35 protein-coding genes and 1 pseudogene (1 of these 36 running past the window's edge) are annotated in these 57671 nt (G+C 50.2%); 13 read left to right on the top strand and 23 right to left on the bottom strand.

Annotated elements, in window-relative coordinates:
- Window positions 1–99: 99 nt before the first annotated feature.
- Entirely contained in the window at window positions 100–615 is a 516-nt protein-coding gene (locus AC286M_RS01995) for an NAD-dependent epimerase/dehydratase family protein (RefSeq protein WP_488202787.1), read from the bottom strand.
- Between the two features lie 170 nt (window positions 616–785).
- Here AC286M_RS01995 and AC286M_RS02000 point away from each other — a divergent pair, with 170 nt between their 5' ends.
- The 4 genes from AC286M_RS02000 to AC286M_RS02015 all read left to right on the top strand — a co-directional run bounded on the left by AC286M_RS02000 (window position 786) and on the right by AC286M_RS02015 (window position 14995).
- Window positions 786–5771 carry a PAS domain S-box protein gene (locus tag AC286M_RS02000; RefSeq protein ID WP_488202788.1) on the top strand — a complete coding sequence of 1662 codons (4986 nt, stop codon included), beginning with the start codon at window positions 786–788 and terminating at the stop codon, window positions 5769–5771.
- A 78-nt stretch (window positions 5772–5849) separates the two neighbouring features.
- Window positions 5850–10745 (top strand): chemotaxis protein CheB, encoded by a 4896-nt coding sequence (locus AC286M_RS02005; RefSeq protein WP_488202789.1) that lies wholly within the window; start codon window positions 5850–5852, stop codon window positions 10743–10745.
- Between the two features lie 43 nt (window positions 10746–10788).
- Complete coding sequence (locus AC286M_RS02010; RefSeq protein WP_488202790.1) at window positions 10789–12546, top strand: two-component system response regulator; 1758 nt, start codon at window positions 10789–10791, stop codon at window positions 12544–12546.
- Between the two features lie 256 nt (window positions 12547–12802).
- Window positions 12803–14995: a protelomerase family protein gene (locus AC286M_RS02015; protein WP_488202791.1), complete on the top strand. Its 2193-nt coding sequence runs from the start codon at window positions 12803–12805 to the stop codon at window positions 14993–14995.
- A gap of 183 nt (window positions 14996–15178) precedes the next feature.
- Here the strand turns inward: AC286M_RS02015 and AC286M_RS02020 are convergent, their stop codons facing one another.
- Window positions 15179–15502, bottom strand: coding sequence for a hypothetical protein (locus tag AC286M_RS02020; RefSeq protein WP_488202792.1), 324 nt, complete (start codon window positions 15500–15502; stop codon window positions 15179–15181).
- Window positions 15503–15659: 157 nt separating this feature from the next.
- Here AC286M_RS02020 and AC286M_RS02025 point away from each other — a divergent pair.
- The 3 genes from AC286M_RS02025 to AC286M_RS02035 all read left to right on the top strand — a co-directional run bounded on the left by AC286M_RS02025 (window position 15660) and on the right by AC286M_RS02035 (window position 21193).
- A protein-coding gene (locus tag AC286M_RS02025) for an ISKra4 family transposase (protein ID WP_488202786.1) occupies window positions 15660–16747 on the top strand; the annotation gives its coding sequence in 2 pieces (ribosomal slippage) (window positions 15660–15831 and window positions 15831–16747; 1089 coding nt in all).
- Window positions 16748–17129: 382 nt separating this feature from the next.
- Complete coding sequence (locus AC286M_RS02030; RefSeq protein WP_488202793.1) at window positions 17130–17507, top strand: hypothetical protein; 378 nt, start codon at window positions 17130–17132, stop codon at window positions 17505–17507.
- Between the two features lie 761 nt (window positions 17508–18268).
- On the top strand, window positions 18269–21193 hold the full coding sequence (locus AC286M_RS02035) for a hypothetical protein (protein WP_488202794.1): 2925 nt from the start codon (window positions 18269–18271) through the stop codon (window positions 21191–21193).
- Window positions 21194–21247: 54 nt separating this feature from the next.
- On the opposite strand, the gene AC286M_RS02040 is transcribed toward AC286M_RS02035, so the two are convergent.
- A complete protein-coding gene (locus tag AC286M_RS02040; protein ID WP_488202795.1) occupies window positions 21248–22690 on the bottom strand; it encodes an NCS2 family permease in 1443 nt (480 codons plus the stop codon).
- Window positions 22691–23385: 695 nt separating this feature from the next.
- On the opposite strand from AC286M_RS02040, the gene AC286M_RS02045 reads away from it, so the two are divergent.
- Window positions 23386–23805: an SH3 domain-containing protein gene (locus AC286M_RS02045; protein WP_488202796.1), complete on the top strand. Its 420-nt coding sequence runs from the start codon at window positions 23386–23388 to the stop codon at window positions 23803–23805.
- An 8-nt stretch (window positions 23806–23813) separates the two neighbouring features.
- Here the strand turns inward: AC286M_RS02045 and AC286M_RS02050 are convergent, their stop codons facing one another.
- From AC286M_RS02050 to AC286M_RS02090, 9 genes and pseudogenes are all read right to left on the bottom strand, one after another.
- Window positions 23814–24020: a glycine zipper domain-containing protein gene (locus AC286M_RS02050; protein ID WP_488202797.1), complete on the bottom strand. Its 207-nt coding sequence runs from the start codon at window positions 24018–24020 to the stop codon at window positions 23814–23816.
- Window positions 24017–24298 carry a hypothetical protein gene (locus AC286M_RS02055; protein WP_488202798.1) on the bottom strand — a complete coding sequence of 94 codons (282 nt, stop codon included), beginning with the start codon at window positions 24296–24298 and terminating at the stop codon, window positions 24017–24019. Before AC286M_RS02055 ends, AC286M_RS02050 begins: the two co-directional genes overlap by 4 nt.
- A 172-nt stretch (window positions 24299–24470) precedes the next feature.
- Window positions 24471–24761, bottom strand: coding sequence for a hypothetical protein (locus AC286M_RS02060; RefSeq protein WP_488202799.1), 291 nt, complete (start codon window positions 24759–24761; stop codon window positions 24471–24473).
- A 19-nt stretch (window positions 24762–24780) separates the two neighbouring features.
- Window positions 24781–24948, bottom strand: a pseudogene (locus AC286M_RS02065) (DUF433 domain-containing protein); the annotation flags it as partial.
- 950 nt (window positions 24949–25898) lie between these two features.
- Entirely contained in the window at window positions 25899–26312 is a 414-nt protein-coding gene (locus tag AC286M_RS02070) for a type II toxin-antitoxin system VapC family toxin (RefSeq protein WP_488202800.1), read from the bottom strand.
- Window positions 26309–26569 carry a hypothetical protein gene (locus AC286M_RS02075; RefSeq protein WP_488202801.1) on the bottom strand — a complete coding sequence of 87 codons (261 nt, stop codon included), beginning with the start codon at window positions 26567–26569 and terminating at the stop codon, window positions 26309–26311. Before AC286M_RS02075 ends, AC286M_RS02070 begins: the two co-directional genes overlap by 4 nt.
- A complete protein-coding gene (locus AC286M_RS02080) occupies window positions 26566–28548 on the bottom strand; it encodes a tetratricopeptide repeat protein (RefSeq protein WP_488202802.1) in 1983 nt (660 codons plus the stop codon). The genes AC286M_RS02075 and AC286M_RS02080 overlap by 4 nt, the downstream gene beginning before the upstream one ends.
- A gap of 198 nt (window positions 28549–28746) precedes the next feature.
- Window positions 28747–29670 (bottom strand): M14 family zinc carboxypeptidase, encoded by a 924-nt coding sequence (locus AC286M_RS02085; protein ID WP_488202803.1) that lies wholly within the window; start codon window positions 29668–29670, stop codon window positions 28747–28749.
- 493 nt (window positions 29671–30163) lie between these two features.
- A complete protein-coding gene (locus tag AC286M_RS02090) occupies window positions 30164–32161 on the bottom strand; it encodes a DUF4347 domain-containing protein (RefSeq protein ID WP_488202804.1) in 1998 nt (665 codons plus the stop codon).
- A 336-nt stretch (window positions 32162–32497) separates the two neighbouring features.
- On the opposite strand from AC286M_RS02090, the gene AC286M_RS02095 reads away from it, so the two are divergent.
- The 3 genes from AC286M_RS02095 to AC286M_RS02105 all read left to right on the top strand — a co-directional run bounded on the left by AC286M_RS02095 (window position 32498) and on the right by AC286M_RS02105 (window position 35164).
- Window positions 32498–33538 (top strand): aromatic ring-hydroxylating dioxygenase subunit alpha, encoded by a 1041-nt coding sequence (locus AC286M_RS02095; RefSeq protein WP_488202805.1) that lies wholly within the window; start codon window positions 32498–32500, stop codon window positions 33536–33538.
- 166 nt (window positions 33539–33704) lie between these two features.
- The gene (locus tag AC286M_RS02100) at window positions 33705–34817 is read left to right on the top strand and encodes a DMT family transporter (RefSeq protein ID WP_488202806.1); all 1113 of its coding nucleotides are present in this window, start codon (window positions 33705–33707) and stop codon (window positions 34815–34817) included.
- 71 nt (window positions 34818–34888) lie between these two features.
- Entirely contained in the window at window positions 34889–35164 is a 276-nt protein-coding gene (locus tag AC286M_RS02105) for a hypothetical protein (RefSeq protein WP_488202807.1), read from the top strand.
- Window positions 35165–35414: 250 nt separating this feature from the next.
- On the opposite strand, the gene AC286M_RS02110 is transcribed toward AC286M_RS02105, so the two are convergent.
- From AC286M_RS02110 to AC286M_RS02120, 3 genes are all read right to left on the bottom strand, one after another.
- On the bottom strand, window positions 35415–36695 hold the full coding sequence (locus AC286M_RS02110) for a YegS/Rv2252/BmrU family lipid kinase (RefSeq protein ID WP_488202808.1): 1281 nt from the start codon (window positions 36693–36695) through the stop codon (window positions 35415–35417).
- On the bottom strand, window positions 36696–39356 hold the full coding sequence (locus AC286M_RS02115) for a CPBP family glutamic-type intramembrane protease (protein ID WP_488202809.1): 2661 nt from the start codon (window positions 39354–39356) through the stop codon (window positions 36696–36698). It lies immediately after the preceding gene.
- Window positions 39357–39467: 111 nt separating this feature from the next.
- Window positions 39468–40013: an HdeD family acid-resistance protein gene (locus tag AC286M_RS02120; RefSeq protein WP_488202810.1), complete on the bottom strand. Its 546-nt coding sequence runs from the start codon at window positions 40011–40013 to the stop codon at window positions 39468–39470.
- A gap of 618 nt (window positions 40014–40631) precedes the next feature.
- Between AC286M_RS02120 and aqpZ the strand changes: the two genes are divergently transcribed.
- Together aqpZ and AC286M_RS02130 are read left to right on the top strand one after the other, a co-directional pair.
- A complete protein-coding gene (aqpZ, locus tag AC286M_RS02125) occupies window positions 40632–41402 on the top strand; it encodes an aquaporin Z (RefSeq protein WP_488202811.1) in 771 nt (256 codons plus the stop codon).
- Window positions 41403–41548: 146 nt separating this feature from the next.
- Window positions 41549–42451 carry a polysaccharide lyase gene (locus tag AC286M_RS02130; RefSeq protein WP_488202812.1) on the top strand — a complete coding sequence of 301 codons (903 nt, stop codon included), beginning with the start codon at window positions 41549–41551 and terminating at the stop codon, window positions 42449–42451.
- A 199-nt stretch (window positions 42452–42650) separates the two neighbouring features.
- Here AC286M_RS02130 and AC286M_RS02135 read toward each other — a convergent pair whose 3' ends face one another.
- The 8 genes from AC286M_RS02135 to thrS all read right to left on the bottom strand — a co-directional run.
- The gene (locus tag AC286M_RS02135) at window positions 42651–44744 is read right to left on the bottom strand and encodes a glycosyltransferase (protein ID WP_488202813.1); all 2094 of its coding nucleotides are present in this window, start codon (window positions 44742–44744) and stop codon (window positions 42651–42653) included.
- 34 nt (window positions 44745–44778) lie between these two features.
- On the bottom strand, window positions 44779–46116 hold the full coding sequence (locus AC286M_RS02140) for an HlyD family secretion protein (RefSeq protein ID WP_488202814.1): 1338 nt from the start codon (window positions 46114–46116) through the stop codon (window positions 44779–44781).
- An 872-nt stretch (window positions 46117–46988) separates the two neighbouring features.
- A complete protein-coding gene (locus AC286M_RS02145; RefSeq protein ID WP_488202815.1) occupies window positions 46989–47411 on the bottom strand; it encodes a response regulator in 423 nt (140 codons plus the stop codon).
- Between the two features lie 159 nt (window positions 47412–47570).
- Complete coding sequence (locus AC286M_RS02150) at window positions 47571–47942, bottom strand: response regulator (protein ID WP_488202816.1); 372 nt, start codon at window positions 47940–47942, stop codon at window positions 47571–47573.
- Window positions 47939–48706: a sensor histidine kinase gene (locus AC286M_RS02155; protein WP_488202817.1), complete on the bottom strand. Its 768-nt coding sequence runs from the start codon at window positions 48704–48706 to the stop codon at window positions 47939–47941. The genes AC286M_RS02150 and AC286M_RS02155 overlap by 4 nt, the downstream gene beginning before the upstream one ends.
- Entirely contained in the window at window positions 48672–53150 is a 4479-nt protein-coding gene (locus AC286M_RS02160; RefSeq protein WP_488202818.1) for a PAS domain S-box protein, read from the bottom strand. Before AC286M_RS02160 ends, AC286M_RS02155 begins: the two co-directional genes overlap by 35 nt.
- 17 nt (window positions 53151–53167) lie before the next feature.
- Window positions 53168–55921, bottom strand: a complete 2754-nt coding sequence (locus AC286M_RS02165) for a response regulator (protein ID WP_488202819.1) — start codon at window positions 55919–55921, stop codon at window positions 53168–53170.
- A gap of 721 nt (window positions 55922–56642) precedes the next feature.
- On the bottom strand, window positions 56643–57671 hold the 3' portion of the coding sequence (gene thrS / locus AC286M_RS02170; RefSeq protein ID WP_488202820.1) for a threonine--tRNA ligase. Its footprint extends 207 nt past the window's final position; 1029 of the gene's 1236 nt are visible here — the last part of the coding sequence; its start codon lies beyond the right edge, outside the window — the gene reads right to left on this strand; it ends in the stop codon at window positions 56643–56645.

A 57671-nucleotide genomic window follows, 5' to 3' on the forward strand; every position in this document is an offset into this window, starting at 1 on the left:
CTCCCTGAGGCACTCTCCTCTCTCGTTCTTATCTAGAACCGCTATAAAATTAAGACAAGATAAGAAAAGAAAATGCCTCGTTCCATCCAAGCTCAGGGATTAAGCCCGATTGTCTTGCTCCCATGCGATCGCGCGTTGCAATGCTGCCTTATAAGCAACTGGTTCGCTGTATCCTAATTCTTGTCGAAAACGGTCTGTATCGATTGCCAGGTGATACTGCCACTGCAAATTCATCTGCAACTGGGATGGCAACTGATCTTTGGGCAGGATAACCGTCTCGCCGCTCCAGCCCACCAGCGCTGTGAGCTGCTGGATTCGTTCCCGTAAAACGGCAACAATGCGCTGGACATACCCACCAAACACCTGAAGCAAGTTTTGCGCCTGCTGTTGGGTAAAAGGAATAACGTCTAGAACAACATCGGGCGCAAATTGCTTAAATTCAGCCTCAAAATTGGATAACTCAGTGCGATCGCCATAGATATGCACAACGGAATCGAGTTCCTCGGCACGGATACGACCCCGATGAAAAACAGCAACTTGATGCCCCTGCATCATCAGGTAACGAGTCACATGTGAACCAACAAAACCAGTTGCGCCAATCGCAAGAACTTTCAAGATAGTCTCCTTTTAGATTGCTGGGGGTTTCCAGTCAAGAAATTTAATTTTTCTAGAAAAAGCCGCTTCGGAACGATGGGAAGACTTAGGTTAGGGCAGAGGGTTGCTGTTCAAGCTCTCTACAGAACTTACTGCTGCAGAGTATAGGATTGGGGAGGAAGACGATTCAGATGACCCAAGAACAAAGCATACAACAGCAACTAGAAGCGGCCCAAGCACAGATACAGCAACTGTCTCAACAGCTCGCTACTGAGCGCAATGCCGCTCACCAGACTCAGGCCCGGCTGCAAGGGCAGCTTGAGCAACAGCAGCAACAGATTGCCCAGCTCGAAGGCCAAACCAATCAACTGCAGCGCCAACCAACTGAACCACTTGTCGGGCAAGATCTCCAGCCCGTTGCCCAGGAAAATCGCCCGTTTCGACAGACCTTGGAGGCGCAAGAGGTCACCTATCGGCACCTGTTTGACTGCAATCCCCAGCCCATGTGGGTGTATGACCTGGAAACGCTACGGTTTCTAGCGGTCAATGATGCAGCGGTGGTCAAATATGGCTATTCCAGAGGGGAATTTTTGGCGATGACCATCGCCGACATTCGCCCTCCAGAAGACATGCCCCGACTGTTGGCAAATGTGGCTCAGGTTGACTCAGGGCTGGACTTGGCTGGCACCTGGCAGCATCGTCTGAAGGATGGTCAGATCATTCAAGTGGAGATTGTGTCCTATGCCCTAGAGTTTGAAGGGCGACGGGCTGAATTGGTGATGGCTCAGGATATCACCGACCGAATCCGAGCTGAGCAAGCGCTCCGTCAGGGTGAAGAACGTTATCGTCAACTCATTGAACTTTCGCCTTACCTGATCTGGAATGCCGATGCTGACGGACAGAATACCTATGCCAGTCCGCAAATGTGTCGATACATTGGCCTGCCAGCCGAACAGTTGCTCAATTTGGATTGGCAAAGGGTGATTCACCCAGATGATGCGGAGCGGGTTCATACCCGCTGGATGCAGTCCGTACAAAGCGGGATGGCCTACGAAACGGAGTATCGATTGCGTCGGGCCGATGGTGTTTATCGCTGGCATCTGGTGCAAGCCGTTTGTGTTCAGCCGGAACAGGACGGGCAATGGTTCGGCCTGTCTACCGATATCCACGATCGCAAGCAGGCCGAACTCAGTCTACAAGATTTAAATCGCACCCTGGAGCAGAAAGTTGCAGAGCGCACCGCAAAACTCCGGCAAAGCCAAGCTGAGCTACAGTCTGTTCTCAACCACTCTCCTGCCAAGATTTATGTCGAAAATTTGGACGGGCACTACATTTTTGTCAATCAAACGTTTCTGAATTTATTTGGCTATACGCCAGCAGAGATTCTTGGCAAGACAATTTATGAGGTTTTCCCGCCCGATATTGCCGATGCCTTTCGGGCAAATGATCGGTTACTGCTGGCCCAAGGAGGGGTGCAGCAGTTCGAGGAAATCGTGTGGGTTAATGGTGAGGAACGAGTATTTTTATCCAATAAGTTTTTACTACGAGATGACCAGGGTGAGGCTTATGCGCTCTGTGGGATGTCTACCGATATCACCGATCTGAAAGAAATTGAGTCTCGGCTCACACGACAATTAGCGGCGATTGAAGCTGCCGTTGATGGCATCGCCATTACGCAAAATAATGCGTTCCTATATTTGAACCGGGCCCATCTAGAACTGTTTGGCTATACCCAGGCCGAAGAACTGATTGGGCAGCCCTGGACAGTGCTTTATGGGCCGGCAGAACTGGCTCGCTTTGAACAGGAGATCATGCCGATACTGGCGCGTGATGGTGCCTGGAGCGGAGATGTCCTCGGAACCCGGCAGGATGGCAGCACCTTTGACCAATGGCTATCGCTGACGCTGACCGAGGATGAGTTGGTTATCTGTGTCTGCGAAGATATTAGCGATCGCAAAGCCGCTGAACGAGCGTTGCAGGCTTCCCAAGCTTTGCTGCAAACCGTTCTAGAGACGGTGCCCATTGCCATCTTTTGGAAAGATCGGAACGGAGTTTATCAAGGGGCAAACTCCAAAATTGAGCCCATATTTGGGGTCACGGCTACTGACCTGGTGAACCGAACCGATGCTGAGCTGATTTGGCCACCAGATGTGGTAGAGATCATTCAAGCCGAAGACCGCCAGATCATTGCTACGGGAGAAGCCTGTCTCAACATTGCTCAGCACCTGATCACGACCACGGGGGTTGAGCTTTGGTTAGAGATTAACAAAGTCCCGTTCTGCGATGCCGAGGGCAACATTATTGGCGTTTTGGGGACAGCGAAAGATATTAGCGATCGCAAACGACAAGCCTTGGCCCTAGAAGCCTATGCAAATGAGGTTGAAGATCTATACAACAATGCGCCCTGCGGCTACCATTCCTTAGATACTAGTGGACGAATTACCCGCATCAACAATACCGAACTGGTATGGCTGGGCTATCCGCGCGAAGCAGTGGTAGGTCAGCCCATCACTCAGTTCTTAACCCAAGCGAGCCGCGCTGTGTTTGCCGAACGTTGGGCCATGCTCAACCAGTCACGACAAACTAAAACCATGCAGTATCAGGTCACACTGCTAGGCAGCGATGGGGGTCACATCGAAGTCCTGTTTAGTGAACAGTTGCAAACAGATGCTCACGGCAATCGGATAGGCAGTCGTACCACTGTTGTTGATATTCGCCAGCGACTCAAAGCTGAAAGCATGTTACAGCGGCAATTTCAGCAAGAAGCGTTGCTGCGGCAAGTGACGGATCGGATTCGGCAATCCTTGGAGTTAACGACCGTTTTTAACACAGCCTGTAATGAAGTGCGTCAAACCCTTCAGGTCGATCGGGTTGCCATTTTTAAGTTTTATTCCGAAACAAGCTTCACGGATGGCGAGTTTATCGCCGAGTCGATGGTGGCTGATTACCCTTCGATCGTGTCTATCCCAGTGCATGACCACTGCTTTGGCGAAAACTTTGCTTCTCTCTATGTCCAGGGTCGCTACTATGCCACTGCCGATATTGAGTCGAGAGATCTCTCACCTTGCCACAGTGATATTCTGCGTCAGTTTCAGGTGCGGGCTAACTTGGTTGTGCCGCTCATCAGAGGAGATCGGCTGCTCTGGGGACTGCTCTGTGTCCATCAGTGCAGCGGCCCATACACATGGCGAACTTCAGACATTGAATTAACCCAACAGATTGCCCATCAGCTAGAGATCGCGATTAATCAGGCCAACCTGTATCGCCGTCTTCAGGTAGAGCTACAGGTGCGGCAGCAGGTTGAAGCCCAGATTATTCAACAGCTCCAGCAACAACGGACGTTCGCCATCCTGACCGAAACCATTCGTGCGTCGCTCGACATCGATCACATTTTAGCTACGGTAACTCAGCAGGTAAAAGATCTGTTGCGGTGCGACCGGGTGATTATTTTCCGCCTCTTCCCCGACGGTCACAGCCGCATTGTGGAAGAAGCTGTTGCCCCAGAGTTTGCCAGCCTCAAAGGTCAACAGTGGGACGATGAGGTGTGGTCACCAGACATTCTAGAGACCTACTGGCAGGGACAGCCTCGGATTGTACCCGACGTGATGAACGATGTCTGGACAGACTGCCTAGTGGACTATTCCCAAGCAGGTCACATTCAGTCCAAGATAGTGGCCCCCATTTTGCAAGAGGCTCATGGTCAAGAAAACCATCGTTGGGTGGCTTCCCATCACCACAATCAGCTGTGGGGCATTATTGTCGCTCATGCCTGCCGTGAACAGCGAATGTGGCAGGAGTCGGAAGCGGAACTGCTTCAGCAAATTGCTAACAAACTTGCGATCGCAATTCAGCAAGCTGGATTGTTTACCCAGCTGCAGCAAGAATTAAGCGAACGACAACAGATCCAACAAGATCTGATCGAAAGCAACCAAAGACTGGAAATTGCCAACCAAGAGCTAATGCGCGCGACTCGTCTCAAGGATGAGTTTTTAGCCAATATGAGCCATGAACTGCGCACCCCCCTCAATGCTATTTTGGGGATGGCTGAGGGGCTGCAAGATGAAGTATTTGGCCCGATTAGCGATCGGCAACAGAAGCCACTCAAAACCATTGAGCGCAGCGGCACCCACTTACTATCCTTGATCAACGACATTCTAGACGTGGCCAAAATCGAAGCGGGCCAGTTTGAACTGGATTACACCTCGGTCAATGTGAATTATCTCTGTCAGTCGAGCCTGTCCTTTGTTAAGCAGCAGGCCAACAAAAAACGACTCCGGCTGGAAACGCAAATGCCTAACGGCTTGCCGGATCTGTATGGAGATGAACGTCGCCTGCGCCAGGTACTGATCAATCTGTTAACCAACGCTGTGAAATTCACGCCTGAGACAGGATGTATCACCATCACAACCTCCTACAGGCCGCTCAATTCGGAGGGCGCATCCATTGAACGACGGCTGCTTCATCCCCAGGCAGCACCGTCAGCAACGACAGGTATCCTTTCAATTGCCGTTGCGGATACAGGCATTGGCATCAGTCCCGAACATGCTAAAAAGCTGTTTCAACCCTTTATGCAGGTCGATAGTGCCCTGAATCGGCAGCACGAGGGCACTGGATTAGGACTCGCTTTGGTGAAGCGCATTACTGAACTACACGGCGGCGAGGTTGAACTAAGCAGTGAAGTGGGAGTTGGCAGCTGCTTTACGTTGTGGCTGCCCGTGACGATGACAGCTTCAGAGCCATTCTCACACAGAGAAATAGCTCATTCTGGAGCGGCTGATCCGTCGGTAGATTCTGCGTCTGATTACCTGATCTTACTGGCCGAAGATAACGAAGCTAATATCAATACGACGACTGCCTACTTAAGCGCCAAGGGATATCAGCTGATCGTCGCTAGGAACGGTCATGAAGCTGTGCAACTGGCCAATTCTGCTGATCCCAATTTAATTGTGATGGATATTCAGATGCCCCAGCTTGATGGTCTGGAGGCGATCCGCCAAATTCGCCAAAATCCCAACCTGGCCACTGTTCCCATCGTGGCGCTGACGGCTTTGGCCATGCCCGACGATTGCGATCGCTGTTTGTCTGCCGGAGCCAATGAGTACATCAGCAAGCCAATTCGACTGAAACAGCTTCATCATGTCATTCAAACTTTACTGACAAAACCAGCGATGGCATAGGCGATAACCTTAAACTCAATCTTAGATTCTGTCCTCGCGCCTGACATTTCTCGCTTTCTTGTTCTTTTCAGTTGATATATGGCCCAAAACGTTCAAAACTCTCAAATGATTGTCGTTGGCTTAGGAGCCTCGGCTGGCGGCCTCAAAGCACTAGAGCAGTTTTTTGCCGCGATGCCCAGCGACAGTGGGGCTGCCTTTGTGGTCGTGCAGCATCTATCGCCCGACTTTGAGAGCCTAATGCAAGAGCTGCTGCAACCCCACACTAATATGACGGTTCAGCGGGTGATCGGCGGAATGACGCTACAGCCTAACCAGGTGTACCTGATACCGCCGGGACAAAATTTGGTGATTCAGTCCGGACGGCTATACCTGATGGATCAACCGCCAAGACCGCGATCGCAGATCAATCTGCCCATTGACCTGTTTTTTGCATCCCTGGCGAGCGACTGTGGCAAGCGGGCCGTTGGCATTGTGCTGTCAGGGGGAGGGGATGACGGCAGTCAGGGACTACAGGCCATTCGAACGGCAGGAGGGCTACCTTTAGTGCAAGACCCCGCTACCGCTGAGATTCCAGACATGCCCCATAATGCCCTCGACACAGGTGTCGTTGCCCGAGCCTTTCCGCCTGATGAGTTGGCTCGTTTGGTCTACGAATTTACCCAACAGGAAAGGCAGGGTTATTCTTTGGCGGGCAACCGTACAACTCCTATGATCGAGCCTCCGACCCTGCAGCAAATTCTAGACCTGCTAGAAGAATCGGAACATCTGGATTTTTCCTACTACAAAGCGTCCACCCTCAGCCGTCGCACCTACTTGCGCTGTTCCCTGGCGGGCTGCAACACCATCGAAGAATACCTTGACTATCTGCGCGACTCCGTTGAGGAGCGGCAGCAGCTCAAGCAGGATTATCTGATCAGCGTGACCCGCTTTTTTCGCGATCGCGAAGCCTGGCAGGATCTGGAATACAACATTTTGCCCAACCTACTGACCACTCTGAGCACAGCCAAGAACAGTACCTTTCGGGCCTGGGTAGCCGCCTGCGCCACTGGCGAAGAGGCTTACTCCCTGGCGATTCTGATCGACCACCTGATGGAACAAATAGGGCGTCGCTTACCGATCAAAATTTTTGCCACCGATGTGGATGCGGATGCCCTGCAGCAGGCCGCCCAGGGAGCCTACCCGGAAGGCATTGCCAACGATGTGCCCGAACTTCTATTACGCAAGTACTTTACCTGGCGCAATGGGCAGTTTCACGTGAAGCGCCGCATTCGGGAAGCCTTGATTTTTGCGCCCCACAATCTGACCAACAATCCCGGCTTTACGCAAATGCATCTGATTAGCTGCCGCAACATGCTGATCTACATGCGGCCCGACAGTCAACAGCAGGTACTGCAGACGCTCCATTTTTCCCTGGCCGCAAAGGGAATTCTGTTTTTAGGGGAATGCGAAAATCTGGGAGAACTGCAGGAAGAATTCGTACCCATCAACGAAAAGTGGAAGATCTTCCAGAAGCGGCGCAATATCAGGCTACCGTTCTTAGACCTGTCCGGTGCCGGACGGTTTACCCCAATTACAGTCACTCCCGCCCGTACAACCCGCTCTGAAGAAAAGCCAACGTCACCACTGAACCCACTAATTCAGCAGGCTCTAGTGAATGTTTATGCCAGTCGCCAGGCTACCTGTGTGCTGCTTGATGATCAGCAAAACCTGCTGCATGTGGTGGTGGATGCGGCCCGACTGCTGCAGGTTCCCCAAGGGGAAGTGACCCAGCAAATTACCGCCATGCTCCCTGCCGATCTTCGGATTCCGGTCAGCACGGCCCTCAGCCGCACCCGCCGCGACGGGGAACCCGTAACCTACTTGGGCATTCCCACACGAACAATCGCGAGCGATCGCACCCTACAGATTATCGCCACCTATACCGAAAGCAGCCCCAACGCCAATGGGTTTGCCACCCTAGTGCTCGAAGATAGCTATCCAAACTCACCCTCTCCGGCTCCGGCTGCCAGTGAACCATTCCAGCTCACTGAAGACACCAATCTGCGTATTGTCGAGCTGGAACATGAGCTGCAGCAGAGCCGCGAAAGTTTGCAGGCCACCATTGAAGAGCTGGAAACCATTAACGAAGAGCTGCAGGCCACCAATGAAGAACTGCTGGCCTCCAACGAAGAGCTACAGAGCACCAACGAAGAATTTCAGGCCCAAACTGAAGAACTCTATACGGTCAATGCCGAGTATCAGGCCAAAATCGCTGAGCTAACCGAACTTACTGCTGACTTCAACAACCTGCTCCAGAGCACCGACATCGGCGTCATTTTTCTCGACATGGAGCTGGGCATTCGCAAATTTACCGAAGCCGCTGCCGCCGCCGTCAATCTGGTGGATAGCGACATTGAGCGTCCCCTGGTGCACTTGACTCACAACCTGGAGGGCGTTAACCTGCTAGACCCCCTACAGCAGGTGCTCGACACCGAACGTCCGCTGGAACAGGAAGTCCGCCTCACAACGACCGGTGAAAACCTGCTGATGCGGGTCAATCCCTATCGTCAACAGCGGGGCAGAATGGATGGCCTGGTCATGACCTTCATCAACATTGATGAGCTAAAAGAAACGGAGCGCCAGCTTTCAGAGACTCTGGAGCTGCTGGAAACTACCTATGCCATGACTCCCGTTGGGCTGGGAATTGTTGACCACAGTCTATGCTTTGCCCGCATCAATCCAACCCTAGCGGAAATCAACGGTCTATCGGTAGATCAACACCTGGGTCGTCCCATTCCCGAAATTCTGCCGGATCTGGTCGATACGCTGCTCCCCATTTATCAGCAGGTCTTTGAAACCGGCGAGCCCCTTATGAACATCGAAATTACGGGCACTACCCCCGCTGCTCCCAACACTATTCGCCACTGGGTTGCCAGCTACTATCCGGTACCTGAAGGGGTGGGCGTTGTGGTTACAGAGGTAACCACCCTGAAGCAGGCCCAGCAGATTATCGTGGAAAACGAAGCCCGTCTCGATTACCTTTTGGGCTCATCCCCAGCCATCATTTTCACCTGTGCCCCCGCCGACAACTACCGCTGCTTATCCATCAGCGACAACGTTCAAGATGTTCTGGGTTATACGCCCGATGACTTTATCCAGAACCCTGATTTTTGGCTGAATCACCTCCACCCTGCTGATCTGAACCGGGTGCTGGCGGGGCTGCAGGCGTGGGATCAACAGACTCTTTATCAACATGAATATCGTCTACTCTGTGCAGACGGTGTTTACCGCTGGTTCGAGGCTCGCCTCAAAATGAGCTTCGCTCCTTTATCTACAGACGATTTGTCTACAGAAGAAATGATCTGTATTGGCTCTCTCATAGACATTACCGATCGCAAAATTGCCCAAAGTGCCCTGACTAAAAACGAGTCGCTGTTTCGCCTCACTCTCGACCAATCCAAACTGATGGTGTTTACCCAGGATCTGGATTTGGTTTACCAGTGGGTGTACAACCCCATTACTGGCTTCACCGAAGCCGACTTTCTCCACAAAACGGATCGAGCGATCTTTCCTGATACTGATCTGCAACGATTGATAGACGTGAAGCAGCAGGTGCTGACCAGCCAAACCCGGCAGACGATGCAGTTTCGACTCCAGCAAGAAGAGTGCGATCGCTATTTCAACCTCAAGCTGGAACCCCTCACCGATATGGAGGGCAACCTCTCTGGTATTGCCGGAGTCGCCTACGAAGTCACCGAAGAAAAGCAAAATGCCCTAGCCCTAGCCTATGCCAACGAGCAGGCCCAGGCCGCCAACCAAGCCAAGAGCAGCTTTCTTGCCGCAATGAGCCATGAGCTGCGTACTCCTCTCAATGCCATTCTGGGCATGACCGAAACGCTGCAGGAGGGTATTCTAGGGAATGTCACCGATCGTCAAGTCAATGCCCTGATCACCATTGAACAAAGCGGCACCCATCTGCTGAACCTGATCAACGACATTCTCGATCTGGCGAAGGTGGAAGCAGGGCAACTTGAGCCCAACTGGATCGTTGTGTCTGTATCCGACTTGTGCCACCGCAGCCTAGATTTGGTGACCCAGCAGGCCCAGAAAAAACAGATTGTCCTCCATCTCGATCTCGCTACCGATATCCCCGACCTGTGGGGTGATGCCCGCCGTCTGCGTCAGGTATTGGTCAATCTGCTTGATAATGCCGTGAAATTTACTCCTGAAGGGGGGCAGGTCACACTGGCCGCCCAAACTGCAGGCGAATGGATTCACCTCAGTGTTACCGATACTGGCATTGGCATTGCGGCAGCAGACATTCCCACCCTGTTCCAGCCCTTTACCCAAGTTGAAAGCGACCTCAGCCGCCAGTACGACGGCACCGGGTTAGGACTGGCTCTGGTCAAACAACTGGTCGAACTCCACGGGGGCGACATTCGCTGTACCAGTACTGTCGGTGTCGGGAGCTGCTTTACCGTGATGCTACCGGCTCAGCCGCTTGTAGTAGCTCAACCCCAAACTGACCTTGAGTACAACCAGGAGCCTGATGCCGTCTCATCACTGCCGCGGCCATCATCCTCTGCGGATAGCAGATCTGCCTTGGTCTTACTGGCCGAAGATAACGAAACCAACATCGAAACCACCACAAGCTACTTGGCAGCTAAAGGCTATCGGCTCATCGTTGCCCGTAATGGTGCAGACGCTGTAGCCATAACTCGCGCCGAAAAACCAGATCTGATTTTGATGGACATACAAATGCCCGGCATGGATGGTCTGGAGGCAATTCAGCAAATTCGCCAGGATCGTAATCGAAACCTTAAGAATATACCCATTATTGCGCTCACTGCACTAGCGATGCCAGGAGATCGAGAACGCTGTTTAATGGCCGGGGCGAATGAGTACATGAGCAAGCCCGTTAAGCTAAAGATACTGGCGGCTAGGGTTCAGGAATTATTGGTCTCATCATTTGACGATTCAGATTCTACAATTTGAAGACTTTTAGGATACTGCTAATATTCGCTATTACTGCTGTCTTATGAAGACTATCTCCATCCTGGTCATTGACGATGATCCTACAAATCTCGAAGTGGTCGAGACCATCCTGATTGCCCGTGAAGGTAGTTGGAACAGCGGCAGACCCTATCAAATTCATTACGCTAGCAGCGGCCAAATGGCTCTGGAGCAGCTCCCAACTTGTAGCCCCGACCTGATTTTGCTCGACGTGATGATGCCGGGCATGGACGGCATGGAGGTCTGCCAGCGCATTAAAGCCATGCCGGAGTGGCAGACAGTACCCATTATCGTGGTCACTGCGCTGACCCAAAAACAAGACATGGCCAGGTGCTTAGCTGTCGGAGCTGATGATTTTATCAGTAAGCCGCTCAACGGCATTGAACTGGCCGCCCGCGTTCAGTCCATGCTGCGAATTCGGCAGCAGCAGCGGCAGCTTGAAACCTTCAATGCCCATCTAGAAGCGACCGTCGAGCAGCGCACCGCAGAACTCCGCTGTCTGGTTGTGTGCGACACTCTGACGGGCTTGCCCAGCCGCAATGGCCTGCTCGAAATCCTGACCGAGAAACTAGAGGCTGGCGAAACTTCTTTGGTCCTGATCCACCTCGACTGTGACGATTTTCAACTGGTCAATAACTCGCTTGGCTACCAGGTTGGCAACCAGTTTCTGGTTGCGATCGCAGAGCGGTTACAGCAATACCTGCAACCGGGAGACCTGCTTGCCCGTGTCGGAGAAGATGAATTTTGCCTGCTGCGCCCTGGCGTTGACGCTTTTGGGGATGTTAACCCCCTGGTGGAGAGCTTAAAGCAGGGGTTCGAGCCGCCCTTTGTTGTAGGCGAACTGGAAATTTACGCCTCTGCCTGTATGGGCATTACCCTGGGCAGCAGCCAGCAGGGAGCAGAGGCACTGCTGCAATCGGCTGGCACAGCCACCTACCACGCCAAGAAGCGGGGCAAAGGCATCATTCAGAATTTTGACCAAGACATGCACCAGACCATTCTCAACCGCCTTACCCTCGAAAATGACCTGCAGCGGGCACTGGAGCGGCAAGAATTCACCACCTTCTACCAACCCATCGTAGACCTGCAAACTCAGCAGATAGAAGGGTTTGAAGCTCTCGTGCGGTGGCGGCATCCGGAGCGGGGCATGGTATCACCTGGAGAGTTTATTCCCTGTATGGAGGCAACTGGACTGGTAGTTCCTGTTGGGATGGTGGTGCTCCAGCAGGCTTGTGAACAACTACACCGCTGGCACCAGCAGGGTTATCTGCATCTGACGGTCAGCGTGAACCTATCGGTGCGCCAGTTCACCTGCCCCACCCTGGTTGCTGATATCGATCGCGTGTTGGCCGCAACTGGGGTAAATCCCACCTGCCTCAAACTCGAAATTACCGAAAGCGCCATTATGGATAATGCTGCCGCTGCGATCGCTGTGACGCGGGAACTGCGATCGCGGGGCATCCAAATCAGTATTGACGACTTCGGCACCGGCTATTCCTCCCTCGGATACCTGCATCAGTTTCCGATCAACACCCTCAAAATTGACCGTTCCTTTGTGGCCGCCATGGAGGTTAACGGCAGCGATTACCCCGTAGTCGAGACCATTGTTGCCCTCAGCCGCCAGCTCAAACTCTCCGTCATTGCTGAAGGCATCGAAACCCAGCAGCAGCTAGCACTGCTTCAATGTATGGGCTGTGAATATGGTCAAGGTTATTTATTTTCCCGACCGTTGCCCGCCGCCGAACTAGACAGTCCAATAGCACTGGCAAAGTTTGGCCAATAGGATATGAAGGTGGTACAGTCGCAACCATCGCCATCGCCAAAGCTACTACTGCTTTGGCAAGTGTGTTTTGAGGGGTAGAAGAATTTTGAAAATATTGCTCCGCAATATTTTCAAAATTCTTCTACCCCTCATCTTTACTTTGACAGACTACTACTGGCGTGTTTACGCTGAAGCCGATTACGAAGCACATTCATCTCTATCTTGACCACAGAAAAGATTTTCATATAATCAAGAAACGGAAATTAGAAAAGACAGCATGCCAACGACACAACCACTGGCTGAAAACTGGCTCTCTGCAGCTGAAAGCTGCGGCTCAACCAAGTGGCTGAGGCAGTTTATCCGCTACTATGTGGCCCAGCTACAGGCTGAGCGGATAACACCGGAGGCGTTGGCGAGTGAGTTGGAAGAAGAATTCGCATCCCGCAAGCTCAATACCCCAGCCCAGCAAAAAAACTACCGCTCCAACGTGGTTCAGGCAATTAAGGTGTTTGACCCCGACCATCCGGCTATCGATTTGGTTGGCCTTTCAACAGCACAGTATCGAATGCTGAATGACCAACAGCGGGAACGAATGGCCGATCGTCAGACTCGATTTATTACCAGTGAGGCGGCAGAGTCAATCGTCAAGCGAGCCAGCCAGTTGATCACAAGTACAGAGTGTGCGGAAATCGGAGCCGGATTGGCGGTACTCATCGGTCGGCGGATTAGTGAAATCCTGCTCTCCACGTTCTCGCTGAAATCGCCCTGGAGTCTGATGTTCAGCAAAATGGCAAAGAAGCCAGACACTCTGGATATCACGATTGAGATTCCGACGCTGGCACCTGCCCGAGTGGTTCTGGCTGCGATCGAGCGTTTGCAAACGGGTCTAAAAGTGAATCAGCTCCGACTCCAGGGAATGTCGTCTCGACAAGCGAAGCTGAGGGTGAATCAGCTCTACAGTGGCGCGATCGCAGCCAAGTGCAACGAGTGTTTTCGAGATCTCGTGCCGACTCGCAGCGACCGAGATAATCTCTATACGCATCTGTTTCGAGCGGTTTACGCCACCATTGCAGCCCACTGGTACTGTCCACCGTCTGTACCGGAACATCAGTTCAAGGCCGAAATTCAGGGACATTTCACGGTCACTCTAGATGGCAAAAAGCTGCCAACCTATGCGGCCCGCTCAAATTACGATGACTATGCCATTGGCAATGGTGACGGCAACCGCGACGGTCGATTGGGCATCAAATTAGGTCAGGTGCCGGATCTAGAGGTAATTGAGGTGTTCCGGCATCCTCTGAATAGTCCTACCGAGCAATCCGACAAGCCACCGACGGCAGCGGCAATCACCTCAGTTGCAGCGGAAAGCGCGACTAAGGCTGCAACTAAGGTCGTAACTGAAAGCGCAACTGACGGCGCAGAGGATAGCAGCTATGCCGATACTGCCGATACTGCTGCGGTCGAAAACAGCGATCGCGACAGGACTGCAGCACTCCAGACCAAACACTCACCCCAGGACGAACCCCACATGACTGAATCCGATACTCGCAAATCCACAACTAAGCGTGCCAATGTTTATGCCGATGACCTAGAGCGGATGATTGACCTGATGGCCCACCGAGGCATCACTGGCAGCACAGCCGATGTTTTCCATGCTTTGGTCAAAGAGTTTGAAGCGCAGACAGAACAGGGCGCGCGGCAGGACGCTAAGACGCTGGGAGAGGTGGCTCAGGCGATTAACTGGTTCACGTCAGAGATTGAAACACTCCGGCAGCAATATCACGCTCTGGAAGAAGAGCACAGGCGTCTGGTTGCTCAGCAGATAGAATCGGAACCGAAAGCAAATACGGAATCAGATAAGGTTGCAGAGCTGAAGGAGCACAATGCTCAGCTCGAAGATCAGAATGCCCAGCTCGAAGCCCGGAATGCCAAACTGGAGAGCGATCTACGGGAAACGCGATCGCAACTCAACGCCATCCAGGAGTTACTGGGTGGTGTGAGAAAAGGCAAGCAGCCCCAGGTCACGACACCAGAGTCTGCACCGACATCCGCGAAAGCCCCAGCAGCGCAATCGGCTGCTAGTCAGTCAAAATCAGTCGCAGACAAGGCTGCCCAGCAGGACGATGCTCATCCTGAGAAAATTCGCGATCGCGCCGATTCAACGGAGAAGATTGCCGATGTGATTGATGCCATCATCAAGTGGAATACGGCGCAGGAACGTTCTGAGCAGCGCCTACGTATCTCCTTTCCCTCGGTTCGGAGTCTGGCCGTATTGGTAGGAGCCAGTTATCTACCAGCTATTCGGGAAGTAATGAAAGATAAGGAAGCGGAAATCGATCAGATTCACGAGCGCTACACGATCGGCTCTCGTCACAACCGCAGCGTACTCGATAAGGATAAGGTACTACAAGCGATCGCGCGGGACTATCTCGGTATTCCCAACTGGCAAGAAGCAACCTATGTCAATTAACAGAGCCCGCTAACGGCCTAAAAGCAGAAGCCTTCTCTAGTAATCTGTCAAAGTAAAGATGAGGGGTAGAAGAATTTTGAAGAATTTTGCCGTAGCCATCCCCTCCAAGGATCTGAGAGTAAACCCCCCAAGTGTTTCCACTTGGGGGATAGTAGGCAGTGAGACTGTGCGCGGGAGCAGAGATTAGCTGTCTAGGTTCTGATTCCGGGCATCTTCGAACCGATCGTTTAGCTGGTTCAGTGTTTCAATCCGCTCTTGCTCAAAGCGATCAGACAGGCTGTTCAACGTTTGGATGCGTTCTTGCTTAAACCGATCATTCAACCCTTTATTCAACACATCATCACGAGACTCATCAAAGCGATCAGACAGGCTGTTCAACGTTTGAATCCGTTCTTGCTCAAAGCGATCAGAAAGGCTGTTCAACGTTTGAATCCGTTCTTGCTTGAAGCGATCATTTAACCCTTTGTTCAACACATCATCACGAGACTCATCGAAGCGATCAGACAAACTGTTGAGGGTTTCAATCCGTTCGTCATCAAAGCGATCCGTTAGCTTGGTAGGAGCGATCAGTTCAGCAGCACCAGCAGCGGGAGCAACGGGAGCAGGTCACTTTCTTGAGAGAAAAATTAGAGTAAGACTGTAGCGATATTTTGAGGGTGCTCTAATGACGCCAGCGGAACACCAAGAACTCTTACAGTGCAGTCAACGCATCGCGGAACTACTGTACCAGGAAGCCTGTGAGCAAAACCAGCCGATGGCAAATTTGGGAGCCATCGAATCAACGGTGCGCGCTCAAGTGCAAGAACACGTCACGCCAGTCATTGGGGAGTTTTTTGCCAAACCGTTACCGGCACCGACGAAGGATATCCCCGCCAACTAGAGAGCATTCTGGGCCGGTTATCCCTCAGTAGTGAACAGGCCAAACAACTCGGTGTCCGTCCCCGACAACAGGTCAGCCCTTATTTAGAGCTGTGCTGTCTGCGCCAAAGCGCAATTGTTTCTTATGCCCAAGCGGCGATTGAAGTAGAGGTGCAAACGGGACGACGGGTGAGTGCGAAAACGCAGCAGCGGTTGGAGGCGCGCCATGACTTCGAGCTGCCCACGAGTGAGGTCCCGGTTGAGCAAATGAGCCTGGATGGCGGCATGATTCGCTTGCGCACGCCGCTGGGGGAAGCGGCTGAGTGGCGCGAATATAAAGCCTTGAATTTGGGTGAGCAGCATCAGGGCATGGCCTGGTTCAAAGACAACGAACACCTGATTGAGTGGGCAAATGACCTCCCCTTAGCCCCGATAGTGGACTGCCTGGGCGATGGTCATGATGGGGTTTGGGGCATCTATGCCCAGATTGGCAACGACCACCAACGTCACGAAATCCTCGATTGGTTTCACCTGATGGAAAATTTGCATCAAGTCCAAGCCACTCCAGAAGCACTCGAAACCGCTCGCAGCTTTCTTTGGCAGGGACAAGTAGACGCTGCTATGAATGTGTTTGAGGTGAGCGAGTCGGAAGCAGCACGTCGCTTCTGTGGCTATCTAGAGCGGCATCGTGACCGCATCCCCAATTATCGTTACTACCAAGAAGAAGGGTGGCCGATTGGCTCGGGGGATGTTGAGTCCTGGGTGAAGCAAATTAACCAACGCACGAAGATCCCTGGCGCTGCCTGGAACGCTGAGCGGGTGCCGCAGGTTTTAGCGCATCGTTGTGCTTACCTCAACGGCAGGCTCTCACCTCAGAGATGTTTTTCTCTGTAGAAGGTGACCTACTCCCGGAGCAACAACGGCAGCAGAGATCGCAATGATGGAGAGATTGGCGAGTAGAGATTTCATGAGTGGGGCTCCTTTGTGGAATCAATGTGGTTTACTTTCCTTTGATTCCTATAGTGCGGGGCCAGCCTGAACCTGCTCTGAGTCGGGTCTGAGGTTGGCTTAAGGGTTAGATGAGAAGTCTGAAGGGCATTCTCAGGCAAAATTCAGGGAAGGAAGGGAAAAGATAGGGTTGCGATCGCAGCCTTATCCTTTTCTAACCCATTGAGTAATGAAGCGGTTTAGTATTTTATAGTACACATGTATGCAATTGAGAGCTGTTTAAGTTAGAGTGGAAAAACACAATATCCGCCAAGCATTATCAACCACTATGTATAAACGAGAAAATCATCTCGATCAGTTAGATCTTGATTATGAACACGACGCAGCCTACGAAGACAGCGCGATATCATCTGCGATCGCAAATGATATCGCTCAAATGAAACTGGTGCTGTGCGGCAATTCATCCAAAGGCCCGCTAGAAGACTGCTCTTATCTATCCATCGATCCCACCTATGCTGGCGCATTGTCCATCGGTCAGCGGCAACTGTATGAGATTCTGCTCACCCTGCAAGAAGCCTCCATCTATACGGTGACGACCGTCGGCAAGTTAGCCCAGATGATGGATCTACAGGTGCCGATGGCCTGCGGTAAGCGACTGGAAAATCTGCAATCCCTCGGCGCGATCGCTGGCTTCAACGGCGACTGAGCATCAATGTTTCGGCAAAAAGCGAAAAACTCACATCTTGCACCAAAACCCGAAGAGGTTGTTTTGCCGCCGCGATGCGGCGGCAAAACAACCTCTTCGGGTTTTCAAACTGCAAGGTGCAAGATGTGAGAAAAACAAATTATCCAGATGCCATTAGTAAAAAAAACTTTAAGCTCAACCCCGATTATGTTCTTTTCGAATAATATAAAGATAGAGATAAAATAACTTTTTCGGCTTTGAGATTGGGTTGGCCTATTCTAGGCTGATCACTCTAGGTTCCTAAAAAAGCCTTTTAGCTAACCATAAATCAGCTTGATTGAGATTTGTTTGGCAGCAATCAACGGGAATCTAACGCTACAGAGAAGCTGAAAATTAGTTCACTTTAATCGGCCTCAAAAGGGAGTAATTGAGGGTTTAAAGTATTGCAGAAGCATAATAAAGCTCGGCAACTTATTACGATATCCAGATGATCTGGATGGGTGATATTGATCGGGCCAAAATCGGTTTCTCCTATAGTTACCAGGGGCATCTTCTTGTCCTGAAATCTATCAGAGTCGATATGTTCGGATGATCGTTGAATCATTATCTGGATCATTGTCGCAGACTCAAGCATCTTGAACAGGATATTCTTAGAACTCTATTCATCCAGATTATTTTCACCAGGGAAATTCTGTCGCTCTTTATTCGCGATCGCAAATTCCTTGAGAATGAATTTCTAGATGAGACAAGCTCCGAAAACGCCGTTGTTTGGAGTACTGACCATGAAGAAATTCACCCCTATTAATTTAAAGGCAGCTTGCACAGTATCAACGGTAGTGTTGTTAGCCTTAGGCGTCAATGTGTTCAAACCTGCCGTTGCTCAAGTCACCGTTGATGATGACGGAGCATTTCGCATCGATCAGAATGCCTTCGATATCTTTTCCGGGCCTCTCGAAAACGATTCAAATATTCCGCTACCCGATGGCCCCGTCGAGAATCCGCAAGAAGGCCATGCCCAACCTGTGATTGACGGGCGATTAGCCCCCAATGCGATTAACATTGAGGCCGATACAAACTATATTCAGGGAGAATTACAGCGGCAAATCCCAGAATGCTTAGGGCAACAGGGTATTTGCCCGTTGAGACCCGAAGATTTTCGGCTGCCAAACCAATCATCGTTGCAGTTGAGGACTCGGTTTAATGTCTGCCGATGTCTAGGCAATCATCGCTACGGTGAAGGCATTGAGGTGAACGTATATGCACCAGATGGGACATTACGAGAATCGCAGCGGGTCTTTATCAGGGGCGATCTGGTTGAGTCTGATCCGGCAGGCAACCTACTCCCAAGCACAGACTCGATTGAGGTCGTCTACGGTGCCCGAGACCGAGTTGAACTGCGCGTGCTTAACCTTCGACCCGGCCCCAATGGCACAGTGACGGAGCATGAATCTGCCATCTATGCCAATATCAATGGCAGTCTAGCCGTGGAAGACTGGCAGAATGGGGGAGATCTTGATTTCAACGACGGGAACTATTTCGAAATTCATCATGGTACGGGCCAAGCCCACCTCCTAGGACAGGGACAATTCGAAAATATTGATGTCACAGTCACCACCGAGATCGTCGAAACGCCTCTAGACCCACTAGAGCGCCAAACCGTCACTCAGGTTGAGGATATAGTAATAGAGCGCCAGCAATTTACTGAAGTAGAAGAGACGCGAGATTACGGTGATATTGAGGTGCCGACTACGGACACCAACCTGCTGCCCCATGCCGCCGGACTCCGCACGGCCAATGGAGAGCAGCTAATCTATAATCAATACGCCGCTGCCGCTCAAGTTCGGCTGGGCACAGAGGGAGCTGTCCTAACTGGCCAACTGCCTCCCCTCAACAACAATCCTGCCGCTGCTCCAACCTTGCTGATCGGCACCGCCCGCCTGAACCCATTTGCCGATAATAACAACGCAGGTCTGACAGCCAGTGTGGGCATCACGCAGTTTCTCCACTCGACCCACGCAGATGCGATCGACATGTATGGCAACCGCATCGCAAATCCAGATCCAGATGGGCCGCGTCTCGTACAGCCCACTGGTTTGATAAATGACAGACATATAATTGGTTACGTACCCGCTACCCCTGACCAAGTGATTCCTGGAGTCTCCCTTGATTCTCCTAACGGCATTTTTGAGGTGCCGACCGATCAAGGCGTGATCATTACTCCTCCTGATCCGGCACTCGTAGGGCCAGGGGATGCAGCCTATACCGATAACGTCGGTGGTCTGATTATTGAGTGGAGCGATGGCACAGCCGAGTTTGTGCCGCAGTGGACGCAGGAAGGCTTTGCCACAGTGCCGATTACGTTGGCAGCAGGTCAAGCCAACCGCGTGATCTATGCCCTTGTGCCCCAACAAACAGGACAAAATCTGAGCTTAGGCCAAAGCTATGCGCTCCAATTCGCACCAGATGGAGACGAGGATCAGTATGTGATTGCTGATGGTGGGTTTAGAGTGATTTCGGCTGTGCATCATTCCCAAAACTTTGTGCTGGAAACCAATGGAGTTTGTGCCGTAGAAGATACGCTGCCAGGGCGCAATGCCGTTACGGCCTACTTCAACGGGATTCAAGGAATTTATCGTGAACAGGTTGGTGGGGAATGGGTGGCTACTGTTGACCTCACAGACCCCGCCAGCGCTGATGCCAGAGTCGGCAACGCCCTCTCGACTGAAGAACAAATCATTTCCGGCGATCCAGGACAGACAGGCTACTATGTGACCAATCGAGCTGGTGGATTGTATTTCAGAGGCTCACTCACCCTGGGCTTGGGCAATCAAGAAGATGTTGTCACGACCACCTCATCTACCTACGAGTCACAGGTTGAAACTCATACAGTCACCACCACGACCAATTTCTATCTAACTCCGAGAACTCAGTTAGATCAATACACGACGACAACAACTGACACGACTATCACAGACATTCAACGAGAAGGAGATGCCACCTTTGACGTTGGCATGGATGGGTTAATCTCCAATGTGGAAATCGTTCTTGATCCGGCTCAGATCGATGAACAGACAACAACAGAACAGGAGAGGGAATTCGACGGCACTGACATTGTTCAAAATCCTGAATTTCTGGCCAATAGAACCGTCGGTATTGATAGAACGATCATCCGTTGGCAGCCTACCCTCATCAATCGCCAGGTGGAAACTGGCACCGATACCTATCCCAACTTGTCGCCGCTCCTAGGAGAGCTGGCTTTGGGTGCTGTTCTCAACTTTGGCAATACGCCTTGGACACCCGCTGCCAATACTCTGCGGACTGAGCTGTTTGTGCGGGGAACGACAATCGGTCAATGCCATGACCAGGACGATATCGGATTGCGGGCTGAAGTTGTCTTCCATCCGTTTGGAGAGGAACAGCGACCAGCGTATGAATACGACATCAGCGGCAACTTGGTTCCTATTTTCCAAACTGAACCTGTTCGCGATCGCAACCAAGAGGCTGTGCATGAACTAGTCGAAACGGTCGATGGAGAACTGCTCCAAGTCCCCGTCAATCAATTCATATATGACGATAACGGCGAGCGCATTCCAGAAACCGTAGGTACAGGTAAAACACCAGGGCCAGGCATCTTCCTAAGCCTTGAAGAACTCTTGACCGATGACGATGGCCCCACCGTCGTTGGAGGCTTGCAGCTTACGTTTTAGCTCCGATGCAGACATCGCCCATTATGGCTTGAATTCGCCGCAGAGACAGCTGTTTTAGCCAAACCGCATGGTGGTAAAGACAAAGCGGAAAATAAAGATAGCGGCCAAGATCCAGGTAACAAGGGAAACTTCGCTGGTGCGACCGCTGACCAGCTTAGTGAAGGGGTAGAGAATCAGGCCAGCCGATAGACCTGCAGCAATCGAGAAGCCGAGTGGGATGAAAAAGATGGTGACAAAGGCTGGAATTGCTTCTGTCAAATCGCTCCAGCGGATATTAACAATCGCCGACATCATTAGCACGCCGACAATTAGCAGCGCCGGAGCTGTCGCAAAGGCCGGAATCGCTTCAAAAATCGGGACGAACAGCAGCGCTACTAAGAACATAATCGCGGCAACTACAGCGGTAAGACCAGTGCGGCCACCTTCCGCGACGCCAGAGGCCGATTCTGCAAAGGTGGTGACGGTGGAGGTGCCCATAATCGCGCCTGCTGTAGTTGCGATCGCATCGGCTGACAAAGCCTGATTGGCCCGTGGCAGTTCCCCATTTTCGTCAATGTAACCTGCCTGCGTACCAACTCCCATCAGCGTGCCGATGGTGTCAAACATGTCTACAAACAGGAAAACCAGCAGCACGGCCAGAAAGTCAATAATGTTGCCCGCATTAATGCCGCCCAAGCCCTGAAAGGCTGCACCAACCAAATTGCTGGGAAAGATTGGGACAGCAGCAATGCCGCTTGGGGGGGCAGCGACGCCAAAGATCCAGCCCAGGATGGCCGTTCCGGCAATGCCCCAGAGCAGTGCCCCTTTAATCCGGCGAATCATGAACATGACTGAGATGAAGATACCGAAGGTGGCCAGTAGGGTAGCAGGTTCGCGGAAGCTGCCGAATGTCGTTTTGGTCACCTCATTGGCGACAATCAGTCCAGCCCCGCCCGTTTCGGTGTTGCTGGCAAGGCCGATGTAGGCCAGAAACAAGCCGATACCAACGGTTGTCGAAACTTTGATGCAGTTGGGTACAGCCGTGATTAGATGGCGGCGAATGTCAGTCACCGTCAGGCCGATGAAGATCAGACCTTCAATCAAAACGCAGGCCAGCGCCACTCGCCAGTCAATCCCTAAACCGAGAACAACCGAGTAGGCAAAAAAGGCATTTGTGCCCATGCCGGGAGCCAGAACAAAGGGATATTTGGCATAAAGCCCCATAACCAGACTGCCGATCGCAGCGGTAATGCCTGTAACAACCACCAGTTCCCGAAACAGATCGCCCGATTCAGACAGAAACACCGCATCTGACATAATCAGCGGATGCACCACTAAAACATAGGCCATCGTCATGAACGTTGTGAGACCCGCCAGGATTTCGGTGCGGAAGCCTGTCTTGTAGTAGTTGAAATTGAAGTAGTTTGCGATCGCAGCTTGCCAGCCTGTATAGGGCGGAGGAGAGGGTGGCTTCTGTTGTGACTGTTGCAGCTCGATATCAATGTTGCTCTGGCTCATGGACGATCTCCATCGTAAAACGGAAAGAGGGTAGAGTGTTCTTGCAGGTTCGTCTTTTGGATTAGACAGAGAGCGAGTGAATAAATGGTGCTGAATCAGACAGTTTCTCTTGACTAAATAGCATTGATTTTGCAACAGCTACGAGGAAACCCAAGCCGTTTTATCAAACTGGCTCTCGAAGATCTTTATAATTTCTCCTGACAGTACAAATCCGGCTTAAATATTTTTGTGATTAGCAATACCGTTTTTCGCTCAAGTTGCAATCGCAGTTAGAAAAATAAGCCACTGATGCTTTAGCTACAGTCAGTTTTCTAATTGACCGTACAAATACGAGACAAGTAAATCCAGCTTATAAGCCTTGTACTACAGGCATTGCAGACGTTTTATAGAATGATGATTGGTTCTGACTGACAAATTTATCAGCAGCTCGATTCGCTTTTTAGCTACACAATAAAGATCCTTAAAATAAAATAAAAATGTTATGTCTGAACTTTGAATTCAGCCACAAAAACAAGTAATCTTTTACAGCTTGTAAAAGATTTATAAGTGGAACGCAGCGATTAAGCGGCGATTATAGAAATGTCTCGTCTAGGATTAACTGCAAGCGGTAGCTGCTGCAGAATTGGAAAAACTTAAAAAGGTTGGCGCAGATGATAATACTTCGGCAAATTGCTCTTAGTTTGTTGATTGGCTTCATGATGTTTGGGTGGGTGGTTCCTCACGCTCTGGCTCAACCCAGTCAAAGCAATCAGGCCATCCATCCATCTGCCAGCTTAGTTGCGCCCGATCCAGAAATGGAAATCAATATTTATCCCAAGCCGGATACGCGGACAGCGAGAGTTGGCTTTGGCCTCAGCGGCGACCCCGTGACCGTACTAGAGCAGGTTGGCAGCAACAGCGGTACAACCTGGAATCGGATTCAGTTTGAGGGAGCGACCGAGGCAGCAGGATGGGTGCAGCTTGATTACTTATCGCTTCAGTCTAGCGATCAGCAAGGGCAGAGTAATCCAGCAAGCGGGGGTTATTTGGGCAATCGTTCCTCGCAGCAGGCTCAGCAGTCGCGGCAGTCGTCGTTTCAGCGATATCGCCAACAAGATCAGCAGCGAAACTATTAACTCAAATTCTATCTGCCACCGTTACCGCCTTGAAGTCCGATCGCAATACCGATCGCAATACCTATGCCAAGTCCAATACCAATGTTGTCCGTTGCCACACCTATGGCAGTTCCGATACCTGCGCCCAAGCCAATACCGAGACCAAGATTCATCATCACAAGAGGGGAATAGAGCTTTAATGGATGCTGTTTGGATAATATCAATCGCTCATTCATGGTGTCCGGGAGCGATCGCGTCGAAGCTTAACCAGTACACCTAATACGCCAACCATAGCAGCAACTATTAACAAAGGCATCAAATTAAACTCAATTCCATTGCCGCTGGAGTCATTCTGCCAACGCACAAGCCACAGGACACCCTGGCCAATTTCAAATGAGGGTATACGTAGAAGCAGGAAAAGCAATGGCAGCGCCAGGAAAATGACAACCAATATTACAAACGCTACTGCGGTAAGACGTAACCACGTTTTCAGATTTTCCTTAAAGCGCGTCATCGGATTAGTATGGCTAACTTCTTCCTGTAGATTGCTTCCGGCAATGCTACTACACGGATCTGAGCAGCATAACACTCCCAATCACCCCCGCTAACAGCCTAGAACTCCAGCAGATAACCTCTCAACGGTCGGGTGCATTGGGGTTGTTTGTGCTGCGTCGCCTACTCGACTTTTAAGAACCGCCAACCTCAATCACTTCTCCTGGAGCAATGGTATTCAAAACGTTTCGAGCATCTGGTATCAGTGGAAGTAAGTCAGATAGCTTGTTGCTGGGTGCTACAAGAACGACGACTGCTACTCCAGCTTGCTGTAGATTTTGCTGATAGCGCAAGTTTTGATCGGTCGTCAGCAGGATCGTGAAACCCTCCTGGCTCATAAGCTTTAGCAATTCACCGTTCTTTTTCCCTGACCATCCCATTTCGACGACTGTGCGTATCTCGTAATCGGTAAGTTCACGCTTCAAAGGTCGTGGGGCACATTCGTCAAGCAGGATTCGCATAGGCTGTTAACATTTCCTTTGCTAATTCAAGGGCTGCGATCGCCTGTTCCCGACTGACACTGGGAAAATGGTCTAGAAATACTTCCAATGAATCACCAGCCTCAAGATAATCAAGTAAGGTTCTCATTGGCACACGAGTTCCAACAAAAACCGGAGTTCCCCCAGAATGTCAGGGTCGCTATGAACAACACGAGATGTCAATGCCATAACAAATACAGCCAAACGGCTACCAGCCTTTACGGTCATTATATCCTAAGATTATTTGGTCGATTCTGATATGAGGTTCAGACACAGATCGCCTCACTTAACTGCTCTGCCTATATCTTGCCGCGCACATTCTTCTACAATACCCAGTGCAGATGAAATCATATTTTGAAGATCAGAAGTTACTGAACCAGAATTAACAAAATCACACACCGCTTTGTTAACTACAGCGCTCTCAAATAGCTGATGAATTAAATTGATTATGAACAGGCCGCCCCAGCGGGGCGGCCTGTTCATAATCAATTTAAGATGGCTGTACCTGAGTAGCATGGGCAATTCTCGATTGCTGACTTTTTGAACAATATATAGACACAGCCGATAGCCAAACCAATATTTCGCTCAAATCATCAAACCATTCCTTTATTACATCCTTGCCCATCACACTTGTAAGAGTGCCACCCTCAATAACAAGACTTGATCGTTTATTTAGTGCCCTGACTAAATACCTGACTGTATTTGAATATGCCTCTACACGCTTATCACGTATCTATCTTGTATGCTCTTGTTTTGCTTATAGATAGGTTGTAATCAGTGTTCCAGCCATTCCAGCCACTGCACCAATTGCAGCACCAATTAAACCTGCTATTGTGGCATCCATAGCTCTTTTAGTTTCAATAGTATCTTAAAGAATTAAGCAAATACCTAACGAAATTCAATGCACACAACAAATGACCTAGATGCCCCAAGCAACGAATGAAGTATTGATCTGGAGAATTAAGCAGCACAACGGTCCGGTTGAGCGGCTACTGATAACCTTTGCTGCAACACCGATCGATTCTACCAGTCCGCTCCAACCGGGTTGTTATGGGGCGTTTTTTCCGAGCATTTAACGGCTTATCACTGAACTTGAATAACATCAAAAGTCCCCTGATTCTCAATGCGATAGAACAGGAAATCTGAATCGAGTGTGAGAATTTGCCGAAAACCCGTCCTCTCAGCTACCAGCACCAATGACGCATCAGCCAAGTCCATTGGCCGATCCTGATACTGCTCCATCAGATCTAGTAAACGGGGATAGTCTTGCTCTTGAATTTCGTAAACCACCAAAAGCTTATCTAAGAGCAGTTGCCCTAGCTGCTTTTGCATCGTCCACCCACCTCGATGAAGAGCTAAATACATAGCTTCTGTGAAACAAGACCAAGTTGTGAGAAGAGGTGAAGCAATCCGCCTTACAATATTTCGATAAGCCGAGTGTTTTGGCTGAGTACGATCAACTAGACAAAGCAAAACCCCTGCATCGCAAAGAATCACAGTTCTAGACCCTGCTGCCGATATTTAGATAGAAGGTGTTGCTGGTAGTCGCTAGCTGAGTCGGTTGACATGACTTCTAGATGGTCAACAGACTCGAACCACGTTGTCCATGCTTCAGCAAGTTCATCTTGGTGGTTATTAGCGACAGTGTTGTGCTGCCGCCGATGTATCAAAAAATCGATAAAGTCGTTGACTTGTTGGAGAAGCGAATCAGGCAGTTGCTGCAATTTAGCAATAGCAGTTTCACGAATCGTCATGATAGTAACCAACCAAAGAGTCCTTTACGTTTATTCTGAATTGATTCAATACGCTTGAGGAGTTGGCAGTATCTTTCTGCATTCCCCTGCAACTCGAAAAGTCGAATAGCTTCCTGATAATCTGGGACTGGATCTTGATAGTTATCTAATTGAGATTTCGTTAGGCCACGACCATTGTAGGCGTCAGGATCATCTAATTTGAGACGAATCGCTTCATCGAAATCTTTAAGCGCCCCTTGATAATCTGATAGTCGATATTTTGTCCATCCTCTTCCTTTATAAGCATTGACATAGTCTGACTGAAGACGGATAACCTCACTAAAATCTTTGAGTGCCCCTCGATAATCTTCCAACTCGTACTTCACCCACCCACGCCCGTTGTAAGCATTAGCATAGTCTGGTTGAAGGTGAATCGCTTTAGTAAAATCTGCAAACGCAGTCTGGTAATCTTTTAATCGATAATTTGACCAGCCGCAATTGCTATACCAACAGGCGCGTTCCGGCTGAAACTTCATCGCTTTCTTGAAGTCTTCGATTGCACTTTCATAGTCACCTGCTTCATACCTTGTCCATCCCCGTCCATCATAAGCATCAGGATCGTCTGATTTAAGACAAATTGCTTCATCAAAGTCAATGAGTGCACGTTGATAATCTGACAACCTATATCTGGCCCATCCTCGACCCTTATAAGCATTGGCATAGTCTGACTGAAGACGGATAACCTCACTAAAATTTTCAATCGCTCCTTGATAATCTTCAGCCTTATACTTGGCCCAACCACAAGCATTCCAAGCATGAGCGGCATTCGGTCGAAGACGAATATACTCAGTCAGGTCTAGAATCGCTTCCTGATAGATTTCTAATGTTTTTTTGGCATTTCCACGATAATAATAGGCATTAGTGTAATCAGGTTGAAGCCGTAAAGCTTCCGAATAATCTATAATTGCCCCTTGGTAATGCCCTATATCAGACTTTGCTAGTCCACGGACAAAGTATGCAAGGGCGTCTTCTGGCTTAAAACAAATATATTCAGTCAAATCCAAGATTGCGCCTTGATAATCTTCTATTGCGGCCTTTGCTTGCCCACGGGAGAAGTAAGCAGGGGCAAAATCAGGTACGAAACGAATGACTTCGCTATGATCCTCAATTTCACCCTGATTATCCCCGAATTTCCCTTTTGCGAGAGCCCGAAAAGCATACGCTCCAAAATGATTTGACTCGATGTCAATAACTTCATTGAAGTCTGTAATTGCCTTCTGGTAATCTCCTGTTTCATACTTCTCTTTTCCCCTTATATAAAAGTCTTCCGCGGTCAATGATTCTGTAGCAGTGGGAAGTTCCTTGATCTCCTGCTCAGACAAGGAAATGCCTAAATCAAGATGTTGATGCTCTAAGTTTTTAGGTTCCTTTTTTTTTGCGAACAGGACTGGAGTTAAATGTTCTGGAATACCCTGTAGCTGAATCGCATTACAGCCCAATTCATAGGCAAACTCAATTGATTCCCCAGATCCTAAAGCAGTATAGAAACCGACAGAGAATTCAATCGCTGCGCGATCGCCAATCGCTTGATTCATCCCAATCACGTAATCAATGTGTTGTGAGATCGCCTCAGCTTGAAACTCTGAATAGCAGGCATTCAGAACAACGCACTCTACATGATTAGAAAAAAGTTTGAATAGGTTGGCTAACGCATCTGAGTCAATCAGCTTAAGATTTCCTGCCACATCCTCAAAGGCCAAACCATCTTTCCCTGTACCATGACCTGTGAAATGAACGACCTGTGGCTTAAAGTCCAGCATCGCTTGTTGAATATCTCTGGTACGAGTGGCCCCAGTCGAGTTGATCGGTACTTTGCCATATCCGGCTAGACGGAGACGTTCCTTAATTTCTCTCTCTTCTTCTTGCAGGCGCAAGCTCGCTGTTCCCTCGGGGTTCGCAGCCAACACCAGAATTGATTTTGAGGTGATGCCATCATTCATGAGGATTAGGCAGGGCAGAGGGCAGATCGACTCTACTCAATTGTATGACAGACGGAGAATTCGTCTGTTAGCACCGCAAGAATGTTGAAACAGCATTCCCAAAGGTAGCTTTGAGCCGCATAACGTTCCTGGTCAGCGGTTGCCGATATTTTTGCAATCATCACAAGCGGCTTGGGTCAATCCGCTGCACCAGGGTTGTTATGCTGCCGCCGCAATATCAATAACCGACCAAATCCAGCTTTTCATGATGCAAAGTTGAGTATCTAAATCAATTTCTTGAAACAAGTAACTTGTTTGTCCTGTCTGCTTTACATCTCGGTTGCACTGGTCGATTTCCGCTAGTGAAGACTCGGTCAAAGCGGGGCAAACTGCCAGAGGCATCTCTGAAGCTCCAACGTACTGAGGCTGAAATCGTTGTGTTACAAAAGCAAGTGAGCTACCAGGAATAGCACTATTCAATTTTTCACGCTCAGGGATCTCTAGCTCGAAAAATCCTGGGGATAGAGCCTTTTGGGAAAGCCCTGTTGGGTCTTGAGATAAAAGCGAAATCCAATTTGGTGTTGTAGCAGTAATCTGACTCGCAACTTGGTTTATCCAGTCTAAGTTAGACTTACTACCCACGTAGAAAAACAATCCTGGGCTAATACAGTGGGCAGAGTGGAGAGAGAAATAAGCATCAATTCGATCAAAATGCTCAAGCCACTGGCGAATAGCTACACACTCAGGATAAGTATCTGTTGTGAAATGTCCCTCCAAATCTCGCTGATGATTGAGATTGAGTAGAGCTTGCAAGGTCACATTTGTCGGTAGATCATTGGCATTTCGAGACACAAAATCTGGATCTGCCACAGGCACAATACAAAACCGCACAGTTGGGGGCAGATTCTCTGTCAGCGTTTGAAGAATAGATATTGCAGTGAGTGGAGCGATCACTTCAGCAGCATGAAATCCAGCCACGGTCACAACTGTACGAGTTGACTGTTTATCTCCAACGCTCACTGCATAAATCGATCGCCCCTCGCCCGATACACCAATCTCCTCAACATTAGCCCCTAAAGCTTTTGTTTGCTGAATCAATGTATCTAGCTGTTTTAAATCAACCCATTCCATGACAGCACTCATGATCTTCATTTCCAAGGGTAGCAAGAGAACCTGACTGATTTGGAATTGTGTTCCAACCACACTTTCTAAAAGGCTGTCCTCACCGATAACCCAGGCAGCATAACTATTTATTAGAGTGAAACTTTCTGCCTAACACACCTATTCGGGTAATTAGGTGGAAATCCGTCAGCCTAACACGCTTATTTGGGTGATTAGGTTGACAAGTGTCTACCTAACACGCCTATTTAGGTGATTAGGCAGAAAAATTCAGTATAACTACCCCTACAACTTCAGGCTCACGCTGCTTAGAGTTTATTTATCATCCCTCAACATATATTCACTCTATGCAGCCACCTCAGCCTCGTCCAAAGAAACTACTTGACCAAATACGTGACACCTGACCAAATACGTGACACCATTCGTCTTAAACATTACTTCTACCGTACTGAACAAACCTATGTTTGTTGGAAGCGGAGTTGACTTTGTGGCAGTGAGTGCCATAGATTTACCCACACTAACGGCCACCAAACACCACTAGGGAACCAAACACATCACAGGTTGCCCCATTCGCAGACTGAGATGGATCGCGATTGAACGTAGGAGCGCCACCCAGAGAAATAACCTGCACTGCCGCTGCATCCTGCATAGCATCTTCCTTCTGCTCTTGACCCGACCAAACAAAGATAGAGCTGCCGTCGCTGGCTCCTGGATGAGCCCCCTGACCTGCGATCGCAGTATTGTGATCAAACACCGTATGGTTCAAGATTAGCCGACTGGACTTAAGAAAAATCGCGCCGCCAAAGCCTGCGCCGCCGCCGCCGTGACCGATTTCGCCATCACCACCGCCGAAGCCACCTTGTCCAGGAATGCCGGATTCACCCGCTTTTCCATCGTAACCACCCTGACCGCCGAAGCCACCGCCACCGCCGCCACCGCCAAAGCCACCATTACCGCCGTTGCCGCCATTGCCACCGTTAGCTACAGGGGCTACTGCATTACCACCATTGCCGCCATTCCCCGCGTTGCCAAAGCCACCAAAGCCGCCGCCGCCACCAAAGGCCACCGTTCCGATACTGCCCTCTTCTTCCCAGAGGCCAAAGCCACCGAAGATGCCGACCCCGCCATCGCCACCGTCGCCACCATTGCCGCCGCTACCGCCTTCAGCTCCACCGTTGCCGCCATTACCGCCGTTGCCCGCGTTGCCAAAGCCACCAAAGCCACCACCACCACCAAAGGCAATGCTGCCGATGCCGCCTACACCAATGCCGTTGACACCTGCGATCGCACCTCGATTAGCCCGCAGCTTTTTAGTCGTACCGCTAATCGAAAGCTGTCCTAGTGTACGTTCTGGAAGCGTCGAATTCTCAGGATTGGGCAGACTGATGCCGTTGAGACCTGCGATCGCGCCTCGATTGACTTTGAAAACTTTGCCATCGACATCAATTTGACCCGATACAGGACTCGCTTCAGCGTCCGGTACAGGCGCTAGACGCAAGCCCCCATCGCCACCTGCCGCACGATTATTAATCAACTGCACCTGGCTCAAGATAGCACTGCCATTTTCGATCAATAGTCCACCACCCAAACCTGCATCACCACCAGCGGTTCCTTTCCCATCGGCACCTTGGGCGAGGCCATCGGCAATCGTCAGATCTTGCACAACCACGTCACTATCTTTGACGTGCAAAACCCGAAACTGCTCATTACCGCTCAATGTGGCACCATGCCCAAACAGGTAAAGATTACTGGTCACAACAGGCAGGGGAGACTGTAAAACAATGGGTGCGTTTAGCTGACGCAGTTCAATCAGGTCATCTTCCGGCGTCCAGTTAGCCTCGGTAATGGCCCAGCGTAGGGAACCCGTGCCGCCATCTGCATGAGTCGTGACGGTCATTTGGCGCAGGACAGCTCCATACAAGCCAGTGAGAGGCAAGGACGTTGCCACAGTACCAACCGTTGATTCAAGCTGCCAGTCCCCATGCAGCAAGGGATCGCCGGACAGCGTGGTAGACGCAGCCAGATCGGCCTGAGTCAGTTGGTGCAGTTCAGCCAGCAACGTTTGTCCTTGAGCCGTTGCCCCCACCTCACAGCCGTAAAGGAAGATGTCGCCACCCGGAGCCAGAGCATGTTGCCAATTTGTGAAGAGATGGCGCTGGTTAGAGTCTTTGACAGAATCCGTATTTACAACCGTTTGACCCAGCTGAAACTGACCTGGCGCACCGTGGGAAATCACATGAACAGCCTGCAAGTTTCTGTAGTGCTGCAACTGGTGAGTCACTGAAGCGAGATCAATTTTGGCAGAGAGCACCCAGCCTTGCTGATGGGAATGAAGCTGGCTCAGAAAAAACTGCGGATTGTGAACCGATGAGTCAATCAAAACCAATTCCGTCGGTTGATTAAAATAGAGCACTAAAGCAACAATCAAACTACTAAGAATTCCAACTCCTATACAGCGATAGACTGACAAAATACGGATAAAGCGAGACTGCATAACCAGAGCGAGTACTTTCATTGCCTATTTGATCTGAATTCTGAGTATTCTCATATCAAGTCCGTGTATAAAAAACCAATTTGTTTTTGTGGAAGGCTTGTTTCGCAAACCTTCCACAAAAACAAATCATCAGGTTTTGGATCGAACTTATTTAATTCACAACCCCGAGCATAGTTATAGCGCTTAAATCGTGTGAGCCAAACATGTACACCAGCGTAGAAAGCACCAAATTGGTATCCATACAGCTAAATCGTATTCATCAATACAAAATTTTCACACCTGTATACTGTATACAAAACAAAGAGATCCTCAACATAAGCCCATGCTAGTCACACAACAGCCCGTCTTTCGTCAGTTTTGGTATCCGGTTATCCCCCTTCAGCAGCTAGAGGATGGCCCCAGGCATTTACGCTACTGGGAGAGCCACTGGTGCTTTGGCTCGATCAGAATGGGCAGCCTGCCGCCACTCGCGATCGCTGTTGTCATCGGACGGCCAAATTATCGTTAGGGCGCGTCGATCAGGGGCGGATTTGCTGTCCCTATCATGGTTGGGAGTTTGATGCCACGGGTGCCTGTGTCAAAGTGCCGCAGTTAGCGCCCGATAAGGCAATTCCCGCTACTTATCGAGTTGATGCCTATCACTGCACCGAGCGCTACGGCTACGTATGGGTTTGCTTGGAGGAACCAATTGCTGATATTCCCAATATTGCGGAAGCCGAGAACGAGAGCTATCGAACCATTCACGAGTTCTACGAGCCGTGGCAAACCGCTGGCCTGCGGGTGATGGAGAATGAGCTGGATTTGGCCCATCCTACGTTTGTACATACGGGCACATTCGGCAGCGAGGAGCATCCGGTGCCGGACTCGTTAGCCATTGACGATACGGACTATGGCATTCACGTCAGTGGACTGCTAGGCGTTGTCAATCCTGAGCAGCAGCAGCAAAATCTGAAGATGAGCGAAAAGCAAACCGTCCGCACCCTAGAAATGGACTGGTTTATGCCCTTCACGATTAAGCTCAAGATTATCTATCCCAATGGTTTGGAGCACATTGTTGTCAATACAATGACGCCCATTAGCGACTCCTGTTCTCAAATGGTGCAGTTTTGCGTCCGCAACGATACAGAAGCCGACACGCCTGCCCAAGATGTGATTGCCTTTGACCGAGCCGTCACCCTAGAGGATAAGCGAATTCTGGAGTCAACCGACTACGACGTGCCGCTCAGCCCCAGCCAGGAAGAGCACATGTTGACCGATCGTCCCGGCGTCATGATTCGCAAGAAAGTGGCAGCTTTATTACGAGAATACGGAGAAGTTGAGCAGACAAATCAGAAGCCGGATAAAACGCAATCTGTGAACTTTAAAGAAACATCATCTATCAAATCAATTTCAGTTTGATTCTGAGCAAATTCTGTATACACCAGGAAAGGAAGAAAATATAAAGATTAATTCTTAGTAACTAATTTGGCTTTATTTTCACAGCAAATTACGTACGATGCATGAGATTTAGTTACACCTTATTGAGCAGCTCAAACGCGAAGAGACATTGGGCTGACAGGACGTTATGACATCACCAGACAACGCAGGTTTCACTCAGTTAGAAGACCAAACGCTGGCCACCAAGCTAGCCAAATCGCCACTATTTTTGGTCGCTCCCTTCTTCTTTTTGGGGACAGCTATGGTGGCCATGAAATATATCATTCCCCATACGTCACCGATGTTTTTGGCGGCGTTTCGGCTTTTACCTGCGGGTGTCCTGATTCTGATTTTGGCAGCAGTGCTGAAGCTGCCCCAGCCCAAGACCTGGCAGGCGTGGCTCTGGATTGGTGTATTTGCCCTAGTGGATGGAGCCATGTTTCAGGGGCTACTGACAGCAGGTTTAGTCAACACGGGAGCTGGCATTGGAGCGGTGCTAATTGACGCGCAGCCGCTGGTGGTTGCGATTCTGGCTCGGCTACTGTTTGGAAATTTGATTGGCTTTTGGGGCTGGATCGGGTTAGCCATTGGTATCGCTGGCATTAGCCTGTGTGGACTGCCGGAAGCGTGGATTTACTCATTCATCGATAACGGTATACCCCTTGGGCAGATACTGAGTAGTGGAGAAAACTGGAGTTGGAGTGCGATCGCAAATAGCGGTGAGTTACTCATGTTGCTGGCAGCGCTTTCAATGTCGTTTGGCACCATCATCGTCGGCTACGTAAAGCGTTACGCTGACCCAATTGTGGCAACGGGCTGGCACATGATTTTAGGTGGCATTCCTCTCGTCGGCTTATCGCTACTGTGGGAAACCAACCAAACTGCTAACTTAATCACCGGGGATTGGATTGGTCTGCTATACGCCACGGTATTTGGCACAGCCCTTACCTACGGCATGTTCTTCTACTTAGCCGCAACGAGCAACATGACCAGCATCAGCGCTCTGATCTTTCTAACACCTGTGTTTACGCTGCTGTTCAGCAACGTTTTCTTGGGCGAGCAGCTTACTCAACTCCAGTGGATCGGCGTCCTGCTGACCCTAATCAGCGTATACCTGGTAAACCAGCGGGAGCAAGTGGCTCAGACTGCGACGAGTGTAGTCCAGCGCTTGGGCATCAAAAGATGGGGGCAAACACCTGCACCCAGGACAGAAGCAGTAGTTGGCTCCAATCCAGTCGATCCAGTCGGTTCTGAAGAATAATCAGTCTCCTACTGAGTGTCTACAGCTAGTTCAGAGTTTACTTTTCAGTTCTTTTTTGAGGGAATCCAATTATGTTTCGTCGCGTTTTCAGCTTGCTTGCAGTTCTGGTACTCAGCTTAGTCACTCTGCTCAGTGTTTCTGCCACTGCCCAGGCAGAGCAGCAAGAGAGCTATACCCAAACTCAACAGTCCCAACAGACCGACCAACAGGCAGACTACGCTCAAGATCAGACCTACTCAAGCGACTACAGCTACAGCAACAACCCATCCAATCAGGGCGACGCTCAGACTAAACAAGCAGCACAGAACGACGATCAAACTCAACAGCAGTCTTATCAAGCAGGTTAAATATACCTGCGCTGGGCTGTTTGCCTGACAAGACTCTTGCAACCCTTGTCCTATCAAGGTTGAGTATAACCCTACGGGCATGACTACACTAAAGCGCTAGTGAAATCGAACAAAACTGTGCTGGGGTTGGGTTTCGCGTTGCTCAACCCAACCTACTGAACACCTCAAGAGGCAATTTTGCCGCCGCGATGCGGCGGCAAAATCATCCTTGGGTTTTTCCAGTTTATGAGTACAAAGTATGAAACACTTATTAACTGGGTGGAACAAAGACAGTCAGACCATCCGATGAGCAGTTGAATTCCACTGGCGTTGTACCGATCATCTCGCCATCTAGAACCACTTTTTGCGGCGGATTGGTTTTCACTTTAATTTGAGCTGCCCGCAGACACAGAATATCCTCACGCTCAAACTTCTGTTTCACCAGCGCCGAGGCAAACAGGCTCGCCATCGCCCCCAAACCCTGCAATCGCGAGGTAGAAGCCGTTATCGTTACCTCCAGCAGGCCATCATTGGGTACCACCTCGCCAAATCCTTGGGCCAGAACGGACGTGGGAGGAGCCACATTTGCGATCGTAATAGCGGCTGCCTGGATCTCGGTAGTCTTACCGTCGATTTCAATTTCAGCATCAAACGCTTCCTGCTCTCGAAACTGCTGCACACCCGCCCAAAGATAGGCTAGGGGGCCAAAGCGATCTTTAAGCTCACGGCTAGCCCGATCAATGGTTTCCGCTTCAAAGCCGATTCCCGCCAGCAGAATCATCGGCGTTTGGTCGCAGAAGGCTGCATCAACCTTTTTGGTATTTCCCATCAGGATGGTTTCACAGGCACCATTGATATTGGTTGGAATCCCCAGCCCAACCGAGAACGCATTGGCCGTTCCTCTGGGAATCACGCCTAGCGGGATATCGGTGCCAATCAGAGCGCCCGCTACTTCGGACACAGTACCATCGCCACCGGAGGCAACGACCATGCTTACTGCCGCTTCTTCTGGATCATCGGCTTTGACAGACTTGAGGATTTCGGCAACAAGTTGAGCCGGACTGACATCCGGTTGAGTCTGCACAATTTCTAAGTTCAGTTGCGCTTGCAGCAGCTTACGAATGAGTGCTAGATCGGCATTGGGATTACCTTGACCAGAAACGGGATTAAAGATCAGATAGGCCGTCCGAGACTTGATGAGCGCCCGTACCAACAGTCGTGCCGTCGCTAGATTCGTGGCAAAGGGAATGTCGCGAATTTCACAGGTGCGCAACAGCGTTTCCATGTCGGGAATTTGGAGAGAATTGCAGTTACGCAAGCAAATGAGGCTCGCCACCTCCTCGGCAATGACTTGGGCTGCAAGCTGCACATACCCCCCTTCTACACCGGGCAGCAGCGACTCAACGTCCAACCCGGTATTGCTAATATATTGGGCGGTGGTGGCTGTAGCGACTAACCGAAAGCGAGAAAAGACAGCCCGATGCTGATAAACAAAGTCTGCTAGTTCTTCCTGTTTGCCGGATTGAGCTGTCAAAGCAATGGTGGTTGGCATTTAGGTTACACGTTGGGTTGATGAAGAAATCGGAGAATTAGAACGCTGATTGAGCCAATTCGGACGTAAGTGATGCTGACCACCCAAGCCGAACAGCCAGATAACAACAATTATCCAGTGCAGCAGCGCCGTTAGCCAAAGAGAGCCCGTTAGCCTATAGGTCGCCGTACAGGCTAATCCTAGTACGGTAGCATTAATCAAGAAGGGGGCTTGGAAAAACAGCGGTCGCCCAACTGGCAAGAGGGTGATGGCCAGCAGCGGATGATACAGGACAAATAGACCCAAGCTGAGTGCGGCCCAACCCATCCAGGTTATCGCAGTTACCACTTCGCTAGGATGGGGAATTAGCGCTACGCGAAAGACCAATTCCTCGACCAGAGCTGGAAAGAAAAAGCGTTTGACGATCGCCAGTATCGTGCGGATGGGAGATGCGATCGCAGCTTGTTCAATTTCAACGTTAAACAAGCCGGATTGAAAGCCAATTGGCAGTGCGATCGCGGCATAAGCAACGAGCATTGCCAGCCAGATCAGCCAGCTTTGCCAGGATAGAGGAGCCAAACTGCTATCTAGCAGCCGATCCAATACAACGCTAAGCACCGGGAGCTGACCCAACACGCCCGTCGGTGCTACAGGCTCAATGGTGGGATCAAGGCCGCCCACCTGATTGGTACGCAGAAACCACAGCGTTGCTCCATTTGCGAAAAAGATGCTGCTGATTTCGTCGTAGGCTGTGCGGGGCAGCATGGTTCGCCAACTGCGGATGGTGTTCTCAATCGTAAACTCGGTATTCAGATTGCCATCTGGATCAATACCCGTGATTCGCTGGGCGTTGCCGTCCCAGTCCTGCCGCACAACCCCCCGTGGCGCAAGGGCATTGGCCAAATCTTCGCCTAATGCAACGAGCTGGTAGAACCGTTCCGTATTCGGATCGTCGGGATGCTCATCTAACCAGGTTTTCAATTCTGGCGTAGACAGCGCTCGCTGTTTCAGCCGCTGTAGCGCAATGTAGAGCGCTTGGCTGGAATCTTGGACGCAGGACGAAGCAGGCGACACTGAGGCGACACCCGTTCCGTCTCCTGTGCGGTAGCGAGCAGCCAGTATCTGCGCTTGAATCAGCAGTTCATCCAACAAGGAGAGGGTCGTATTGCCTAACCGGAGGGGCATGGTCAGCAGGTCAGATTTAACCAGCACGTCCGAGATGGGGCGCGTTCCCATCCAGCCGCGTTGCAGATCCCCTGTATAGGCCGTCCAATCAAGAGAGCCAGAGACGATACCGTTGGGATTGTGGGCGTAAATTTGCTGGTAGATGATGTCTAGCACCAAATCTTGGCTGAGCGGATCGCGCACGACTCGACCAAAGCCATAGGCAAAATGCCCCGTCACCGTCCAACCGGGTGCGCCTTCACCATTTTCGCCGCCGATTCCCCCAAAGTTGTGAATGACCAGCGCCTGATCACCTTCTTGCCAATCCGCGATCGCAGTTTCCGCGTCATCCATATCTTGCCTATCTTGACGGGTGACTAGCACTGACTGCACCGTTCCTTTACGCTCCGGCGTTTTGCTCCAGTTGCCGCGTTTGACATAGCTCAGTCCTGCTTTCTTATCTACAATCACGTCTTGCGGCTGGAGTAAAAAGAGCGATCGCGGTTTGAGGCTCTGCACAGTGAAGACTCCAGCCTCGTCCAGTGCGCCATAAATATACCAGCCTTCCGTTCCGGCAGGCGACTGGTCAATCAGTTGGGATGTTGATAGGAACCGCCCATTCCCATCACGCGGCTGTTGCGGAATCCGAATTCGTTCTTCAGCACCATCAAATTGCTGTGTCGCTGAATTGTAGTGCCTAACCCAGAAGTATTCGCTGATGCAGGCTTCAACTCCAGAGCACACATCTACTTCAGCTTTTTGGGTGTCAGTTTTTTCTGCGGTTGTACTTTCTGCGGCTGTACTCTCTGCGGCTGTACTCTTTGCTTCTGTATTGGATTCTGAACTGGCTGCTGTATTGGTTGCTGTACTAGTTGCCGTAATGGATTGTTCCAACGACTCCACCGGATCAGGACGCAGAATTTGTACAAGTCCATAAAACCGCCCTGTCACCTGCACGGGTTCAAACAGAGTTTGCAGTACCGGCTGACCGCTACTGGTATCCAGCGTCACCCGATCGAGACGTACAATCAAATCATCTTGAGGACGTGATCCGGCCAGCGATTGCAGGGGGCCAACGTGGTCACGACCATCCAATCGGCTGGGAATAACATTGCCCCAGCTTTGGTATCGCTTGGCTCCCTCCGTCAGCCGGACATCGGTTGTCACCAAATCGACATAGGCCTGCACACCAGGCTGCTGGCTCCACTCTAGCCGCACTCTTTGGCCCACTAAATTCTCAGCTCCCGTAGGGGCATGATACACCTCTAGCCACACCCAATCGCGATCGCGCGGTTCTGCGCCAACGTCCGGCAAAATCAAGCGCCCCAACCAGTCAGCAGTAGGGCGATAGAGTTCGGGATTTGGAGTTTGCTGGATAGGGTAGTAACTGGGCTGGTTGAATGCGGCCTGCAGGCTGAGATCGTAGCTTGTCGGTCGATCAGTCGCTTGCCCAGGCTGAGTTGAACATACCAAAACTGCGATCGCGCTGATCAGCACTAATCGAACTAATCGCCACAATCGCAGATAGGATCGGTACCCTCGTTGCCTTGCTCCTAGCCTTGCTAATAATTGAAGTAAAACCATCGCTAACCAACCTCAATATTTTGGGTCGTATGGGGTGCAGATGTGCTAGTTGGGTACGTTGCGCACAGCTAGCGACAGCATGATAAACCAAAGCCCCGTCAGAATTAGGCTGATGCCCACCATCAAACTAATGATCCAAACCACTCCAGCCGCTAGCTTAAAGCAAATCAAAGTGCCCAGCACCAAGGAGACAAAACCGCTGAGCAGTGTCCATTGCCACCCATTCATCGGACGAATCTGAAACGCCAAAATAATCTCTAGGATGCCGTTAACTAAAACAGTCAGGCCAATGATCAGCCTTAGGGAAACTAGGCCACTGGCCAAGTTTGTAAGGATTAACAGGCCAATCACCGCATAAATCACAGAAACAACAAGCTTCATCCAGAAGCCTCGTTCCAGTTGATTTTGGATCGCCTGCACAGCCCGAAAGACGCCTGAAATCAGGAAGACCCAACCCAGGATAAATACAACTGCCACAGACGTAACGAGCGGCAGCAAAATTGCAAGCAATCCTGCCAAAATAATCAAAACTCCCAGCACGATAGACCAGGTTGTTGCCGCTCTTACTTTTTGATTTAGGTTGGCACTCATGCTCGATCTCGTAAACATATATTGACATATAGAAAGGAATGCAGCGAATTGTCTTAAGCCGCTCGACGCTATCACCCAACAATAGAGTAATGTTTCATACTTACAGAAAATATAAGGGATTTATAAGAGACATCCGTGGCAAACTGCGATCGCAGCTCAATTTGGCATTACAGATATAAAGCAGTTCGTTTCCGGCTGATCGCTTTGCTTTATTTTGCAGTTATTTTGCAGAAATTGCCCATTTTCAGTTCACTATAGCGCCATAGCGATAGCAGCATGAGACTTATGATGACTCGATCACGTCCACCTGAATAGCATACAGATGACAGGTATTTGGATCTTGTTTTAGTATTCTCACATATACTGCTTAGGAGGCGAGTCTAAGCTGTTCGAACTTAACTGTTGTGCGATCGCATTGCTGATTTTAAAACAGCATTTAAATTTAACGATCATTAACAAAAAATTAATTTATCTGGATATTGCCAGCTCAAATCATAGGATTTAACGCTAGCGATTAGCAGAGAAATTGTTTCAATTCACTCGACTTACCAACAGAAAATAGGCAATAAAATCATACAGATCACTCAGAATAGATTATTCAGATAAGGAGTTTAAGCGATGACACTTTTCAAGCGTTGTCTAGCAGAAGCCATTGGTACCTTTTGGCTAGTTTTAGGTGGTTGTGGCAGTGCCGTCCTAGCCGCGACGTTTACTTCAGTTAATGTGCAAATTAGTGAAAGTACCCTCTATCCTCTTGGATTGGGCTTTATCGGAGTCTCGCTGGCCTTTGGTTTAACCGTTCTCACAATGGCCTACGCAATTGGCCACATCTCCGGCTGTCATCTCAATCCGGCTGTATCCTTTGGCCTCTGGGCTTGCAAACGCTTCCCGTCGTCAGAGCTACTGCCATACATTCTTGCTCAGGTAATTGGCGCGATTGTTGGTGCTGGTGCAATTTACCTCATTGCCAGCGGTCAACCAGATTTTGTCTTGGGTGGTGCCAATCCGCTAGCCACTAATGGCTATGGTGCACATTCCCCTGGTGGATATTCCCTGATTGCCTGCTTCATCACCGAAGTCGTGATGACCTTCATGTTCCTGTTCATTATTTTGGGTGCCACAGATCGGCGTGCGCCAGCGGGGTTAGCACCAATCGCCATCGGTATGGGACTGACTTTGATTCACCTGATCAGTATTCCCGTAACGAATACATCTGTGAATCCAGCCCGGAGCACGGGACCAGCTATCTTCGCAGGAGCTGAACTGTTTAGCCAGGTTTGGCTATTCTGGCTAGCGCCAATTCTCGGCGCAATTCTGGCTGGCTTCCTGTACTCTGCCGTTTTTGAAGCACCTCTACATGAAGAGGAGCGTGCGAAAGAACTGGTGTAACCAGTCAGGTAGGTAGCATACTCAAATCTGGTACAAAAACTTAAAAGCCGGGGAATTTTCCCCGGTTTTTAGGAGACATGGCTAATCCTGAGACATCACTTTAGAATTTAGGAGAGATACACAAAATGTAGAATTTTAGGTTTCTAATGATGGCTATTTATTCTCGCTTCAACTTAGCCACCATTTTGTGTTTGCTCACGCTGACAAGCTGCGTTACCGATCAGCCAGATTTAATATCCAGCGACAATTCTGCGGCTCAATCTACTGAAACATCTACCCATTTATCTATCCACGAAGACGATTTATCAATATCAACCGCCCGTAGTCCCCTTTGGACTGGACAATGGCACAACTCAAGCTGGATGGAAGAGTGGCAGGTTCGTCAGGAAAAATCTTGGGGATTGGACAACCTTGAAGTCATTTCCGAACCGGGGGAACCCTTTGAGCACATCCTCAGAGTGTCCTATCCTGCTGGCTCCGCTAGTCCATCGGTATCGCGTCAAGCTGGAGTCCCGATTGGAGGGACACAGTTCTACGCCAATTTATCCATACCGCCTCAAACTGGGCTGCGGCTGAGCTACTACGTTCGCTTTTCAGATAATTTCGATTTTGTGAAGGGAGGCAAGCTACCAGGTTTATTTGGGGGAGACGGTGCTAGCGGTGGCGATATTCCTGACGGCACGGATGGCTTTTCCACTCGCATGATGTGGCGACGAAACGGCGATGGGGAAGTTTATGCCTATCTACCAACCAGTGAAGACTATGGCACGTCTATCGGGCGAGGCTCCTGGCGGTTTGTCCCAGGAACTTGGTACCGCATCGATCAGGCGGTGAGGCTGAATCAGCCCTCGCAAGCCGATGGTCAGATTCGAGTCTGGATTGATGGGGAACTGGTGATTGATCAGGCGGGACTGACGTTCCGCACGGTTGATTCACTTCAAATTGATGGCCTGTTCTTTTCAACCTTCTTCGGTGGCGGCGATGAATCCTGGGCAACGCCCCATGATGTCTATGCCGACTTCGCCAATTTTTCCGTTAGCCCTCTATAAGAACAGTAGGGACACGGCAATGCCGTGTCCGCGTTTAGCGTAGATACTCTGCAAGATCCCCCTATAGCCCTTCGGGTATGGCTTCGCCTAGAAAAAGGGGGCCTTGGAGCTAGCGTTGGCATAGCCCCTTTTTTAAGGGGGCGGCGACAGCGTGGGATCGAATAACTGCGCTAGATACATACAGGGCAATACTGTGTCTCTATAAATCGGACTGTTCCGGAACAACAACATGCTCCACTTTGACATCCTGAGTTTGTTCTAATACAAACGGTTGGCGGCGACCCGCATCAATTTCTAAATCGGTCAACGAGCTGTTGGTTACCTGTTCCAGCCAAATGCCATCAACTTCGGCAGATGAGGGCGAGTTCTTAGCCGATCGCAGCGAAAATCCGCGTAAATGAACCTGCTCTAGAGCCGTTGGCGAGGTTGCACTGTCTGACTGGTTCGGAGCAACTTGTAGGATAGCCCTTGCAGAAGATTGGTCAAGATTTGCTTGCAGTACCGTGCGATTGGGGCCTTCACCCGTTAACCTGACGTGACTGCGATGAATCTGAACGGGCTGCATCATATCGAGTTGACCAATCGGTAAGCGCAGTTCAACCGGAGTCTGAGATGGCAAATCATCAATGAGTGTCTGTAATGCAGCACCATCGTCTTGACCATCATTCGGCCACACTCCATGCTCAATCGCATCTATGACTTGAACTTCGCTGCTAGCTTGGGCAGTCTGACGATTCAAATGGAGACCAGCTAAATCCCAGGATGGATCGAGATAGCCAGCTAACCAGCACAGCAAGACACCAAACGTAAAATACTGAATAAAGAGCAGGAAGCGGGATGTGCCGAGCTTCATCACCCGTTCGATTCCTGTACCCGCAGCCGTGATACTTTGTGATCCACGATTTGTCCATTTCTGCTGAGCTAGATTCATCTGAGTCCAAATTTTCACCAAAGAACCGCCCCATTGCGAAAACAGCAGCAGCGGAAAATGAATTGGCTTTAGGACAGAACTACGGCCCAGGAAGATAAAGATTAAGACCAGTGGACGGCTAAAGAGAACCCAGCAGAGGACGATGCCTGCGGCTTGCCAATGTCCCTGCAAGATAGAAAGGATCAGGAAGCTGGGAGTAATCAGGCAAAACCAGAAGTTGGTGCGTTGATCAATTAGGCTATACCAAATAAACCAGCCTGTGGTTCTGGGACTAAGCGCGATCGCACGTCCGTTGTTGCGCAGCATGTTGCCGTACCAGCGGCGCATATTGTTGTAGGCGCGGGTAATTACAGAACCGGATAAGGTTTCAATCGAGTTGACGATGGCGTCTGGGACATAGAGCATGTCATACCGATGGCGCAGCAGCCAGTACCAGGTGCTTTTATCATCACCCGATAGGAACTGGAAGCGGCCCCACAGCCAATCATCCAGAAAGTCCTGCTCAAGCTGGGCGGCAAAGGAGGGCTGGAGCGCCGCTTCTGCTCTAAATAAGGAAAAGCGACCCGTCAAACACATAACCTTGTGAGACAGGGAATCGGAACACATCTGCATGTGGCGTTGGGCGAAGCGCAGATGGAACCACTCTGAGAACACGTACGAGCCTTGCACAATCGGCATTTCATCTGTTGTCAGTGCGCCCATCTTGGGAAAGAGACGAAAGAAGGGCAGACAGCGGCGCAGCGTACCCGCCATCAGCTCAGAATCCCCGTCCATCAAAGCGATTACGGTATCGGCAGGCAGATCGAGAGTTGCGAGTTCTCGCAGAGCATCGGCCATTGCCTTGCGCTTGCCATCCTTTTGGGTCATCAGAATCAAACGAATCGATTGCAGGCCCGGATCTTCACGCTCCAGAATGGCCTGAATTGCGGCATTCTCGTCGTCACTACTGCTATTGACTAAGACCGTAATTGGTTGAGCCAGGGTTTTCGCTTCATCTGCGATCGCACAAAAAACCCGCTCCGTAATCCAAGGTTTCTCTTTATAGGTCGGCACGAGAAAACACATGTGGGGCAGATCTTCAACGGGTACCTGATCGGCGAGGCGACGCCAACGGGGAAACACCCAGTGCATGTAGTAGCGGGCACGGCACATGCGGAACAGGAACCAAGACCAGCGCCAGATGCCGACTATACCCAGACCAACTAGACCCGTGATATTCCAAAATGCTAAATCTTTCGACTGCTGGAGAAGATGTAGGCCAATGAAGCCACAGAGAGAAAAGAAAAGGAAAAGAACCCAACCCAATATTACCGAAGGCGATCGCGGCGAGCTAAGGGCTGGTCGAGATGAAGAGACTGACATATATTTTTCCAGGAACTTAAAGGGTAGAAGCAGATTAGCGACCAATCAAGCGACTCAAAAATGCTGGCATGGATGACTGCGTGCCAAAGGTCAGGTTCACTGACTGGCCGAGGCCGCAGAACTGATGAGCCTGTTCTTGATCTGGCATCGGTGGAATATTGACGCGTACCCGAGCCAAAGGCTGATCCACCAGATCGGGCGAAACAGCCGGAATCAGAGCCTTTGATCGAGCCTGGGGTAAATCTCCCGCCCGGATGGCTGCGATCAGGTCAACATCACCCACCAGTGTCTCGGGATAGCCAGCAATCTGCATCCGCACGGGCTGATTGGCATCAATTTTTCTCGACTGCTCCAGGCTCATTAATGCTTCCACCCAAAGGTCGTTACAGTCCAAGACAGACAGCAAAGTGGTTGGGCGATTCACTTGCTCACCAACATCGTGATGGGTGCTATAAATCACGCCGTTAAACGGTGCCGTAACTTTAACCAGCGGCACCACGCTATTTTGCATCTGTAGCTGCTGCAACTGTTGCTGTTGGCCTTGCAGCTCTAACTCCAGGGTTTTGATATGGGCTGTCTGAGCTTGGATGTCTTGCAGCAACCGCCGCCGTTGCGATCGCAGATTCTGCGTATTGGACTGAAGCGGAGCCTGCTGATTCAGCGCATCACGAGTGACTTGAGCGACGTTCTTCTCTGAATTAGCCTGCTGCACAACCGACTGAGCCGAACGCCAATCAGCCTCTAGCTCATCAACCTGCTGCTGCGATACAGCACCTTCTGCTAATAGAAAACGAAAGCGTTCATATTCCGATCGGGCTGCCGCCTCTTGTGCGATCGCAGACTGTAGAGCTGCCCTAGAATGGTTCACATTTTCAGCCGCAATGGTGGTTGTAGCCGTTTGCAGCACCTCCGCTTGACGGTCTAACGTCTGGAGCTGCTCAGTTAGCAAACTGAGCGTTTGCTGAGCTGAAGCGAGTTGAGTAGCTGTGCTTTGATTCGCTTGCTGGGCTTGGGGTAATAAACTCTCGTTTTGATTGTCTAAAACAGGTTCGAGCTGCGCTAGAGTTTGCCCCGCTCGCACTCGGGCACCAGGGCTAGCATAGAAGTCTTTGATAATACCGTCAGCAGACGCTTGTACTCGCACAGTGCGACCATTGACTAAACCGTTCTCAACACTTAAATGAGCTAAACGATACGTAATTGAAGCAGCTCCAATTGCTACTGCGAATAAACCACATGAAACACAAAAACCACCGATTAGAAGGCGCTGTAATGGATGAGGACGAGGCTGTAAAGCAGATAATTTGTAGTCAACTTTTGGAGAAGAATGAATCGGTTTAACTGTAGAAGCTCTAGGTGGAGAATCAACCATCAATCTCAATCCTAAGAGTAAGGTTTACATCTAAAGTTCAGCTAGGTTCCCAATTCTGGTTAGAATCAGGATTCATCAAAAAATTGACACCAAACTCTGTGGCCACCCTTTAAGGCAACCCCAAACTGTCTTGAATTCCATCAATCCGCACCCTAAATCGGATTCAGAGAAAGCATTATCGCTATCACTTCGCCATGACTAATGCAGCACCAGAATCCTTGATATTGCGCTTTTGCACAATTCAAAATCCTGAGTTAAATCATGTTTATGCCTTTAATGACTAATCTCACAATGGCTAGTCTTAACTTTACTGAGAGCAACTCTTTGAATCAGTAACTCTACGGACTCTTTACATAAAATTCACTAGACACAAGCAATGACTTTGTAGCAATTTTATTTAAGCTATAGCCAAATTGCAGTTTTTCAGTAAAACTACTACTTTTGGAATATTTACTCTCAAAAAATTTTAATAGCAGCCTTCACAAGTTTCAAAAGCATAGGTTTTGATTGACATTCATCACTATAAAATCGCTCAAAAACCTTGTAGCTTGGTAGTAGTGATAAAACATGTAGCGCTACCGTCACGTCAGTCCTACAAAAATGCGAGGCGATGTCATCGCCTCGCAACTGTTGCTGGTCGTTTAGATTAAATTGCTTAACCCAATATAGGTATAACAAGCAAAACTAAGGGGTATATAAGAAATTTATATTCAGCTAATCAGCTTAACTGCACTATTTCAGTGCCTTTTATACACGATTTGTTGATGTAGCTCTATTCAATAGCGGGTGAACTAAATTGATTGTGAACAGGTCGCTCCATTGCATTGGGGCGGCCTGTTCACAATCAATTTAAGATTGCTGTACATGATTGCCTATGGTCTCTTAGCCATATTCAAGCTGGCGCTCGTGCAGTCAGCGGCAGTATTCCAATTGAGCAGCGCCGCCACCTGCGCTGGCAGAGCAATCGGATTAAACGGCTTCACGATTGCCCCTTTTACCCCCATCTCGTTTAACTGCTGGGAGCTAAACCACTTGGCTCTAGCGGTAATCAGTAAAATCGGTACAGAGGGGGCAATACGCTGCCGAATCTTGTGCATGAAGGACTGCGCATTCACTTCTAAAATGGGTGAATCCAGTAAGATCGCGTCCGGTTGCCGATTACCTAGCGTGGCCAGCCCAGACTCTAAGGAGGAAACAGAGAGTACATCCCATCCCCCCAGTTGACTCAGACAAACCTGAAGCACTGTTCGTACTGAAGACTCATGATCGATCAGTAGAATAAGTTTTTGTGCCATAGCCGTACAGCATAGGGGGGATAATCTGGCTAAGCGACTTGCATCTTACCTAGAAAATTTGTCAGTTAGCCCAGTCAACTCTTATCTTACGCTGGCTAGATAAAGCGTTTATAAGGAACTCATATAAACCTTACATGCAGTGATTCCCAGTCAGTAATTTTACCAGTTGAGGAGTGTGGCAACGTCTTGCCAGACCGTCATCGGGTTAAATGGTTTGGCAAGCACGCCATCGACGCCGAGTTGGTCAAACCGCTTGCGATCGCTGGGCAGTACTTTAGCCGTTAGCAAAATCACGGGAATGGTTTCGGTGCTGGGTTGCGATCGCAGTTTTTCAAAACACTGTAAGCCATCGATATTGGGCATCGAAACATCCAGCAAAATGGCATCCAGTCTTTCAGACTGGGCAATTTGCAGCCCTTCCATAGCCGAGGATGCCGTCAGTACATACCAACCCGCAAATTTTTCTAACGAGATTTTGACAATGGTATGAATATTGGGTTCATCATCAATGACAAGAATGCGCTTCGTCACACTTCGTTCCTCCAGCAAGGGATTGTAAAGCAAAAGATACTACCCTGGCCTACTTCACTCTCAATCCAAATTTGCCCGCCATGCTGCCGAATAATGGTCTGGCAAATCGTTAAGCCTAAACCTGTACCACCTTTTTGCTGCGCATCAGATACATCAATCTGCTGAAAGCGCTGAAAGATTATATCTCGTTTATCCACCGGAATTCCTCGCCCTTGGTCGCGGACTGAGAATTGCCAATAGGTCGCACTAGGGTTAGTCACATCAGGCATTGCCGCTGCCGCAGGGCCAGCCGTTAGCCAGACGGTGCTGCCAGGGTCGGAAAACTTGATGGCATTGCTCAGCAAATTGGTTAGGGTTTGCACAATCGCATCTGGCGCGGCATAGAGACTGGCTTCAACCTGCGAAACAGAGAGGGTGATGCTGTTGGCATCTGCGATCGCAGAGACGGCTCCAATAGCATCCTGGATAACCGCCGCAACTGAACACTTTTGCATGAGCAGTTCAACTTTGCCGGATTCCAGCCGCTCTAAATCTAAGATGTCATTGACTAAGCGCACCAGCCGCTCGCTATTGTTTGAGGCGATTTTCAGCATGGCTTGAATCTGATCCGGCTCATTATCCAGCACGCCCGATTCCAAAATACCGAGTGAGCCGCGAATTGCCGTCAGCGGGGTGCGCAGTTCATGACTGACGATGGAAATAAATTCGTCCTTCATCCGGTCAATCCGATCAGCGATCGCTGATGTCCAAGATATGAGTGACAAAATACAGCGGGCCATCGGCCTGATCGCGCACCACCGATGAACTCAGCAAGACTCGCACAATATGTCCTTGCTTATGGATATATCGCTTTTGAACTTGGTATTGCCGAATGTTACCCATGATTAACTGCTGCCGTCCGTCAAGGTCAGCTTTGAGATCATCGACATGGGTAATCTCTTGAAACGAAAGCTGGAGCAGTTCCGCTTCGGAATAGCCCAAAATTTGCTGCAGCTCGCGATTGACGCGCAGAAATCGCCCGGTCATCGGTGCCACCAGCGCCATGCCGATAGGAGCATTGTCAAAGGCTTTACGGAACCGATCTTCACTTTGCTTCAGTTCTTCCTCGGCCCGTTTGCGATCGCTAATATCGCGGAACATGAACAGCACCCGATCTCTTGGCATCGGCACACAGCGCACTTCTTCGTGCCAAGTTTCACCATCTTTTTCGACCTGCTGCTCATAGGTCTGCACGGTTCGGGTGGCCAGTGCGGTACGCAGCGCCAACATTTTGCGACGACTTATCTCAGGTGGGCCAACATCAAAAATCGTGATGTCGGAAATCGACTGGTCAACGGGGAATAGATCGCGCTTGGGCCGAAACGTAACCTGACCTAAAATCGTGCCGTCTATCGCCACAACGTACATCAGATCCGGCATGACCGACAAAATCGCCTGCTGCCGCGCATTTGTTTCCTGAAGTAAAAGTTCCGCCTGTTTGCGATCGCTAATATCACGAATCATAAACAGGACTCGATTGCCCAGCATTGGCACACAGCGCACTTCTTCATACCACGCGTTGCCGTCCCGCTCCACCTGCTGCTCATAGACATAGGTTATTCCAGATGTGAGTACCTGCTGGATGGCAGCCTGCTTCATGGCGATATTTTCGGGCGACCCGACACAGAAAATTGAGTCCTGGACTTTACCAGCCCCCGGCACAAACAGATCCAGTTGGGGGCGATGAGTCACTTTCTCCAACAGGATGCCATTCGCATCGACAACAAACATCAGATCAGGCAGGCCCGACAAAATCGCCTGCTGCCGCGCATTCGCCTCTTGCAGCGCCAGTTCAAACTGCTTGCGATCGCTAATGTCCGTAATGAGAGCATAAACTCCCCGTACCTTACCTTCGGCATCCAGATCCGGCACAAAAACCCCAAATAGATAACGCGGCTTTCCTGGCTGATCAGACAATTCATTTTCAAATGTTACCGTTTCGCCCGCTTGCGCTCGTTCAAGATAAGGGCGTACCACCTGATACGCATCTGTCCCAATGATCTCTTCCACCGTACAGCCCAGAATATCTTCCCTACGCAGGTCAAACCACTGTTCATAAACTCGATTGACAAACTGATAGCGCTGCGACGCATCAATGTAGGAAATACAGCCAGGCAGTGAATCGGTAATCAGCTGAAGGCGAGCCTCGCTTTCCTGCAAAGCCTGTTCCGTTCGTTTGCGATCGCTGATATCTGTTGAGATGGCCCAAAAGGTGCTAGGTAGACCCTGCTCATCCATGACCGGAAACAGGATGGACTGAAATGTTTTAACCTCGCCATTTACGACAAGTTCATCGTCTACTTGCAGCGGCAAACCGCTCTCTATGATCTGCTTTAAGCGGGCGTGAAACCGATCGACAACAGCGGCAGGATGAAGATCAGTAAATTTCTGACCTACAATATCGGCGGCTGAGCGATCAAGGAGAGCTGCGAAGGCCGGATTCACCTGCAAATAACGCCCTTCCGCATCAAACAAGCTGATAATCACTGGAGCGTTATTCAAAAACGTCTGCAACTGCTGAGTCGTGAATTGCAGCGCCAGTTCAGCTTGTTTACGCTCAGTGATATCTTCACCCAGACCGACATGGCGCACCACATTGCCCTGTTCATCTTGCACAGTTGAAATAGCCGCACGAATCCAGCGAATCGTACCGTCGGGACGCTGAATTCGATATTCGCGGTGGGTGCGTTGACCACTGAACTGCTGCTGAAGCGACTGTTGCACAATCGGTAAATCGTCTGGATGAATCGCCTCTAGCCAGGATTCTGGATCTTGATACAGGCTCTGGCAGCTTCGACCAAACAGGGTTTCATAGGCCGGACTGATATAGAGAAACTGACCTGAGTCGGCATCTCGCACCATAAAGACTTGGTTAATTGTTTCAGCAATTTGACGGAACCGCTCTTCACTGTCTTGGAGAGCCTGTTCAGCTCGTTTACGCGACGTGATGTCGTAGGTCAGAGCCAAAATTTGCTGAATATTGCCTTTACTATCTAGCAGCGGGGCATATTTAACGATGATGGTCAATGGTTCCCGATCCGGTAAGGTAATCGTACATTCCCCTGTTTGAATGGAGCGAGTTGCGATCGCAGTTTTCAGCAGCGGCAAATAGGCATCCGTCACCTCTGGCGAATACAGATCTTCATCTCGCTTACCGAGGTGATCCTCCAGAGTTAACCCACTCTGCTCAATGCCCTGGGCATTGACAAACTGAAACCGCCGTTCCGCATCGTAAAGCGCAAACACATCCGGCATTTGATCCACCGCAAACCGAAATCGCGCTTCTGATTGCAAAAAGGCTTCCGCTTGATGGGTCAGAGCCTGTTCCAGATCGCGCTGATAGCGCTCCTGTAGCTGAGTCGCCTTACGACGTTCAGTAATATCCTGAAACACATTGATAATATAAATCACCTGCCCCTGCTCATCCCAAATGGGAATGGTTTGCACCTCCAGCGGAATGCGCTGACCGTTGATTTCAATCTCAAAATCATCAGCCGTCACCGACTCTCCCTTTAGCGATCGCACAAACGGCAACTGATCTCTGGGATAAAGGGTTTGAGTACCAGCGACATAGACCGGAAACCTATCCAGGAGCTGATTAAACGACAACGTCAGTAACCCTTGATCCGGATTGTGCCCCAGTATCTGTTGCCCTACCCAATTCGTGTAGACTCGTTGCCCCGACGCATCTAGGACACTGACACCAATCGGTAAATCATCGAGCAGGCTGGCAAATTTTTCCTCGCTCGCCTGAGCCGTTTCAAAAAAGATGCTGAGCTGGTAAGCCATCCGCTGAAACTGCTCAGCTAACTGAGCCACTTCGCCAACGCCACCTATTGGAATTGTTGTATCAAACTGCCCACGTGCGATCGCATCTGCCGCCTGTTGTAACCGCCGAATCGGAGCCGCAATCCAGTGAGCCGTTAATAGACCCGTTCCCAACGCCAACCCAAAGGTCAACACACATAACCCAATCGTTCGGCGCTGATTCGCATGAATCTGAACCATAAAATCGGTTTCCGGCACCACCGTCACCACCAGCCAATCCAAGCCATACGCATCTTGATACGGAAACACGCAAAGATAATGCAGCTTACCTTGTTCGCGAAACGTGAGCTTTTGTGTGGACGTAATTGCGTTGAGATCACTAAAGGTAAAATTCAACTGCTGGGCAGCATGTTTAATGAGCGGATTTGAACTTTCAGATGCCGCCAATCGTTGAAACTGGATGATTCCTGGTTGATTCGCGGGTGCAGCATCATTGGATGTTTCTAACGGTTCAGATCTGGAGGTAAGATACTCCGGTTCTTCGGCTGAACTAGCTAGCAGTAAGCCATTCTTTTCTAAGATAAAGACCTGTCCAGTTTCACCCACTGAGAGCGTTTCCAGAAATTGATCCAAACGCTCAAAACTGAGATTGACGGAAAATACGCCCTGTAGCTGCTGGGTCGCGTCATATGCAGGCGCATAGGCATTGACGGCCAGCAGATTCGACCCCCCAATTTGAAACGGCTCGCTCCAGCCCGGTTGCTTAGTCTCAACCGCGCGACGATACCAGGGGCGCTCTCGCACATCAATGTTGTCAAGCGACCCTAGAAAACGTCCTAGATTCCCTTTTTGATCAATGGCATATAGATTTAAGCGGCTGGGCAGATTTGGATCCGACTGTCCAGCTTCAAACGGTAAGTCTGTGGATTGGAGCTGAGTCAGCCCGGCTTCAACTTCCGACGGCTCCACGTGATGAATGAGCCGAAAATCACCGTTGGGATTGCCAAAGTGAAAACTGGTAATGTCTGGATAGTGCCGATGCTGCAAGATCAGATAGCGATGAAGCTGGTCGAGATCATCGAGGCGAATTGCGCCAGATTCCAAAGCTGCAACACTTGCTTGATTAACCTGTTGTGCCCCTTGTAGATAACTATCGAGCTTTTGGGCAACGCGCGCACCCGTCTCTTTAACCAAATGATCCGCCAAATCTGCAACTGATTGCTGACCACTGCGGTAAGACAAATAACCAACTAAGCCAACTGCGCCGACTAGTTGAATCACAAAGGGCACCGTCAGCAATACTCGCAGCGGGATTTTGGCCAACCAGTTTTGTCTGTTCGATGAAAAATCAGGCGGTTTAGATGACTTAAATGACTGAAATAACTTGGATGGTTGGCTCATGATGCCATTGAAACCTGCTAGAGCGGGTAGAGGCAATAGGTATTGCGACCGCGTTTTTTTGCAGCATAGAGAGCTTGATCTGCGATCGCAATTAGATCATGCGGCGAATGGCGATCGGACGGTATAACTCCAGTAATCCCTAAACTTAGTGTGACATAGTCACTCACTGGAGAATCAGGATGACGAATCTTCAAATCTGCGATCGCAGCTCGAATCCGCTCGGCCACCTGTAGCGCACCATTCAAATTCGTCTCCGGTAAAATGACTGCAAATTCCTCTCCACCATAGCGAGCCACTAGATCTTGGCGCGACTGCACACAGTCCTGCAGCACACGGGCAATCTGCTGCAGGCACTGATCGCCCGCCACATGTCCATGCGCGTCGTTGTAGGCTTTGAACAAATCGACATCGGCCAAAATCAGCGAAACAAACATCTGCTGATGCTGACACTGCTGCCAAGTCTGAGCCAAAAATTCATCAAAATAGCGACGATTGGCCACCCGCGTTAAGGTGTCCTGTCGCGCCTGGTTGTACCACGTCTGAAGCTGCTGGTGCTGCAGCAGCTGCTGCTGCCGCTGATGGCGCGTTTTCTCGATTTGGCGCAGCACCCGCATCACAAAGTCTTTGGGCTCAACGGGCTTGCGAATAAAGTCATCTGCCCCTGCCGCAAATGCCTTCTGCAAGCGGTCTTCATCCGTATAGGCTGTGACAACCAGGATGGGCAAATTGCGATAGCGGGCATCCTGCCGCACCACCTGACACAGCTCCAAACCGTTAAATTGAGGCATTTCTAAATCCAACAGCAGCACCTCCGGCTGAATCTGCGTCAGCACCTGCCAGAACTGAGCCGGATTAGAGAGGGTAGTCAAGTTCAAGCGCTGGGGTTCAAGTAGCGCCGCCAGGGTGCTCAGCATGATGGAGTCATCATCCACTAATAAAACTTTGGCTCCCATCTGAGTAGCGGGCAGCGCCAGCAGAATCGCTTCAAATACCTCATCCAGCGTAGCTGACTTGAGAATATAGCCCCGTCCCCCCTTTTGCGTCACCAACATGCGATCGCGCAATTGATCCGTCTCGGCTAATGCCAACACTGGCAGATCCGGATAGCGCTCCGTGACCTGCTCCAGTAAGTCCAGTAATGCATGAGACATCCCCTCAATGTTCAAGCTCAACAGCAGAACACTGGGCACCTGGGCCTGCAACCGCTGCCACAAACCCGACTCATCCAGCACCACATCAACCTCAGCATTCCGCAGCAGCGCAATCTGCTGGAGCAGTTGAGTAAATGAATGATCATCATCCATCACGACAATCGATAGCTGGGACATCGGGAGAGCATCGACCGCAGCCTCCGGCATAGAAATCATCGGCGTTTCTGGGTCGCTCACTGTCGCTTGTTTTAAGTCAGCTAGCAGAGTAGTAATCGGATTAACCAGTTGCTGAATGGCTTGACGACGAGCCGTTGTATCCCCAACCTCATCTCTGCCCCCATCCGCTGAGCCAGCATTCAGCCACGCATCCAGCATTTGCTCAATTGTCCGCGCCAATTGCCCCGCTTTGGTATAGCCAAATGTGCCCAGTCCGCCCGCTAGTCGATGCGCCTGATCCCGAATCTGAGCCACAATTAAAACCAAAGCTGACCAAGAATCACTTGCATCTGATGCCTGATCTAGTGTCTGGTCTAATGCCGGGTCTGGCACCGGGTCAGCAAACTGATCCTCCTCTAGTTGGATTTGCAGCTGCTGGATGGCAGTCTCTAAGCTCTGCATCCGACTCGGCAGCGACGCCCGAAAATCCTGTATCGCTTGCTGCAGCAGTAGCAGTCCTTCTTGCTTGGCCTGGTCTGGGCTAGCCCCTGACTCTGATACTGGGCTGGATTGTGAACTAAATTCGGATTGATACAGAGCTGACTGGTTCAACGAAACAGATGGAACAGTTTGATTCAACGCATCAGCCCGCTGCCGTTCCGCTAATGAATCAGCCACTAGCGCATCTGCTGGTTCAGGTGATTGCGGCGCGGGAGTCGCTGGCGAAGACGGCGAATTCGCCGAACTGGCGGTGTCGCTCGTAGGTGAAGCAGCCGAATCAGCTTTCGAGGGTGGCGCTTTTAGCCGATAGCCCAAACGGTAGACCGTTTCGATCATTTCTTCCTCAATGCCTGCCGATCGCAGCCGTCGCCGTAGATCTTTAATTAAATTGGTGACAGCTGCATCCGTCGGTGAGTCATCAATTGACCAGAGCCGATCAATAATGTTGCTGCGGCTGAAAATGCGCTGGGGATGCCGCAAAAACAGTTCCAGCAGGCTATATTCTTTGGGGCTCAGTGCAATCGTTTGCTGACGATAGGTCGCTTGAATCAGCGTTAAATCGAGCTGTAGATCACCCCAACTGAGAATGAGCGATGACGTAGCCTCCTGACGCCGCAAGAGTGCCCGAATCCGCGCTAGCAACCGAGCGGGATCGCAGGGTTTGACGACATAATCATCTGCGCCCGCATCTAGCCCCATGACCACATCTTCATTGGTGCCTTTGCCCGTCAACATTAAAATTGGGGTCGTTCGTCCGTACTGTCGTAACGTGCGGCACACTTCAATACCATTCAGCTTGGGCAACAGGACATCAAGCAAGATCACGTCGTAATCCCGCTCAATCGCCAAATCCAGACCTGTTTGACCATCCGCCACCACATCTACAGCGTAGCGATGAGTGGTTAGCGTTGCGGATAGAAACTGTCCAATCTGCGCGTCATCCTCAACCAATAGAATCTTCATGAGGGAGTCACCTGATCGCCAAGGGTCAATCGTGCAGCAATCATAAATCATCGTTGCCAGTAATAAACGCCAAAGCTCTATTACTTTTCTCTTATTTTCACCTTATCTCTCAAATCTATGCTCTGCACAAATTGTGAATACAGGTTACGGCCTTGGGTTAACAACGATTACAGGTTAAGTGAGGTGGTTGCACAGTAGATGACAGCATGCCCCTCAACAGCAACTGGGGCTACACCATTGCAGCTCCAGTTTATCAATGCTTAAGGCTATTCGCTTAATACAGTAATCCTCACAGCTGGCACTCCACCAATCAGAAACCAGAAGAATTATTTGTCGCTGTATTATGGTAACAAATAACCTCTGCAAGATCAGTGTAAAATGCAAGTATCTAAATGGTTGTATGCAAAATCTAGGGCAACATTGGATAAATCAAAATCTAATCTTTGGCATTTGATTTATTCGGCCAATGCCCATCAACCAAACTGACCAAAACTGACTTAGATCAATCAAGCATTATCCACAGCTTATTTTTTAATATCTCTATTGGCGGCAAGCGTCGTTTAACTAACACTTACTCGTCAGCACGACACTACTCGGTTGATGGCATCCTCGGTATAAAAAGAAACAAGCGTTTCAACATCTACCCGATTGAACGCCTCAACCCATGCTTGGAGAATCGCTTTAGGATTTGTGGCCGACATATTGCACGATCAGGTAACGATTACGCCCCATCGTAGCTGATGAGTTTAACCAACTGATTTTCCAATTCAATTAGCGATATCTCCTCCTGCTTGTTTTCTCCTAATCGCCGCAGATTGAGCGTTTGCTGTTCGCTTCCCTGTTCGCCCACAATGGCGATGAGCGGGACGCGGCAGCGGGATAAATCGCGGATTTTCTTGCCGATTGTGCCATTGCGATCGCACATTTCAACTCGGATGCCGCGCTGTTTGAGTCGCTGGAAAATCGCTTCGGCCCAGTCTGCGGATTTATCCGAAATGGGCGCGACGGCAATTTGAGTGGGAGCCAACCAGAGCGGCAGAATTCCGTCATGGTGCTCCAGCAGAATACCGATCCAGCGTTCGAGGGAACCCAAAACCGCCTGGTGCAGAATAATTGGCTGCTCTAGCTCGCCTGCGGCATTGACAAACGAGAGGTCAAACAAACGCGGCATATTGAAATCGACCTGAAACGTACCGCACTGCCAAGAGCGACCAAGATGATCGTGCAGAGCAATTTCCAGCTTTGGCCCATAAAATGCGCCTTCCCCTGGAGCCAGCTCAAAGTCCATCTGGAGCAACTGCACCGCCTCAATTAAAATGTTCTCTGCTCGATCCCACAGTTCATCTGAACCCAAGCGCTGGGCAGGTCGCAGGGACACTTGTAGCGAAAATCGCTCATAGCCAAACGCCCCATAGACCCGCTGCACCATGCTCAGAAAGCGCTGAATTTCCTGGGGCACATCCCCCGGCTGGCAAAAAATATGGGCATCATCCTGGACAAACTGCCGCAGCCGCATACAGCCCGACAGCGTTCCCAATAGCTCATTGCGGTGACACATGCCAAACTCCATCAATCGCATGGGCAACTGCCGATAGCTGCGTTTATGGGCCTGAAAAATGGCGATATGAGCTGGACAGGACATCGGCTTCAGCGCATAGTCCGGTTCCGCCACAGCCACCGCCGCGTCCACCTCTGGTGCTTCAGATTCAGCACTGCCCACGACAAACATACCATTGCGGAACTTCTGCCA

The sequence above is a fragment of the Thainema salinarum CENA647 genome (assembly GCF_057732415.1).

What these genes read in the sequence shown, in the direction of transcription:
- AC286M_RS02035 (WP_488202794.1), top strand. Translation starts at nt 18,269, where the DNA reads ATGAAGAAATTCACCCCTATTAATTTAAAGGCAGCTTGCACAGTATCA.
- AC286M_RS02050 (WP_488202797.1), bottom strand. Translation starts at nt 24,020, where the DNA reads ATGAATGAGCGATTGATATTATCCAAACAGCATCCATTAAAGCTCTAT.
- AC286M_RS02120 (WP_488202810.1), bottom strand. Translation starts at nt 40,013, where the DNA reads ATGAGTGCCAACCTAAATCAAAAAGTAAGAGCGGCAACAACCTGGTCT.
- AC286M_RS02005 (WP_488202789.1), top strand. Translation starts at nt 5,850, where the DNA reads ATGGCCCAAAACGTTCAAAACTCTCAAATGATTGTCGTTGGCTTAGGA.
- AC286M_RS02030 (WP_488202793.1), top strand. Translation starts at nt 17,130, where the DNA reads ATGTATAAACGAGAAAATCATCTCGATCAGTTAGATCTTGATTATGAA.
- AC286M_RS02135 (WP_488202813.1), bottom strand. Translation starts at nt 44,744, where the DNA reads ATGTCAGTCTCTTCATCTCGACCAGCCCTTAGCTCGCCGCGATCGCCT.
- AC286M_RS02110 (WP_488202808.1), bottom strand. Translation starts at nt 36,695, where the DNA reads ATGCCAACCACCATTGCTTTGACAGCTCAATCCGGCAAACAGGAAGAA.
- AC286M_RS02160 (WP_488202818.1), bottom strand. Translation starts at nt 53,150, where the DNA reads ATGAGCCAACCATCCAAGTTATTTCAGTCATTTAAGTCATCTAAACCG.
- AC286M_RS02145 (WP_488202815.1), bottom strand. Translation starts at nt 47,411, where the DNA reads ATGGCACAAAAACTTATTCTACTGATCGATCATGAGTCTTCAGTACGA.
- AC286M_RS02040 (WP_488202795.1), bottom strand. Translation starts at nt 22,690, where the DNA reads ATGAGCCAGAGCAACATTGATATCGAGCTGCAACAGTCACAACAGAAG.
- AC286M_RS02100 (WP_488202806.1), top strand. Translation starts at nt 33,705, where the DNA reads ATGACATCACCAGACAACGCAGGTTTCACTCAGTTAGAAGACCAAACG.
- AC286M_RS02080 (WP_488202802.1), bottom strand. Translation starts at nt 28,548, where the DNA reads ATGAATGATGGCATCACCTCAAAATCAATTCTGGTGTTGGCTGCGAAC.
- AC286M_RS02140 (WP_488202814.1), bottom strand. Translation starts at nt 46,116, where the DNA reads ATGGTTGATTCTCCACCTAGAGCTTCTACAGTTAAACCGATTCATTCT.
- AC286M_RS02165 (WP_488202819.1), bottom strand. Translation starts at nt 55,921, where the DNA reads ATGAAGATTCTATTGGTTGAGGATGACGCGCAGATTGGACAGTTTCTA.
- AC286M_RS02045 (WP_488202796.1), top strand. Translation starts at nt 23,386, where the DNA reads ATGATGTTTGGGTGGGTGGTTCCTCACGCTCTGGCTCAACCCAGTCAA.
- AC286M_RS02090 (WP_488202804.1), bottom strand. Translation starts at nt 32,161, where the DNA reads ATGAAAGTACTCGCTCTGGTTATGCAGTCTCGCTTTATCCGTATTTTG.
- AC286M_RS02085 (WP_488202803.1), bottom strand. Translation starts at nt 29,670, where the DNA reads ATGAGTGCTGTCATGGAATGGGTTGATTTAAAACAGCTAGATACATTG.
- AC286M_RS02075 (WP_488202801.1), bottom strand. Translation starts at nt 26,569, where the DNA reads ATGACGATTCGTGAAACTGCTATTGCTAAATTGCAGCAACTGCCTGAT.
- AC286M_RS02015 (WP_488202791.1), top strand. Translation starts at nt 12,803, where the DNA reads ATGCCAACGACACAACCACTGGCTGAAAACTGGCTCTCTGCAGCTGAA.
- AC286M_RS02010 (WP_488202790.1), top strand. Translation starts at nt 10,789, where the DNA reads ATGAAGACTATCTCCATCCTGGTCATTGACGATGATCCTACAAATCTC.
- AC286M_RS02000 (WP_488202788.1), top strand. Translation starts at nt 786, where the DNA reads ATGACCCAAGAACAAAGCATACAACAGCAACTAGAAGCGGCCCAAGCA.
- AC286M_RS02105 (WP_488202807.1), top strand. Translation starts at nt 34,889, where the DNA reads ATGTTTCGTCGCGTTTTCAGCTTGCTTGCAGTTCTGGTACTCAGCTTA.
- AC286M_RS02130 (WP_488202812.1), top strand. Translation starts at nt 41,549, where the DNA reads ATGATGGCTATTTATTCTCGCTTCAACTTAGCCACCATTTTGTGTTTG.
- aqpZ (WP_488202811.1), top strand. Translation starts at nt 40,632, where the DNA reads ATGACACTTTTCAAGCGTTGTCTAGCAGAAGCCATTGGTACCTTTTGG.
- AC286M_RS02055 (WP_488202798.1), bottom strand. Translation starts at nt 24,298, where the DNA reads ATGACGCGCTTTAAGGAAAATCTGAAAACGTGGTTACGTCTTACCGCA.